The organism is Amycolatopsis coloradensis, from assembly GCF_001953865.1.
In the GTDB taxonomy this organism is placed as follows: Bacteria; Actinomycetota; Actinomycetes; order Mycobacteriales; family Pseudonocardiaceae; genus Amycolatopsis; species Amycolatopsis coloradensis.
This window is the reverse complement of the sequence record NZ_MQUQ01000007.1, coordinates 56,918-114,588: the sequence shown is the minus strand read 5'-3', so window position 1 is coordinate 114,588 and position 57,671 is coordinate 56,918. Positions and strand designations below refer to the sequence as shown.

Below are 57,671 nucleotides of genomic sequence, written 5' to 3'. Positions count from 1 at the left end.
TCCTCGTCGTCCGGTTCGGCGTACCAGGGCCGCAGGCGCAGCAGTCCGGGGCGGCGTCCCGAGGTGATGAGGAGCGCGTTGGTGCGCGGCATGGCGGCGATGTCGGCGGCGGTGAGGATGCGTTCGGTGTGCAGGCTCCGCGAGGTGGAGGGCCCGCCGCTGGAGTAGCTGGTGGAGGTTTCCTCGACCTTGTGGTCCCCGACAAGTCGGCTGAGATCTTCCGCGAAGTCCGGGTCGGCGATGCCGGCGCCGACGGTTTTGATCGTGGCCGCGCTCCACAGCGCGTCGAAACCCTCTTTGCCCCACACGCTGCGGCCTTGTTCGCGGGACTGCAGAACGGTGGTGACCATGATCGATTGGCTCCCGAACCACGAATACCACGAAGGAAGCTCAGGGATTCGGACTATGTTGGCGGCCTCATCGAGCTGGACGGTGAGTGCCGGATCGAGGCGTCCGCCGTTCGCGGCCGCCGCGCGGAACGCGACGTTGCACAGCTCGCCGACCATCGCGGCGACGATCGGGCGGCCGGATCCCTGACCCTCACGAGTGAGCAGGTAGAGCGTGGGATGGCGATCGCCGGGACGGGTGATCAGGTCCCACAGGTTCAGCTCGCGGATCGCGGCCGGGTCCGGTGCCAGCTTCTCCCACGTCAGCGGTGGCGTGACCCAGCGCAGCAGCGATTCGGAGTCCAGGCAGGAGATCGCCGTCGCGACGCCTTCGTAGACACCGCCCCGGGTTTCCGGTGGCAGTTCGAGGGTGGCGCGCAGCGAGTCGGCCTGGCCACGAAAACCGTGCTGTTCCAGTTGCACGGCGGGTTCGTCGGAGCGGGTGGCGACCCAGTTGACGACGTCCCGCAACGACTTCTCGGACACCGCGGCGGCCAGGAGGATTTGCCGGAGCGTTTTCTCGGCTGCGGGCGTGAAGAACGGGTCGGCCCGGTCGGCGCCGCCACCGGCGCCGCCACCGACCTCGCGCATGAAGTACGACGCCATGCGCGACGCGGACTCCACATCGGTCACCCCGGCCAGCGGATCCCACCAGAAAGTTTGCGGCTGGTAGGTGATCTGGTTGCTGTCGAAGAGAAAGACCTCACCGACCTGCGCCCGCAGGCCTGCGGTCAGTGCCCAGACATCGCCCTTGTTACTGGTGGCCACGACGGTTCCCGGGGCACCGAGGATCTCCGGCACAACTTTGGCGCTGGTCTTGTTGGAGCGGGGCCCGCAGATCACCAGCTCGACGTCTTCGTGGCTCTTGTAGACCGTTTTCCCGCCAATGTCGCCCAGTGCCGCACCGACCTGTCGTCCGGTGAGGTCGCGTACGCGGGTTCCGGCCAGGGACTGCTGCAGGCCTTGGGCGCGTTTGGCCATGGCCGGTTGCTGGAGCTCGCGGAATTCCCGGGCGGAGTTCATCGACCGGTGCCCGTCGCGAGGCCGTTTCCGTTTGGTGATCAGGAGGGGCAGGGTGATCGTTGCCGCGAGAAGCAGCGCGATCTCGGTGCCGAAGATGATGTAGAACCAGGTCGGGGATCCCTCGGGGCCGATGAGGCCGGTCAGGCCCGGTTCGCCGAGCGCGTCCGGGATGGCGGTGACGGCGGGAACGGGGAATCCGGTGGCGGCGGCGACCTGCGCGGCGAGCCACACCATGCCGCCCAGCAGGAACACTCCGCCGATCAGGCCGGTGATCACCCACGGGAGGACCGGGGTGCCGCCCGAGGCGTGGCGTCGTGAGGTGGGGCTGCTCATCACGCCACCGCCGAGCGTGGGGCGGAGTCGAACGCGCTGTCGGTGTTGTACAACTCGAGTTCGCGCGGGGAGAGGTTCATCCGGACCGGCAGACCGGCCCGCTCCCCCGCTTTGATCAGGTAGAGGCCGCGGCCGGGGTGGCGCTGTCCGGGGACCCAGGTTCCGGCGGACTGCCAGGACGAGAGCATGTCGGCTTCGCGCGAGGACAGCGACACCGTCAGGCTGCGCAGTTCCGTGGCGGGGAGGCCGCCGTAGACGTGGATCGCGCACCGGGCTGCGATGCCGCGCGCTTTCGCGCGGTCCTCTTCGGACGGCAGGGCTTCCAGGTCGTCCATGCTGTGGGTCAGATAGACGCTGGCGACGCCTTTATGCCGGTTGAGCCTCGTGAGCCGGTCGGACTTCTCCACCAGCCCGGAACCGGTCCGCAGTGCCCGCCAGGCTTCGTCCTGGATCCACAGGATGTTGCGGCCCTGCCCGGCCTGGCGGGCCTCGATCATGGCCGCGCCCCATGCCCAGGAACAGAGCATCGCCGCGGCCACGACCTCGTCGGTTTCCTCGTCCAGCACGGAGATGTCGAGCGACGTCGCGGGCGAGGCCGGATCCAGGCGTGCGGTGGAGCGCCGGTCGAACAGGCCCCGTAGCGGGCCGTCGACGAGCAGGTCGAAGCTGGAGAGCACCTCCCGGATCAGGTCGAAGTAACGCCCGCGGTCGTCGTTGACCCGCGCGGCGGACAACAGCTGCTGCGGTGCTTGTTCCAGCGCCGCGCGGACTTCCGGGATGGTGGGCTGGTTGTCGACTGCCGCGTCGGTGGCCAGGTCGATCGCGCGGGACACCAGGTTGCGCTCGGTCGGCGTCGGCTGCCGGTCCAATTCCAGCAGCAACAGCCCTTCCAGCAGGGAGGTCTGCCGGGCCCGGATGGACTCGCGCAGTGCGTCCCGCTCCCGGCCGCTGGTCGTGGCCAGCAACGCGGCCAGCGGACCGGGGTCGAGCGGGTTGATCGCGTCGTGCCCGCGACCGACTTTGATCACGGTGCCGCCCAGGCGCCGGATCAGTGCGGTGTATTCACCTTTCACATCCGCCGGCACGAACAACATCCAGCCGAACGCACACAATCCGGTCCCGAGCCGCTTGGCGAAGGCGCTCTTGCCGACACCCGGTTGCGCCTGGACCCATAGACCCGTATTGGATATGATTCCGGTTTTCAACCAGTCTCCTGGGTGGAGACCGATGGGCTCATGGGTGTGCAGGTCGTGTCCGATCGGGACACCGCGTACCCTCGCCCCGGAACCGCCGACGAACGGGAACAAACCGGCCAGCTGGGTGGTCGTGCCCTGCCACAAGGCGGCCGAGCCGACGTGGTGGTCCCGGCCGCTTCGGCGGGCCGCCCAGCCGCGCGCTGGCGGGACCGGCAGAGCGCGCAGATCCGCGAGCGGATCCGTGACCTCGGGACGGTGCCTGATGGCGGCGTCGGCGACGGTTTGCGGAATGACGAGATCGCCCGCAGGCGAGTCGTCGGCATCGGTGGCGGCCTTGGTGGCACGCCGGCCGAACATGCTCATCGCGTTCCCCCTGATCGCGTGAACTGCTGGTCCAGCAACGGATGTGAGAGCAGGTGGGCGGTGTCCGGCGCGACCCCCAGCCGGGCCGGACACCGCCGCGGTGCGCGCGGTCTCCTCCTGCCACCGGGATGCAGGTGAAGCCGCCGCACGGTCGTAGTCCCGCCGGGACGGCATGACGGCCGTCTGCTCGCGGAACGGAGTGGCAGCGATGCTGATGGGCGGGTGCTCGCGTCGCGGACTCGAGCACGGCGCGCCCGGTCAGGTCGCGTGCCGTGGTCTCGTGGTTCGGCACGGCCGAGGGCCGGTCTGTGCTTTGTAGACAGTCGGGGCGTGGACACGCCTGCCGCTGCTGGTGTGCTTCATCCTGTCCCCCATGGTGGTTCTGGTGTCCGCCTCGGCTTGGTCGCCTGCGGCTCGGGCTCGGGCGCGCGGTCGCCGCGCTGGTGTTCGCGGGGCGTTGCGACGGGACCGGCCGACGCACCAGCCGCGGTACGGGTGGATCCCCCGGCACGCCGTAGCGACTCTCGTCACCGGCCGGGCCGGACGGGTGTTCTTGCGCTTCAGGTGATCGGCGGTGGTCATCGGGTCATCCGTCCGCGCCGGGCAAGTTCCGGCGGGTAGATCCCGACGCCGAGGGAAGCGGCGAACCCAGCGTGCTGCCATCCCCAGCAGCGGCGCAGTTGCAGCTTCGCGTTGCGCGCTCGGCTCTCGACGTCGGCGATCGCGTCGGGAAGGTCGCGGGGGTCCTCGACTGTGGTGGTCACATACATTCCCCACAGGCCGACGCCCGCGCCCCGGGCTTCCTCTTCGGCGGCTTGCCGCGCGCGGACCTCGTCCGCACGGTCGCGGGCGGTCTCGTCGATGCCCCGGCGGCGGCGCACTTCGCGCCGGAACGCGGACCCGGTCGCTTCGCGGGCCACGACGTCCCCGGCCTGATCGGCCGGATAGGGCTGGTAGGTGATGCTGACCCTGCGGTGATAGCGGCCGGGGGTCACCAGCGGCGCGAGCACGTTGGAGGTGACCAGCTGGTTCGGCAGCCCCGCCATCGCCCAGGTGCAGCTCCAGCCGGAGTCGTGCCAGTAGTGATCGGGCAGGGCGTGCGCTTTGACCGGTCCGGCTTCGGCCCAGGCGAGCAGGTGCTTCTGCTCGGCGAGACGACCGAGTTCTCCCCGGGAGTGTGGGTCGTAGGCCGATCGCAGCCAGTGGGTGATGTCCGCAGCGGTGGCGCGGCCGAGCATCGCGACCCCGCACAGCGGGAGATCTCCTTCCAGTCCGGCCAGCGCGCGGGAGACTTCGGCGACCCGTTCGGCGTCGTCGCGCGGCTGGGGCCGCGCCCGCTGGGGCTGGAAGGTGAGGGAAACCCGGACGGAGATGTCGGCGGTCGACCCGCGGTGCGCGTCGGCGACCTCGGTCATCGTCTCCCGTGCGATCGCCGGAGCGGCCGGGTCGAGCCGGTCGTTGACGTAGTCGGCCAGTTCGGTTCCGGTGCTGGGCGCCGACTCGACGGTGATCGCTGCCCACTCCACCGTCGGCTCGTATCCCAAGGACGCTTGCCATGCGGCGAAGCTTCCGATCCACAGGTCGGTCCGGTCCTGGTCGGCGAGCACGGTGCCGACCGGCGCCACCCGCAGCGACGCGGTCAGCCGACCCGTGCGGCGGTCCCACAGCAGCCCGAACGGATTTCCCAAGCCATCCTTTGTGGACAACGGCATGAGCGGGGCCAGCACGCCGGGAAGTTCGCCCCGGCGTGGATGGGTGGTGAAGACCCCGGACTCCCACTCCGACCAGCCTTTGCGGTTCGCGGTGGCACTGCGGATCGAGATGATCAGCGAGCCGCCCAGCGACACACCCCGGCTGCGATGCGGGACGACGGCGAGCACCCCGATGACTAGCGAGATCGCGAGCGCGACGCCCATGATCAGCAGCGAGAGACCTGCTGTGGCAATGACAATCCAGCTCACCAGTGGTAGCAGCACACACCCGGCGAGAACGGCGGTCTGCGCTTCGGAGAGCTTCCCGAGGCCGAAACCGCGGCGCAGCCGCCAGCCTCCGTAGGTTCGTGTGTCACCCATTGCCGGACCCTTCGCCGGACCCCTCGGTCATGGTGTTGCCCATTTGCTGTTTCGCCTGATTTCCTGCTGCCAGCGCCGCACCGGCAACGGCCCCGGCGGGATGCGCCTTGCTGGCGCCTGCGGCGGCCGCTCCCCCACCGCCCGCTGTCCCGGCCGCCGCTCCCGCTCCCGCGCCGGCTCCGGTTCCGGCTCCGGTTCCGGTTCCGGTTCCGGTCGCGGTCGCCCCGGTGGCTTGGTCGGTTCCGGCACCCTTCTCGGCGCCCTGGCCCTGGCCCTCGCCCGGTTTGCCGGTGGGAGGTTTGCCCGCGCCTCCCGGGCTGCTGTTCTGGTTGGGTCCGTTGCCGTTGTTGGCGGGGGTCACCGGCGGCGCGCCGGCGCCTTGCTTGCCCGTGCCGCTGTTTCCGGCGGGGCCGGATCGGTCCATGAATTTGCTGAAGGCGCTGGCTCCGCCGCCGCCGAGCATGCTGGCCGCGGCGCCGGCGGCCATGGCGCCGCCGCCCCCTCCGCCGCCGGTGGTGAACCGCTGGCCGCCCCAGTCGAAGAAGCGGAGCATGACGGGCATCGCGATGACCGCGAGTGCCAGCACGGCCATGCCGGTGAGGATCGTGCCGATGTCCTGGCCGTCGCCGATCAGCACGAATCCGATCGAGTAGATCACTGCGGCGATCGGCTGGTAGAGGATCAGGCTCAGTGCCCAGCTCAAGAGCTTGCGCAGCCACGGTTTGGTGGCCTCGTTGATTTGCCCGGCCGCCGCTGTCGGGATGAGCGCTAGGACGATGACGAGCCCGCCCATGCGGAAGAAGCCCAGGATCCATTGGATCGCGGAGAGGAAGAACATGATCTGGCTGAGGAAGAAGATGCTGGCCACGGATCCGGCGACGTTGGCCTGCATGGCGACAGCCATTGTGTTGCTGAATTTGTCGATCGAGACGTTGAGGATCTGTCCCGAGAGCGCGAGGCCGCCTTCGTAGAGCAGGACGGCGGCGGTTGTGCCGAGGGTTGACCAGACGACGAACGACATCAAGCCTGTGCCGACGTTGACCAACGGCTCGGCTTTGCGTTTGTAGGTCAGGATGATTCCCTGCCACACAACGGAACCGACCAGCAGGATGATCCCGACGTACATCAGCAGGCCCTGGATCTCTTCGATCGCGGGGCTCTGCAACATCGACGAGCGGTCGCTCCTGGTCCAGTACGTCATGGCCTCGGCCATCAGTTGGGCCGCGCCCTTGGCGATGGAGAGGGTGAGCTCGACGAACCAGTTGTTGACCCCGGCCCCGATCTTGCAGCCGACGTCGAACATGCCGCAGTCGTCGGCCAGGACGATTTCGGGCATCAGCGACCTCCCCTCGGGACGACGCCGAGCGAGGTGTAGCCGTCCACTGTGGAGTGGAGCGAGGCGCGTGGAAGCGGCAGCTGAACTTTCCAGTCGCCTGAGACCCATTGCAGGGCAATGGACACGCGCGCGAACGATTCGCTGGCGGCGGTCTGCGGTGTCGCGACCGCGAGGTCGACCACGACCAGCTCGGCGGTCGGGTCGCCGGCGCCGATGCGCCACCACCACTGGGTCGGCCTGGTCTCTGCCGCGGGTGTGTCGGTCTCCTGCTGCGCCAGCTCCGACATCGCGGACTGGGCGTCGCCGACCGTCTGCTCGGCGTAGGTCGGGCGATACACCGACGGGCCCGCGGTCGCCGCCAGGCGCAGCGTGATGTTGATGGCCGCGAACACGGCGCCGTCGCGGTCGTGGGAGAAACCGCGTGCGCGGCCGCCGCTGCTGTCGCGCGGTCCTGCGCAGTCGCTGACCGGCGCGTGGTCCCCGCTCGACGTCGGATCCCAGCGGACCTGGCATCGAGCGGTCGCGCTCGCCGGCGGTGGTGTGGCGGGTGAAAGAGCTGGTGGAGGTACTGGCTGCGGCGGGCTCGCGGCCGGAGCGTCGTGGTTGCGGCTGATCAGCCAGCCCGCGGTTCCCGCGACGGCGGCCACGATCAGGACCGCGACGATCCACCAGCGACGAGGCCGCCGGTGGGCGGCCATCAGATGAGCCACCCCACGATGGAGGTCGCGCCGAGAATCAGAGCGAGACCGCCCACAACCCAGGGCAAGGCCATGGCGCCCTCGACGGCCATATTATTTCGGTTGCGGCGGCCGACCGCCATCATGATCCCCGCCGCGACCAGCGCTCCGACGGCGCCGATCAGCCCGCCCCATTTCATCCAGCCGATCAGCGTGGATGCGGCGTCGGCGAGTTTGGTCGGCGGCGCGATCGGTGCCGGATCGTCGAAGTCCGGGATCCCGGGCCCTTGCATGAGCCAGGTGTTGACCGCGGTGATTGCCTTGTTGAACACGAGCGTTTCCCCCACTTATCCCCCGGTGACGCGCCGGAGCCCCCCTGACTGCGGCGCGGAAAGGTGTGGCGGCCGGACGTGATGGCCGCCTGCGGGCGCGGGCGGGCCCGCTCGTGGCGGGAATTCGCGGGGCCGGGCTGGTGCGACCGCGCGGCCGGGCGGCGCCGAGGCGGCGAGCGCGTGCTGTGGACCGGAACCGCCCGCCGACGTCGGTGCGCGTCCGGCGTACATCCGCTGGATCGCTTCCGGGAGCTGGCGGACGAGGTCAAGGACAGGTTTGGGCACCGTTTTCCCGGGTGGGTTCTCCAGCTCGGGCCACTGACGGTGGTGAAAGACCTCGAATCTGGCGGCCAGGTGCGGTTCGGCGCTGCGCAGATGGGATTTCGACGCGCGGCTGATGCCGCCGGGAACGGTGTGCATCACGATCAGGACCGGCGCACGCGGGCAGGCGGCGAGCGCGTGGCCGAGCCGGGCGGTCGCGGCGGCGGTGTTGCTGGTGATCAGCAGGTCGACCGGGCCGCCCCGGTAGAGACCGAGGTCGTGCACCGGGATCGTCGCGGTCGCGAGCAGGATCCGGCTGACCGTGGACGTTCCCACGCCGCCGGCAACGCCGCCGATTAACAGCGGGCGCGATCGCCCATCCGTCACGTGTCCCCCCGAACACCGTGTGCCCCGGCGCCGTGCGCCGAGGAATCGCTGCCGTCCGGATGGGCCACGACGACAGGTCTCGTTCTTCTGGTCAGACCGCCTTACGGCGGCCGGTGGTGACCGGCGAGCCGGTCACCTTCCAGCACCCGCTGGGTGCTGGACACAGCAGAGATGACCTCCCCAGATCACCTCGTCTCCGGTACCCGGACGACCCGGCCGCGGCGGGCGAGGTGCCCTCCGATCACCGGCCGGGCCGTCCAGGCAACGGCCCCCCTGAAACATGACTTCCCAGAAGGCGCCCCCGCGCCTGCGGCGGGTCGAAGCGGTGTTCTTCCTGCGCCACCCTCATGGACGACACGGACAACCAACCTCGATCCTCGACTACGCTGGGTACCTGAATGATGAACAGGTCAGCGGAGTCAACCGCGTTCGCCTGGCATGGCCCCGCATGATCCTCAATCCCCCACGGCCACCCAAACGGCTACTCTGAGTTGTCAACACCCCCATAAGCTGGGCGTACACCAGGTCTACCCGGTAGCAGACAGTGATACCAGCGCCCCGGCTAACTTTAGTTAATCTATCACCCATTCGGCCTAGAGGGCAATCTAGGTGACCATCCGTGACGATGAGGGCCTGACGGCTGTTGCCCTGCCAATCCGGCTCCGGGGCCGTCCCTGTGCCCACGCAAGCACCGCGAGCACTACGACGTCCTGCCGCCCGACGTCCTCGCCGGGGAGCCACGGGATGCCACCGTGGTGCCGGATTTCGGCACGCGAACACGCCGACGTGCCGAGCAACTGCTGATCAAGGTCAATCGATAGCCCAGAAGCCTGGGTCTCCGGGAAGCGGAACGTGCCGGAGGACCCGATCGAGCAGCAGCCGGACGCAGGCAACTCCAGGGCGGGGCTTTCCGCCGGTTCGTAGAGCAGCGGGGCGGGAGCGGCGTTCAGGGTCCCGCAGATCACCACCCGCGTCTGCTCGTCGGCCGGTGTCGCGTCGGGGAAAGTCCGCATCGCCGAGGTGGCGACGCTATGCCGCGCTGGTTGTCGACGCCAGGCCCGCGCGAGCCGGAGCCCCCTCTGGTCCTGTGGCGCATCTCGATCGGCGTGGGCGATCGTGTGACGCTCGGACTCTGGCCGTCGCAACGGCCAGGCCGAATTTGACAGGAAGCACCGACAATTCTCGCGCGCCGGACCGCGGGTTCGCTTTCTGTCAGTACGGGTTGTGGAGATCCGAGAAGGCCGTGCCGACCGTGTCGAGTGGACTCCCAGATCTCGGCGCACGGTCATTCCTCGCGTGTGACCGGCGACGTGATCAACTGAGCCAGCGGTATCAGAAGGCCCGGCAGGACAGCAGTATGAAAGGGATCCCGGCCGTAGATGACCCAGAGCGCGTACAGGTTGCCTGTGAAGCTCGGGGTGCCTCGCGCCAGTTCGATGGTGATATGGGCGCTCATCGGGGATCCTGATCGGCGACGGCCGTCTTCGCCCGTTCGGTGAGCTCGTCGATGCCCGGCAGCGGCGGGCGGTGTTCGGGCAGGAACAATGAGGCAGCGACCGCGAACTCGGCGACCTGCTGCTCGCCCTCATACACGGCGAATTCGCCCCACTGGTCGGGGCAGGCGATTCCGAGATGGTCGATGGAGTAGGTACTTCCGTTGTTCTGATAGGTGGCGATGGTTTCGGTCGGGTTCACTGCAAGCCTCCTTTGTCGTGATCTCGATCGGGGAATGGGTGAGGTGTGTGATCGCCGCGAGCGCGATCTCGCTCCTGTCAGCGCAGCGCTCGGGGGTCGGCGTGCGGACCAGATGCCGGGTCGGTTTCGGTGAGCAGGTCGGCGAACCTGCCTAGCAGGGACCGGAGTTCGCGACGGGTCTCCTCCGTGCCCGCGATCGTCACGTGCTGGTCGTCCGGACCGGCTGCGACGCGCAGCGTGGCCATGATCTCCGAGAGGGATTCGACGACGTACCCGCAGGTCTCGACGGCGACGTGCGTGTCGCGCAGTGTCAGCGGCGCGGGCATCGTCTCCTCGTCGCCGTCGGCGAGGTTTGCCAGTGACGCGTGCAGAACCGCTTCGTACGCCACGCGCATGGCGTGAAGCAGGCGCTGGGTATGCCGGTGCGGTGCCGGCATGTCGGCCGGGAACTGGTTCTTCTCGGCGCTACCGGGCAGGTGGGCGGGAGTGTCGTTGCGCCAGTGCTCGATCTCGGCTGTTGTCGCCGGGCGCCAGTCCTTCAACGTTGCCCGGGTCGATTCGATGCGGCCATCGCTGTAGAGGTACTGGGTTCCCCCGCCCTGCGGCTCAAGGATCTGCACGGTAGCGGCGCAGTTCGCCACCGCCGAAAACGTCACGTAGTCGCCGGGCCGGTACGCGCCGGACCTGGTGAAAGGACCGCATCGCGCGGCTTCGCGCAGTCGACCCCATTCGGTCAGGTCAAGAAAGCGGTCTTTCGGCGCGATGTCGCTGTCCAGAGGGGTCATGGTGGGCCGGGTCGGGCAGGCCAGGACGGTCTTTGTCTCGATGTCGACGCTCGTCATGCTGCCGACCGTACTTGAAATGATCTGACAAACCTAGGTTTATCAGATCGAAAATCTAGGTTTTTCCATTTTTAGCGGAAGAGAGGCCTGTGGTGATCATGTCCGATGTGCCTCGCCCCCGGGGTGGCGAACAATATTCCGGGGACCCGTTCCGGCGCCCCGCCGCGCGTGCGGCCCTCGTTGTGTGCCCGGCGGCGCGTTGTATCCGTATCGATCGCACTGCGTCAGATAGCGTGCTTGTTTGGTTCGGGAATTCCCTGGTGCGGTTGCACCCGTGGCGCGATTCCCGCCGGATCGGTGTCGCGTCCTGCGCCGGCGATCACGCGATCAGCTATGATTTCCGGTGGTCACTCGCGCTGACTATTCTCCGGACCGGAGGCGCCCACGTCGCCTCTGGTATGACGGACAAGACGGCTGATGGCCGCAGGCGCGACGCTGAAGCCTTGGAAAGTCCCGTGACTGCTGACCTCGCGGGGTGACGTGGGCGCTCTGCTGGAGGACGGCATGACCAGCCGCAACATGCGAAAAGCCATCGGACAACGCCGGGCGCGCACTGGCGAGAGCCACACCGCGGCGTTGCACGCATTGCAAGCGGAACGGTCCTCACGCGGCCAGACGGGAACGCCCCAGGCGCGCAGTGCGGACTTCGGATGGCACGAGTTCGATCACGAGAGTTCCGACGATCTGTTCAAGTGCCGTTTCTGCGGGACATACGAGATCGAGTTTCACGAGGACGGCTTCCCATACCCGCGGTGCGCGGTCGGTGGAGATGAGCGCGCCGCTGACGCTGCCCGCCGGAGGAAGGAAGGAGCGAAGAAGGTGAAGGCGCACAAGAGGAACGGCTTCGACCTGTCCTACACCGGCTCACTCCCGTGTGTCCGGCCGCTCGCGGCTCCCGACGTCCTGCGGGAGTTGGCGCCCTCGATCTGGGCCACGCAATGGATCGACACGCCCGCGATGAGGACGTCGCCCGAGGCCGCCGACGTGATCGAGGACCTCGCCTACAGCCACGCCGTCCGCGCGGTCGCGCTGGTGACCCTGCTCGCCGACGCCGCCACGCCCGAGCCACGCGTGGTGGAGGCACTGCGGGAAAGAACGTTTGTCACCACGGACAGGTACGACGACGCCGGCGTCCCGTTCGCCGCCGCCGCCGCGATGAACGCCGCGACGTTGCTGCACGACGTGGTCATCAGGCCTCGGTGCCCGGAACCGGTGCGACAGTTGCTGCGGGGCCGGATCAACACCGCCTTGTGGGACCGGCCCGGGGCGGCCGCGACCTTGTGCGCCGACCTCGCGGCGCACGGCGGTCCGAAGCCGGTCGACGGGGAAAGCCTGGCCAATCGCCACTACGGGGCGCGCACCTGTGCGGCGCTGTTCGCCAGCTTCCTCGAGGTGCCGACACTGCGGTGGCCGCTGGCCGCCGCGTGGGCGGCGAGCACGCTCGCCACCGAGTGGCTCGACTTCGCCGACCGCGCCGCGCGGAACGCCGGGCAGACCGATAGCGCGACGGACAGTTTGTTCTGGTACGGGAACCGCCCCAGTGACCAGCTGATCGACGCGCCCATGCCCACCTACTGGGCAGACGTGGTCGGATCTGAGGAACAAGATTCGCCGACAGCCGGGTAGAAACCTCAGGCCCTGTCTCGCCGGGTTGTCGCGGCCGATCGCGCCGCGGCGGCCCGGCACCCTTCGCCGACACAGCCACCGCGGGACGGCCGGCCGGACGAGCGGTCTCAGGTGGACCAACATCCAGCGTGGCGCTCAGTCGAACGCGAGCGGGCGTTCCGGATCGAGCGGCAATACCGAGCCGGCGACCGCATCGCCGGCTACAACGAGCTGGACGACGATCGCCTCGCATCCGGAAGTTCGAGCGCTTGATCCTGATCGCTGGCGTCGGTCTTCTCGGGAAGTGGCTCGCCGTTGACGGCGAACTGCTGCCACTCTTCGTGGGCGTGCTGCCACCGCTCCTCCGGACGCGGCAGGCGCTCGCGGTACCACGAGCTCTGTTCCCCCTGGTGTTCTATGTTCGTCAGACCGTGCAGATCGCCGAATACGTCGATCGCGTAGCGAGTCCGAAGTGGACAGATGGTCGGGGGAGGTCCGGAGAAGGCCTAGCAGGCTTGACGCCGGGTCACCGTCGGGATGTCAACCTCGGCGACCTCCGGTGTCGCGCCTTGTCTTCGCGGTCGTCGGTGATCGCAGCCGAATACGCACGACGGTGTATCGGACGAACGCCGTGCTGGGGCGGGGCAGGGTCAGTTTCGTGGTGTGCGGGTACGGAAGGTCTTGAGAGCGTGGCTGGTGAGCTCCTGGTACCGGTCCGGGTCGAGCGGCATCACCGCGCTGGTGACCGCGCCCTGGTGCGCGGCGTCGAGCTGGACGGCGATCGCTTCGTAGGCCTCGGTGATCAGCTCGTCGGTGTCGTCGGAGGCGGCGTCGGAATTCACATGCAGGGTCAGGGCGTAGACCAGCTGGCGGCGCGGGTCGCTCGCGCGGTGCCGGCCGCCCGGGTCGATGACGTCGAGGTCGGCGAGTAGCGCCGGGTCTTGTGGAGGGTCGACGGTCTCGGTGGTCAGCGCGACGGACGCGGCCATCGGCGGGGAGACCGCGGTGACGGCCTCGGCGATGAGCTGGCCCACCGCAGCGGAGTCGGTGTCGACGGGACATTCGGCGGCGATCAGGATCGGCAGCTCGCGGCCGGTGAATTGTCGGTCCTCGTCCGGCATGGTGCTCCTGTCAACGTGCGCGGCGTCGGCGACTCGCGGCTGATGAAGTGCCGAGTATGGCGGTGGCGGGCGGTTCGTTCGCATGCGCCCGGTATCTGGCGCGTGTCGCGTGAGGGGGCAGGATGTACGTCGTCGGGGGCACCAGGCCCGCGACGGTGGGTGGTATCCCCGGTGCTCGCCGGTCGGCGCGCATCGGGGACCTTCCTGATCAGCGAACGTGGGACTGGCCGTTGAGGGCCAGCAGTTCCTCTGCGAAGGCCTTGCCCACGGCGTCTTCGTCCGTGTTCTGCCGTTGCGCAGGTGCGGGTGCGGGTGCGTTCGTGGTCTCCGCCAAGGACGTGAGCATGGCCAGTGCGACGACCTGGTTGCGGCCGTTGGTTTTGGCGGCCTCGAGTGCTTGGTCGCTGTAGGTCTCCAGCTCGGTCAGCGTGGCGCCTTGTTCTGGCGAGGCGGCGATGCCGATGGAGATCGTGCAGCGGGGAATTCCGTTGTGCCCGAGCCTGATCAGGGCACCACCGGCGGGTTTGATGATCTCGGTGTCGAGGTTCTGTACCGCGGCACGGATGCGCTCGGCGACGTCGATGGCGGTCGTCCAGTTCGTGCCCGGGAGGACGACGGCCATTTCCTCACCGCCCATGCGGGCGAGGAGGTCACCGACGCGGGTCTCTCGGCGCAGCACCGCCGCCAGCGCTGTGAGGACCTTGTCCCCGCCCGGGTGACCGAGCAGGGTGTTCCATCTCTTGAAGTAGTCGAGATCGAGCATGAGCATCGCGGTGGGGCGGCCGTTGGCGTGGTCGATCTCCACGGCGGCGGAGGCGAGCGCGGTGAACCCGCGCCGGTTCGGCAGGCCGGTCAGGGGATCGGTCAGGGCGTCGGTTCGGTGCTGTTCGCCTTCGGTTTCCAGTGCCGCGATGCGGCCGATGTTGCGGGTGTCGCGCACGGCGATGGCCAGGATGACCAGCAGGCCGAGCGGGAGCGCGACCGCTACGAGCGCGGCGGCCATGCCGAGTGCCAGGGTGTGCAGGAGGAGCTTGTTGTCCTCCCAGGTGCCGATCATGTCGGCGAGGCGCCACTTCCTCCAGCGGATGCCGCGGTAGATGCCGATCGGGACGGCTTCGGAGAGGAAGTAGACGGCGACCGCGACGGTCATGACGATGACGGCCCGGCCTCCGGCGGCGGTGTCGAAGGTGATGGTGTGGCTGAGCCAGGTCCGGGCGTCGACGAGATCGCGGGCGATGCCGACGCCGACGACCGCGAGCACGACGGTCGCGGTGCTGCTGGTCCACAGGCCGAGGGGTTTGCGGGCGACGAAGTACCGGCGTGTTCGCACGATCACGACCAGCCCGAGCGCCAGGGTGGTCGGCAGCACCAGGGCGGCCGAGGCGAACCACAGGCTGGTCTGGTCGACGAACTCCACTTTCCCGCGCACCAGGCGAGCGTCACGCCGGCGCTCTTCCGACGGCCGGGTCAGCGCCATGTGTGTCAGCGCGGCGCCGACGAACAGGGCGAACAGGATCCAATGGTGTTGCTGCGGGGCTCGGGAGGCGAGCCAGCCGTAGGCGATGGCGGCCAGCCCCGCGAGGTCGATCACGACCACGGCGGCGACGGTGGGACCGCTCAGCGAGCGCAGGCGGTCCTTCGACCGACACGAATCGTCACCGGACCGCGCTTCCGTCCCGTTCCGGGCCCGTGACACCCTATGATCCCCCATCCTCATTAACCCCCTGATGTGCGACAGGCGCAGCCACCCACGACCTGCCGCTCTCACCTCGCGCCTCGGGGCCGATAGGCAGCGGAGGTGACCTTGTGCTGCTCCCCTACCGGCGCGACTCGTAATCACGCGATCACGACGGCCGCTGCCCGCGCGGCGCATAGCCGGTCCTTCCGCCCCTGTCCTTCCTCTTCCGTGACGTCGTCCAGGAGAGGAGGCCCGGCCATGCGCGACCGCGACATGTGATCAGGCTGATACAGCCTGCGACTGCAACCCCCCTTGATGACAGGTCCATTCGAGTTGGCCTTTCCGGGCCCTCGCTTACACAGAGGAGGCACCAGTTATGTCCCGCGACCGCGACATGTGATCTCCCCTTTTTTCATCTCACTGCTCGGTGTGCACCGTCCGGCCCGCGATCCATCCAGGAACGCAGCGGGTCTCGCGGCGGCAGGTCTGACATACCTGCCGCCGCTCTGGGGTCGATGCTGGTGAGCTGAGACGTTCCGACTGTCGCCGGCGGGCCGCCCGGGGCTTCGTCTCCGGGCTGGCTCGTCGGCCACTACCCATCCGGGTGGCGCCATCTGGCGGTGATCGTCAGCAGCACATCCCGTACCCACGGTGAGTGCGCGAGACCGCTCGCCAATACGAAAAGTTGCAGCCAGAGTCGGCTGCGCGACGTTTTTCCCCCACGTTGGCTCCCCTACCAGCGTAATTAACTACAGTTAACCCCTTTGGCCACCCTAGGGCAATCGAGACGTTTGCCAACCCCCCGTTGATCACTCCACCCGTTCGGCCTAGTCGTGTAACGTACGGTGACGGAACTGGGGAGTTCGTGGGTCTAGTATTTCTCTGTAGCTGTCCTTGCGTGGCACCCACCTACCGGCTCGCCCTGGATCCCTCCAGAGCCGGTAGCCACACCAAAGGGGATGATGAAATGTCCGATTCTGGGGGAACATCACCACCACCAACCGAGGTCGAGCAGAACCCCGAGTTGGCCGCGTTCACCCGCAAGCTGAACAAGCTCTTCCGCACCGTCCGCCCTGACGGCGGCGATGTCGAGTACCCCAACAAAGAGGTCGCTGCCGCGATCGGGATCTCCGATGCCCAGGTCAGCTATCTCCGGCGCGGGAAGCGCGGCATCCCCAGGGCACGGATACTCCGCGCCTTGGAGAAGTTCTTCGGCGCCAGGAAGGGATATCTCGACCCCGACGCGGACCCGACGATCACGGGCAAGGTCGACCAGCAGCTGGCGATGATTGACTGGCTGCGTGAGAACGGCCTGTTGCAGCACGTCATCAACGAGTGCGTGTTGAGGCTGGAGACGCACGAAGCCGAGGCCGACATTCCTGCCGCCTCGTAGCCGGAGCACGTGCGGCCGAACCCGTGCGCGGCCTGCCCGAGTCTCCTGACAGGGACAGGCCGCGCTGGCCAGGCGGCTGCGGTCAGCCGGTCACGGCGTGGTGGCCCGGCTTCGGCTCGGGCTTGGGCGCGGTCTTCGTCTCGCCCTTGGACTTCGTGCCGCTCTTGCCCACGGTCGGCTTACCCGGTTGTCCCGGTGCTGGTGCGCCGGTGGTCGGCTTGCCCGGCGCGGGCTTGCCGGTCGCCGGCTTCCCGGGCTCCGGTGGCGTGGTCGGCGGGTTGGTCGGCGGCGTACCGGTCCCGCAGGAGATGACGGCGACCTGGATGGTCGCGCCTTTGCCGCCCGCGCCGGTGAGCTTGATGGTGGCGCCGGTGGCCTTGCCGCCGGCGGCGGTGCCGTAGGTGACCGACAGGGTGTCGGACAGCTTCACCGTGCCGGATCGCCCGGCGGAGGCACGCCCGTTGGTGCAGGTCGTGGAGACCGCGCCGATCGACTTCCCGCCCACGGTGACGTTGCCGACGGTGGCCGAGGCGGTGCCCGCCCCGGCTTTCACGGCCAGCCCGCTCGCGACGACGAGACCGGTCTTGGACCGGATCGACCCGGCTGAGCCGGATTTGACCTCCCCGGCCGAGTTCACCGACGGCTGGGCGCCGAGCGGGTCCGGGCCGGTGGCGGACACGCCGTAGGCGGTGGACGCCTCGGCCGCCGCCGCCATCTCGGCTCCGTGCACGACGAGCCCGGCGATACCGGAACCCACCGCGAGTGCCGCGAGCATCACCCGCGGGCTGATGTTGTTGGTACGGGCCACTTCTCCCCCTTGTTGTTCGGCCGCCCCGGTGCGGGCCGGACCATGTGGTGGTGACTCAACGGACCAGCACCGGCGTGCCGAGCGGCACTTCGCTGCTGATGATCTGCAGGGCGTCGGCCGGGACGCGGATGCATCCGTCCGACGAGGACTTGCCGTAGACCTCGGCGGTCGGCCAGGTGTGGATCCCGACCGTGCCGGGGCCTCCGCCGTAGGTGGTGAACGTGTCCGAGTGCGCCGAGAGCGGCAGCACGATCGGACTGAACGTGGGTTTCGTGTCGCGGATGGAGGCGAGCAGAAACGCGCGGCCCGCCGGGGTCGGAGCCGCCGGTTTCCCGATCCCGACGGTCCAGGCGCGGGTCGCCGCCCCGTTGTGCACGAGCTCGAGCCGGTAGGTGGCGCGGTCGAGGCGCAGCAGGTACGGGGTGCGGGCCTCGTCCAGGCGCGGGTCGTCGCGGTAGAGCCAGGCGGCCGCGCCGTTTGGGCGGCCCGGGAGCAGCACCATCGCCCACCCTGGCCGCTCGTCGACGACCGGGACCCAGGTGTCGGAGCCCAGCTGCGTGGGCGGCAGCGCCGCGATCGGCGCGCCGCCGGGCGCCGCGTAGAGCGGCACCGTCGCGCGCGGATGCAGCACCAGCCCGCTGGGTGGCTGGTCCGGCGCGGGATCCCGGGGCGCGGCGGGCAGATCAGCGAAAGTCGACTGCTGCGGCAGTGCCGCCAGGTCCTCGTCGCTGACCGCGATCGCCGCCACGATCACGTCATGCTCGACGGCCTGCTTGCTGGCACTCACTCCGTCCACCGGCCCGCTCGGCGAAGCCGGGTCAGGGGCAGAGAAGGCCATGGCGAGCACGATCAGCGTCACCACGGCCAGGACCCCGAATGCCACCAGCAGGACGGCGACACGGCCCCGGCCGATCGGACCCGCCGGAGTCGGAGTGAGGACCTCCTCAGCGCCGAGCTCGGCGCCGGCGCCGTCGACGCCGCGGCTGCCGTCCTCCTCGGCCGGGTCGGGCAGGCGGTGTTTTCCCACGATGTGTTCTCCCCCAGGGACAGTGCGGTGGTGGCTGGCCGGGGTGGTGCGGTGGCGCGCGGCCGCCGCACCACCCCGGGAACGTGATCCGGCTACTTCGCGAACCGCTCCACGAAGCGGTCGCCCAGGGTGCCGAGGCCGGACACCCGGTCCCAGCCCTTCGCCGTCTGTATCGACTGCGGCTTGTCGTCGACGTCGACGAGGTAGTCACCGGGCCCCGTCGGTGCGGTGACGCCGGTCGGGACGCCCATGCCGTTGGTCCACATCCCGGCCTTCTGCGGGGTCACGTCCGTGATCGCCGCGGTGTCGCGAGCCAGGTCGTAGAGCGCGCCGTTCATAAAGCCGAGGCGGGTGACGCCGCGGGCCTGCTGGGCGTTGGCGAAGATCCCTGCCGTCAGCGGCGAGCCGAGCGAGGTGCCACCCGACGGGCCCTTCCCGTATCCCTGCTTGCCGGTCGCGCCGACCGCCATGCCGGTGTAGAGGTCCGACAGCGCGGAGATGTCCGGGATCGCGCGCTTACCATTCGCCGACGAGGGCACCACGCCCTGCTGGTAGTCCGGCGCGTCGTAGAACGAGCTGACACCGCCGCCGGCGCCACCGGCGAACCGCCCGTCCTTGTCGTTCTGCGGAACCCACTTGCCGCCGGTCAGGGTGTTCCCGGCCGACTCCCACCCGGCGGTGAAAACGACCTTGTTGTCCTTGTCCACCGCGACGGTGGTCCCGCCAACGGAGGTGACCCACGGCGACGCGACCGGGAACCGGACGCCCGGGGCGCGGCTGCCCATCGAGTCGTCGCCGGTGTCACCGGAGGAGAACAGCAGCGCCTGGCCCTGCACCGCGGCCTGGATCGCGATGTCCTCGAACTGGGTCCGGGTGGCCGGGGACACCTCGTTGTCCCGGGCGCTGGAGGCCCAGGAGTTGGAGATGATGCTGGCCTTGTTGTCGGCGACCGCGCGGTTGAGACCGTCGTAGGCCAGGCAGTCCTTGGAGGCGTACCAGATGATCTTCGCGGCCGGGGCGGTCGCGTGGATCGCCTGCACGTCCATGGTCTGCTCGAAGTTCCAGGCCTGCTCGCCATCGCCGCCCTGGCAGTTGGTCGGCAGGCCACCCGGCGCGATGTTGTTCTCGTACTGCCCGGCCGCCAGCGGGGTGCCGCCGACCTCGGCCGCCCACCTGTTGGTGTCGGCGACGATCGTCTTCGACGCGTACACGCCGGTGGCCGCCACGGTCTGCCCCGCGCCGGTGTTGGCCGCAGTCAGCCCGTAGATCGCGCGGACCTGCGGGACGGTGTAGCCACAGTTGGCGTTGGACTGCCGCCCGGCCGGATACTTCTGCGGCACCGCGGTGTTGTTCTGCTCGCCCCAGTACCGCGCGCAGTACTGGTTGGGCTCGTCCGCCGCCTGCGGCCGGGTTCCCGCGCCGCGCCCGTCCACCCGGTCGCGGTGCGAGGTCGCGGTGACCGCGCGGTCGCTGTCGTCGAGCCCGAGCACCGCGGTGACCGCCGATCCCAGTGCCCTCGGCAGCGTGATCTCGCTTTCGGGTGCGGCCAGGGTCAGCGTGCCCTTGCGGTAGGTCGCGAGCTTGATCCCGAAGGTGTCCTGCAGCTGATCGACCGAGCCGCGCGCGGTGACGAAGTGCCGGTTCGCCGCCACCTCCCCGACCTGCAGTCCGCGCTCACGCAGCCAGTCCTGCACCTTGCCCACGGACTCGGCGGTGGGCCCGAACCGCTCCACGAACTGCCGCTGGTCGATGAACTTCCCGTGCTGCGGCGATCCCGGTGTGGTCACCGCCTTCGCCAGCCGCTGCGCGCCCGCCTGATCCCGCAGGCCGAGCGCAAGCTTCACCTCCCGCTGCTGCCCGCCGTCGACACCGGACACCTTCGCCTGCGGAGTCGCCCACGCCGGGCGGCTGCCCGCGACCACGGTGCGGTCGGCCTCCCCCGGATGACCGTCGAGTACCTGCGCCGAGACCGGCACGGCGGCCAGCCCGGCCAGCACCGCGGCCCCCGCCATCACGCCCGCGATGCGGGCTGATCGCACTGCCATACGTAATTCCCCCGTGTTCTTAGCACGCGTTATCGGTGACACCGGATCGCGCGAACGAGCGCCTGCGACAACGCTCAGAAAGGCGGAATGTGACAAGGACACAGCCGGACGGCCATTCCTCGTCATCCCCTGATCGCTTTTCCCTTATCCCCCGGTGCGGACCGGCGTTCCCCTGTGCCGATCCTCCTGAGCTGGCACTATCCGCCAACCCGGTGCAGAGCTTCGCAGCCGGTCAAGTCCCAGTCAATACCTTCCGGACAAATCACAAATACTTCCATCAAGCACATTCCGGCGACAATATGCGAATGCACCATTGGCCGGTCCGAAACAATTCGGACCGGCTGAGTTCCGTGGCGCGAACCGGCGATTACACGGTGGCGACTACCTCCGTCAGCACGAAGGCGCGGAAGGGGCCGCAGACCGCGGTGTCCTGGGCCGTGTCGACGTAACCGCGCACCCGCAGGTGTTGCCCGGCGGGCCGCGCGCCGCGCTCGGCCTCCTCGCGCAGCCGCTGCGCGGCCGGGCCGGTGACCCGGAAGACCTGGTTCCCCACGCCCGCTACCGCCGCGCTCATCGTCATGCAGCCCGGATGTCGATTCGTCCAGGCGACCTCCGCGTCGGTGTCGATCACCGGGCCGCGCGCGTCCGCCGGGGGCATCGAGATCGGGCCCGCCGGCGCGGGTGCCGCGGGCGAGCTGCACCCGGCGAGCAGGGCGAGGGCCGCCACGAACGACGCGGATGCCACGGCGGCGCGGTGGGTTCGGGTCGTGGTCACGCGTTCCCTCTCTGGTCCGGGTTGGGCAGCTGGTTCCGCCGCGCTCTAGGCCGGGAGGGGCACGCGGCGGAACCAGCACGACCGGGCGTTGCCGCTGCGCTGGGGACACAGGCGGCGCCTGCGGCCGGTCTGTTCCCCTCCGAACCCCCAGCTCGGAGGGAAGAACTTGGTAAGGCCGGTCTCGCCGCGTCCCGGCCCAGGACACCCATCCGGCGGGACTGCGGCGAGACCGGTTCGGCTGCTGTGATGCCGCTACCGGGGAGCTGCGATCTCTGAGGTGCAGACCGCGAAGTGCTGTAGCGACGAGCAGCCGTCCTGTTCCCCAGGAACCGTCGAGTCGCGGGCCGGGTGACTGCGTGAGTCGACGAGCAAACCCGTGCGTCCGATGTGGACACCGAGCTGCCGTGGACACGAGCCGGCAAGCAACGCAGTCGGATTCCGTGGCATCCGGCCCGCGAATCGACGGAGGACTTCTCAGGCCACGTTCCGGGCACCGGGCCCGAACTCGGCCGGAACCACGTGCGCACCGGGCGCGCCGAAAAGCGGGTAGCCCCACCAGGTGTGCGCCCAGTCCCCGACCTGCCATCCCAGCGGCGTGACCGCCGTGGGCAGTTTCCGTTTGCCCCGCGAGGTCGACGGCCGGGCCGGACGCACCGGCGACGCGAACCGCGAGACATCCGCGACGGGTTCCACGATCGAGGACGAGTCCGTCGTGAGGATGCCCGCGACCGCGGCCCAGGCCCGATCCGTGAGGCGCCCGACGACGCCCGCCCCGAACACCACGAGCGCCAGCTCGCCGTCGACGTCTTCGATCTGCACATCCAGGCACAGGTGATAGCCCAGCTCCGCGAGCAGGTGCTTGGCCTCCCACATCTGCTCGATCGCCGGTGTGCCGAACTGCTGGCGCCTCTCGAACAACTCCGGCCGCTCACTGTGCAGGGACTCGTAGTCGATGTGCTCGCACACGGTGCGGGCCATCGGCGAGATCGCCCACGGCGACACGGACGGCTGGACGTGGAAGTCCAGGCGCCGGGCGAGCACGTCGGGAATCAGCGCCTGGCCGGGATCCAGCCGTCCCGCACATTCACCCGGCTCGGGCAGGAACACCAAGGCCCCACCCGGACCGGCTTCGCCCGACGGCCACCCGCCTTCTCGGGCCGTACTCGAATTCAAGGAACCCCCCTCGGTTCGCGGCGAACCCGGCTGAGCCGGGAAGCGACGACGACCACTGCCCGCGACGCCGTCGCGGCTCCCCCCTGTGGAACCAGCATCGAGCGTGTGCCGTGTCGTGGAGCGGATCCCCCGATCCGTCCTCGCCTCGTGGAAGTCACCTAACCACAGAGATGACCTAGAGTCACGATCATGGGCAAAACTCCACGATGTTTGGGCTAAATGAGTGAAAAACGGTTACAGTGCGCGTTTAACCATAGTTAATCGAGTATTCAACGACTGGGCTTCCCGCCGGTCGGCGGCAGAATCCGCACCCCGGTCACGCGGCGGTCACCGGATCCGGCCGCACTGGATGGAAGAGCCGGTGATCAAGTAGCGTCGCGCCGGGGACAGGGGGAAGTAGATGATCTGGGGCTGGATCGCGGCCGCCGTCATGTACGCGGCGGGGATCGCGTGCGTCACCCGTGGCGTGCTGATCCGGCGTCGGCGGAAACGCCAGCTCGACGTCGAAGGTAGTCCCGATGAATAAGCTCGCGGCCCACGCGCAGTCGAGCCAACCGGCGACTCTGGTGGCGAGGCGACCCGGTTCACCCCAGGAGCGATCGCCTTCCCAACCCGGGCGCCGATACGGCGCGTTGACCCCGGCGACGACAGCACGATCCGTCCTCACCGCCCAAGCACCGCCGCTGCGCGGTTGGACCGCAACGACACACCGCGCCCGGAACTCGGGCAGGTTGGCGGATGCCGACCTACCCGAGACGCCACTTCAGGACCGCAATCCAACGGAAACGCCGTACTGGCACGACGAGAGCGCGGCCATCGGCTGGCACCAGCGGACGATGAACCCCTTCCGGTCCCGCCACCGAGACGATCCGGCTGGCGTCCGGCCTCCTTGCCTGAACTCCGTACGGCACGCGCAACACGCCCGGAATAACGCCTGGTGCTTGCCCGCGTTCCGTTTATGTACAACAGTGGCCGCCATGCCGAAGCCCGGTGGTGTGAAACAGCGTGCTCTTGGGTCGAAGACGCCGACGGAACGTCCCAGCGTCGACGCCCGGCTGCACGCAGCCATGAAGATCGCCGCTCTCGAACGCCGCCAGGCGGGAACGCTTGCCTACGACCGGATCCTGGAGGCCGGTCTGCGAGCTGTAGGTCTTGGCAACGTCGTGGAACGAACCCTTGGCTGCGACAACGTCGTGACCAAAGAGGACGTGAAAGAACTTGAATTCCTCCTGCTGGCCGAGTTCGGCTTCGCCAGGGAGGAATCTGGCGCCAAAACGCGTGCTCTTGGGTCGAAGACGCGCACGGAACGTCCCAGCGTCGACGCCCGGCTGCACGTGGCCATGAAGATCGCGGCTCTCGAACGTCGTGAGCGGGGAACGCTTGCCTACGACCGAATTTTGGAGGCCGGGCTGCGAACTGTTGGCCTCGGCGACGTGGTCGAGCGAGCCCTCAGCTTCGACAAGAACCTGACCAAAGAGGACCTGGCAGAACTCGAACTTGCCCTCCTCGCCGAATTCGGCCTCGCCGAGGAGGAACGCATGGCGTCGTAAACAACGGCGAGGCGGCACCTCAAGGAGATGCCGCCTCTAAGCCTGGTTGCAACTGACCTCGACTTGCCGGTCATATCAGTTGCACCTCGAACCCCTGGTGCCACCCGGGGGCCCTAAATTGCCCGACCTCGCAAGAAGGGCTTTGTCGTGCCTACGGTACCTGGTGCCGGGGGCATTTTCCAGCACTGCGGTGCTTCTGTGTCTCCGCGCGCCTTCTTTGTGCTGCCCATTTCCGCAGGCCACACCGCCTGCATGGGGCAGATCACCACCAAACCCCGCAGGTCGTTCGCGGGTTCGGCAGCGCCGTGCTCGTCGCGCGTCGACGAGGGCGGCAACCGTCGCCTCGGCGTGTCGCCGTCCTCGGTGCGCACTGACCGCGCACCCCTCGACCGCAGCCTGCCGTGCATGTCTTCCGTCCTCAGCGCCGCGGCGGCAGGTCGGCGGGTTCTGGAATGACGTCCCCACCTGCGCACATCGACAGGAACGAAAGCCGAACCCCGGCCGTGCCAGCGGTCGACGTGGCCGCCTGCTGGCGGCTCGCGGAAGCGATCAGTCCGCGCCGCGGGCTGCGAACTGACACCTGGGATGACACGACGTCGACGTGGCTGCACCAGTACGACCACCAGCCCTGGCCGGACGCGCCGCCGCCAGGCCCCTACGCGCTCTACCTCGCCGACGAATCCGGCCAGTTCCGGCTGCTGTGCTTCGACCTGGACACCACGCGCGGCGATGTCGAGACCGACCTGGCGCGCCTTCGCGATCTGCTCGACACAGCCGGCGTCCGGTACGTCGTGACCGCCTCCGGGACCGGTGGCGGCCGCCACGTGTGGCTCGCCACCGGACCTGGCGGCGCCGCCCCGCTCGCGGTGCGACGGCTCGCCAAGCTCCTGGCGCGAGCGCTGCCGACCCTCGACCACGGGATGCTGTGCAATCCGGGCACCGGGGCTGCCCGGCCCCCGGGCGCTCCGCATCGCGACGGCGGACATGCCGTGCTGCTGGACCCCGCCACTCCCCTCGCGGCGGCCGCCGCGCTCGAGTCGGGTGTCTCTGGTGTGGTCGAACGACTCACCGAAGAACTGGACGCCACCGTGTCGACGCCGGACGAACGCTCCACGGCGACGCTCACCACGAGGGAGATCATCCAGCGGAACGGAGGACTAGCGCTGGCCGGGCTCCGGCGGGAACCGTCGCCGAGCACCCGCGCGGCGCTGGACACCGTCGCCCGCGACGGCGAGGCCAGTGGACTGCTGGCAACCGTCCTGGTAGGACTGGCCCTCGCCCGGTGGTCGTGGCCGGAGGTACATGCGCTGCTGGACCGCGCACCAGGCCTGGAACACGCTCGCACCCGCTCGAATCCTCGCGCTGGAGCGGCACGGATTCGTCGCGGCAGCGAGGAGGCCGTTGCGTTGTTGCGCCGCCAGTGGCGCCGCTGCGTCGAGTACGCCGCCCAGCTTCCCCCAGCCGCAACCCAAGACGCCATCAACCGCGCGGAAGAAACGGCCAGGTACGTCGCAACGGTTCAGGCAGCGCTCGACGAGGACCCCGCTCGCTGGGCCCGCCAATCCGGACCCGCCGACCGGGGAGTGCTCGACGCGGTCTGCCTCGTGGCATTGGAAGCCTGCGGCGTCGAGATCGATCTCGACGTCCGCCGCGCTGCGGCCATGGCAGGCATCAGCAAGTCCGCCGCCGCCCGCGCCTTCGACCGCCTCAGTAAGGACGGCTTCCTCCTCCGGACCGCCGAGGCGGTAGGCCCACGGGCCGCCACCTGGAAGCTCCTTCCCCCAGCTACCACACCTGAACAGCAACAACAGGGTGGGACACAAGGACCCCGCCCCCCGGGTCCGGTGCGAGAAGATCTACGGCACCGCCTTCGTGAGTCTCTGAGAATCCGTGCTGCAGACGCTTTTGCACCACGAAAGGTCGGAGGTCTTGGTCGTCACTGTGCTCGAGTAGCTGCCGCATGCGTAAATGGAGCCAATGCAACGACGCTGAGCCGTATATGTGGTTATACAGTGGAGACCTGTGAGCGGTACCTGACCACGATGAGAAAGTTTGGCCTCGTGCGACAAACCCGCTCGGGCTCGGCCACCCTGAACACGTCAGCACTTGCACGAGCGGCGAGGCGCCTCGGTACGCACGGCTACCGAGGCGAGCAAGCACGGTGGATGCTGGTCGACCGCGAGGTCTACGCCTGGTGGCGCGAGGAAGAGCAGTGGATGCGCGCAAGGAAGCGGCCGAGGCGACCTCATTCTGGCGAACAACATCTTCAGCTCTGGGGCGCGCGTCGGCGGGAACCGTTCCCTAGGAGCGGGGAGCGTGCCGACTTCGCCGAGGCGCGGCGGCGGATCGCCGGACGGCATCGCCTGGTGTCCGCCTAAAGTCCGGTCGTACTGGTGACGAGCAGCTGGGGAATCATCCGCTTCGGCGCGCGGCGCGCCGACCACAGCTGACGCCAGGGCGGTGCGAAGATCAGCCCGGAAAACACCAAAGGCCAGGAGCGTCCACTCCCGGCCTGGTGCGAAGTCCGTGATACGCGATGCTGGCGCTGGACCCCGTTCGTTCAGTTTCGAGAGTACAACACGCCAGGGCCAATGTCGGGTGTCACGCCTCAACGAGGACGTGATCAGTTGAATCAGCCACTTCGACGAGAGCGGGCGGAGGAGAAACCGAACCCGCTCGACCAATTGCGTGCGGCGTCGTTGGTCGGGAAGCATCACCTCCGGATGCCGGTCGACCTGTTGGGCTCCCGGAACCATGACGCGAACGCCTTTCTGATCTATCTGCTGCTTGATGGGCGATCGGGGCCGAACACGCCCGCGATCATGCGCAGGGAGGTCGGCGCCGATCGCCTGGGGTTGTCGACCGCTCAGTGGAAGCGCGGTATGGCGGCGCTGCTGCGGGAGCACAAGAACACGAAGGGAACGCAGCCGGCGTTCGTGGTCAATACCAGGCGAGGACAGGGCCGGGCCTCGGCCCGAACGGTGTTGCCCGCGGCACGGTACGTGAAGCTGCCGCCGGACTTGCTCGACCGGCTTCCGGATCTAGAGCACGGCGGCAAAGCGCTGCGTCTCTTCGGGGCAGTGCTGGAGCTCCAGCCGAAGAACAACGACGGGGGCTCGCGGCCGCCATGGTGCGAAGAGTCTTCGGCCGTGCTCGCGAAGACCGCAGGCGTCTCCCCCGTCACGGTACCAACACTGCGCCAAGAGTTGGAGGACGCGGGAATGGTTATCGTCGACATCGCCGACGGCCGACCGCCAGTGATCTTGCCGATCGCGCAGGTGCTCACAGAAGACGAGCGAAAGGACCTGGCGACGACGCTTCGGGAGATCCTCGCCGCGCGCCCCGGCACGCGAACTCCCTATCGCCGCCGGTCCGGCAAAAGCACCGAGTCATCTGTCGCGGTTGACGACACCACCCCCAGAAACACGGACGACAAGCCCAGGACCAGGACCGATGCCAGCACCCGACGAACCCGGCCAGCTCGCACTCCTCGACTGGCCAACGACCGCCACGAGCCCCAGGACGGAGGTCGACGTGACGAATCCGCATGAGTCACCCGACGCGAGCGCCCCGGCAGACCGAAACTCGGACGCGATACTCTGGGCGCTGACAACAAATGCTCCAGGCGCCGCCGAGTTCGGACTGCTCACCTATCTCGCGATCCAGGCAGACGCCGAATTCGGACACATCCTCAGCGTCAAGGCCGTCGCCCGAGATCTCCGCAGTAGCACGAACACCGTCTCGAAGGCACTCAAGCGCCTGGCTGATGTGAACCTGATCGTGATCGAAGTGCTGGACAAGGTCGACGGCGTCTACCAGGCCGGGGCAAGCAAGAGAGTTCTGCTCAACCACCCCGACGCGCCGCACATGACATCCGAATTGGTCGCTGAGCGCGCGATGGCTCGGCAGCGCTGCGACGAACTCCGCGCCAGCATGTCCGAGACCGTCTGGGATGAACTCAAGCCGCAGTCCGGCCGCGGCGCCGGGATCCGTGCAGACGCCGCCGAGACGGATGCCCGGATGATCGCTACATCGCACACGCGGGGCGGCCTCCGCCTGCTCCGACCTGCTGCCCCGGGTCACCCGACGTCCACTGGCACCGAGGGCGAAAGGCGCCAGGCGGCACGTTAGACACCGGGTGCGAACCCCGCCAGCCCGGTCTCGACCACATCGAGGCCGGGCTTTTCGATGCCCGCGCGCGACGGAAACCACCCCCAGAAACCGCGACATAACCACCCCCAGAAACCAGGACCTAACCACCGAAGATTTCGGGACGGAACCACCCCTGAAAAGTAGGACGGAACCAGCCCGAGAAATCGCGACCGAACGAACCCCTGAAAACAGGACATCACCACCCCCAAAAACCGCGACTACAGGCAGCGCCGTATTCAGGGGCATAATCGCAGGTCAGAGGCCTAGAATCGAGCGTTGAGAGGCAGTGGTCTCCCACTGGACTTACCCACTGTGTCTCCCCAGGAAGACCTCCCACTGAGCTGTCCCACTTCACTCTCCCCTTGAGGGCACGCTGCCCTCAAACTCCCTGCGAGGCACTACAGGCCGGCTTCGCCGTCCTGCAGTGCAACGAATTTTTCTTGGTTCATTTTCCGTAGGTGGTGACGTTCAGGGTGCAAGTAAGCAACTGAAGTTGCGTTAGGTAACGCGCGCGCGTGCACAACCGAATGCTGGAGTGTCAGCGTTGCCGGGAGACGTCGAACTCGGCAGTCTTGAGACGCAAAGCCACCAAGGACTGCCCGCCACGATGCCGCACCTAACCACCCCCAGAAAGCGCGACCACAAGTCGTAGTGCCGGGTTCGTCGCCAGCGGTTGCAATGCCCGTCCGTGCCCCGGATGCGGCCGCCGCTGCTGGTCGCTCTCGCGGTGGTCTTGGTCAACACGTGGGAGACCGGAATCCGCGTAGCCGACTACACCCAGTACAGGCGATGCGCGCCTGCTGCCCAGCGAACCAGCGGAGCAGGACGCGGTGCTGCAGGCCACCTTCTACGGTGTTGGCGTCGCAGGACGGAACACCGACGTGCGGCAGCTGGTCCAGCCTGGCCCGTTCACCCGCCAGGCCATGAACCCCACCCCCTAGGTCTTCGCCGAGCACGTCGACACCCGGCTCGACGCCTACCGCCCGCTCGAACCGAACGGGCAGCTCGTCCTCAGCGACGAACTGGAGTAACCAGACCGCCGACCCCCTGAGGTGGCGTTGAACAGCGGCAAAGTATGTGCGCGGTATGATTCGCTCGGGCTGGACGGCGGCCCTGCCAGCGCGGCTCCCCCCGGCACCGGGTCCCGCACTCAGGCTGGCAGAACTAGCTACAGCTCGCCGTGCCTTGCGAATCAGATGTCGTTCGTCGAGACGTTACTTCGACACAGCCGAGCCGGGCGGACGTGTCGAGGAAGGCATTCGCCATGGCTGTTCAGCCACGCATATTCGGTCTTCCTGCCAAGCGCAGGGCCTACACCGGGGAATCCCACCAGCAGGCGCGGCAGCGCCTCGTGCAGCAGCGCCAGCAGGGCGGCGGCCCGCTCGTTCCGGACACCTCCGGCGGGCAAGCAGCGTTTGAAGCCGAAGTGCTCTCACTGACCGCCGCGGCGGTAGGGCCGCACCACCCGGCTGACCTCGGCGGCGCGTACGGGATCTCGGCCGTTTCACCGACCGCGACCGGCCTCGACCTCACGATGACCGATCTGGGGATCGCCGACCTGGTCGAGGCGATCCTTCCCCGCGCGCTCCCCGCCAAGGACAGTTCGGCGGCGGCTCTGTATCGCGTCACCGGCCTGCCCGGCCTGCGATACGTCCCGCTTACCCGTGGCCGGATCCGGCTGTACCGCCTGGGCCACGACGGCGACATCGTCCTCGTCGACGGGGCCCGGACGTGGCGCCACGCCGCCGACGCACTCGCCGCCGGACTCCCCGCCGGGGCGATCGAGTGCTGGACACACGACGAGCTCACCGACGCGGAATTCGGCGCGGCCCCGTCATCACCGGTAGATATCCTGGCGTGGAGCAGAGTTCTGCGCCGGATCGCGCTCTGGCGCAAGACCGACCTCGTCGACCTCTCCCGCCGGTTCCCGAGCCCACAGCAGATCGCGGGCCCCCACCCCGACCTGCTGGCAGATGGAGACGGGCGCACCCCGATCGGACGCACCGTGGCGATCGTGTCTCGCAAGGGCGGCCTGGGGCGCTCGGCACTGCTCCTGCAGGCGGCCGCAGTCTGGGCACAGCAAGGCCTTCGGGTGTTGATCGCGGACCTGGACGAGCAAGGGACGCTCACCCATAGCACCGCCGGACGCAACCAGGAGCGGGACCCGGCCCCGTGGTCCGGGGTTCGCGGAGAAGCCGTGCTCCATAGGGGGCCAACCGGAGGCGAACTCAGGATCGTGCCCGGCCCGTCCGATGGACCTCAGGGACCAGGTGAGCGCTGGCGACACGCGCTTGAGGCGGCGAAGTCCTACGCAGACCTGATCCTGCTCGACACCGGACCGCTCAATGCCACTCCGGACGCGGCCTTCGCCACCGATATGGCGGACGCGGTGGTCATCTGTTTCCCCTATCCCCCGGGACATTACGACAGCCGCTACACAGAGCCCCAACTGTCCCCTGGTGACCACAGTCAATACCCTGCGCCCATGCTCGCCTGGCTCACCGAAGGCTTCCGAACCTTCGTGGCCTACTGCGAGGAGTCGGAGGGTGAGCACGAAGCCGCGATCGAACTGCTACGACTCGCTGCCCGACGCACTGAATACACCGGCGAGCCGCTCGACTTGGCCTTCCAAGCGCTGGCGGAAGACTTCGAATCCGAGGACGACGCTGAGCTGGTCCGCGAGTACTACCGGGGCATCAGCCTCGACTTGCTGGACAGGGACTTGGTTCAAACACTGCAAGCACCGTTCCTGCAGGCAGTCGAGGATTCCGGACGGGGACAGTTTGGCGCCGATTGGGACCCGGACGGCTGGCGTGCAACGCTGCTCACGGTCAGCATTACCGAGGCCCAGGTGTCCAATGACGTACCCGCTCCGAGCTTCTCCACCCCCGAAGCCGACGGCTCGACGGACACAGGCAGGGGTGAGCGCGACGACCTCGTGGACGATGGCCAGGTGATCGCCGACGTGAACCGGCTGGTGAAGCAGTTCGGCACCTATTCTGGAACCTTAGCCGGCGCTGTCGTCGCCGCGGTTCCTGTAGGGCCTCGCGCGCTGCCGAAGGAGGCTGCTGCGCAGTTGACCCGGCTGGCCAACGACTTCAGCTGCCCGATCATGCCGCATTTAGTCGTCGGCCGCGGCCACGGCACAGTACAGAGCGCGCTCGAGTCCGGTGAGCTGCTTGCAGTGACTCGTCCGAACCACGCCACAGCGAGGGCGTGGCGTTCCGTCGCGGACAGCCTGCTCCCCCGGATCACTGCCACCCCGTAACCCCATCGAGGTTCACACCGGCCGGGCGGCGCTCATCCCTGCCTGCCCCGCCGGTCGGACTGGCGCGGCTCACGCCGGGCACATCTACAACCGGCCTCCGCGGCTCGATGGCACTGGCGAAATCGTCCTCGTCAAAAGGCGTGATGGTCGCGTCGCGAGACGCCGGATTTCGCAGTTTGGCGTAGTTCAGCAGCCCGATCGGGACTATCGAGGCCGAAACTCGGCCTCAATCGACCTGAATCCCCAAGTCAGAGGGTTGGGCGCCAACGATCGCGGGTGTCATACCCGATCGCAGGAACCCACCGCTAGGTGGCAGTAAAATAGTGCATGAATGCTGCCCCGTCAGAATCAGCCAAACCAAGCTGATCGGGTGTATCGGGTGTATAGCCCAAAGGCACCAAATCGCGCGTCGGCCACACGAGCTCCATCACCTCCGTGGGGGCGTCGCGGCCGGCCTGTTCTACGACCAACTCGGAGCCGCCCCGGGCCAGACAGCCATCACCGAAGCGAAGGCGACCCCAGGCCTAAATGGAGTCGACGTACCGGGCCAGGGCAACCCCAACAAACCCGCCCAGAACAGGTTGAACAGCCTCACTGACCTTCTCCGCCACGAGTTTCTTGATCCAGACTTGACGCGAGCGGGACGTCGAGACGTGGCCTTGAACTCGAAGCATCCAGCCTGGGGCTGGCTCATCCTGAACCGCGGCGACCTTGGGCCGCCCTGATCGCGGGGCTTGAGCAAACCCTGCTGCTGCACCGCCGCGATCCCGAAATGCTCCTCCAGCACGCCGACTACCTGCACGACCGCACCAGCGGCATGATCAGCAGCCGCTCCTACCTCATCCGCGCGGCCGCGCTCGACGGCACCGAGACCACCCCTGCGCTGCATCGGCACAGACCCAGCACGCTGGTCGAGCTCGCCGATCAAGCTCTATCAGCGGACCGGCGGCATGATCGGCAGTCTCTCGCAGTTCGTCCGGGCGCCGCGGGCATCGCGATCGACGACGAGACCGAGTGCATCACCGAAGACCTCATCTCATCCCGCTCGACCGCAACGCCACCCAGACCACTCCCCCGTCCGCCGCCGGGACAGCGCGGGGTCACGCTGATGGTTTCGCGCCTGCCGATCACCGCCCGACCGGCACATAGAGGGAAATCACCCCTCTCCTACCTTGCGCGGCTCGCCACGCTCAACGAGATGCCCGCCAGCGAGCTCTGGCGGCAGGTCACACGCGATCGCCAAGCTCGACGACGACCTTCTCGCGGTCCGAGGCGAGCAACTTGGGGAAGGTTCGTAACCAGTCCCCACCTCGTCATTTTCCCCCAGTCTCGTCCAGGTCTTGTGGCTGCTCCTCGTCGGACTGCTCGGCATCCGGATAGAGATACTTCAGCACGTACCATTCAGTTGCTGCAGCGATCAGCTCCGAGCGTGATGTAGCCCTGGTCTCCGAGACAATTGTGTCGATCTCAGTGAGTTCGGTTGCGGTAAATGCCGCCTGCCACAGAACTCGCGCTGGCGGCTTCTGTGCCCGCGACTGAGCTCGGGGGCGGGCACGCCGTGTAGCCCTACGGTCAGGGAACCGTGAATCTGCAGACCTCGGAACGACCTGGCGTTGACGGACAAGGTGTTCAAGCATCTCAGCTTGCAAAGCCGCATCCAGCGCATCCATTACGATCGTCGCTGCCATTAGGCCAGTGTTGTCGCGAAGATTCTTTGCCGCCCTCCGTGCTTCGGGCAGAAGGTACACCGTTGTCGCGTAGGTCGGGTCATCGTCGTCGAGGTCTGTTGGCGGTGAGTCCGCTGTGGGGTTGGGCTGGGTTTTAGCCGGCGATTTTTTCGAGGTTTTCTTGCTACCCGATTTGGGATTCGATCGAACGCTTGGCTCGCTGGCCTCTTTGGTTTTGTTATGGGCGTCGCCGTCGAATGGGCCAATGGGCGTGTCGCGTTCAACGGGGCGTGATTGGGTGACTGTTTCGCGGTGCTCGGGTTCTTGAATTTGTTGCACCGGCGTTAGGGCTTCTGCAGGAGCCGTAGGGGGAACGAACGGAGGAGGAGCAGCGTGGTCCTCCTCCGGCGTAATTAGGTCTGTGAGCGGCGCTCCTCTGCTACCTACTCGTCGGGTGCGCGGTGGTGGTGTCGGAGGGCCGCTCGGCACCGGGCTGGTGCGGTCTGGGCCCGGCGAACCTGACGTGGGATTCTCTGTCACGAAGTCTTCTCTTTCTTAGTTACTGAGCGTCGGACGCGTTACGTTTTGCAGCTTCCAGCATTTTCACGCGAGAGATTGCCTCAGAAGCCAGGTCTTCATAGTCGGCGGCGACGTTCATCGCTGCTTCAGCGGTGAACGCGGACAAGCCATTCTTTACTCGCAATTTACGCCACTCGGGGTGCTTCGCTGCCTCTGCGACTTCTGCGGCCGTACGTCCGAAGTCGCGGCAATCTTCCGCTACGTTTCGATTATTCGTAATTACTGTTTGAAAGACGATAGATTTGCTCTTCAGTCGCTCTAGTTCCTGTTGGAGCTTCCTGCGTACTCGCGCTCGCTGACCGGTCTCGCGATAGCGCTCCTCCCCTGTGCCTTTCTCTGTGTAGCGTCGTAAGTCACGGGAATCGAATGCAAACATGACGATTCCGAGCACATCCAGCTCTGGGTTGAGCTGCTCAGCCTCTTCGATGCCGTCCGAAACGCCCTCCAATCCATACAGGCTTGACGCGTCGAACTGCACCGGGATCAAGATCCAGGCTGCTGCGACCAAGCCGAGTACCTGCAACTCTTCGTCGATCGGAGGACAGTCGATGCAGATGTACTCGTATTCATGGGCCACTGCGGCGATGGCCTCAGCGAAGCGGAGACGGGCATCGGCACGCTTTTTGGCATCGGAACCCTTAAGGAAACTGCTCAGGTTCTCAATCATGTTGCCACCGGGCACGACGTCGAGGTTCTCGCGGACGCCTCGAATAATGTTGAGGCTGCCTGCCCCGATGCAGACATTAAAGATGCTCAGACCGTCGTCGTCCTTGCCTCGATCGTCGTCCTGGTAGCGGTATCCAAGATCGAGTCCGGCATCGCCCTGCTTGTCGAGTTGGATGAGCAACGCCCTCTTGCGGGACCGTGCGGCGGCTAGGCTGCCCGCAATGGTCGCTGCTGTATTGGTCGACAAGCTAGTCTTCCCAGCACCCCCTTTACCGTTGAAGAAGGCAATCACGCGACGCAAGTATGGGCGTACTGCACGAGCCCGGCTTTGCGCCAGCGCCTTACTGTTGGTAGCTCCTGGTAGTGCGTTGGTCACTTCATGCCTCCAGGCAATGGGTTAACTGGTCCGTACTGTACTCATGCTCCTGACAGGAGTAGCACCACGCTGACAGAGCAGCAAGCCGCAACACCGTTGACGCATCGTCGAACTGCCCCTCTGGCTCACTGACTGGTCGGTCACTGGTTGGTCAATCAATCGCCAACTGATCGGTCAACTCATCGGAGTAGCCACTAGTGAACCCATCGGTTGACCCATCGGTCCTGACCTGCATCTTTGCGTCAGGCGACAGTCAATGCAGGCGGACCGCGCGCCAGCGACGGGGGGTGGCGGAGCCCCGTTAGTTTAGGTCCCCGCTACCCCCGCCGGTGGTTGCAACCCCGTGACCCCTGCTCTTCAGCGAGCGGGGGGCCTCGGCTCGTGCGGCGAAGTCCAGGAGGCGCCGCAGGACTAGGGGGTTGCTGGTCCCCACCCCAAAGGTTCGCGAACTTCGTGTCGTTGAGTGGGGTGGGGGTCCCTATGGAAGTTGTCAAGCCGCGAGTGTGGGGTTCCGGTGACGGTGACGGCCCTTGCTCGTCGAGCGCGGCGAGCGATGTTCCGGAGCCCACGAAACGGCCTCCGATCTTGGAGGCAGTGGTAGAGCTGGCCGAGCATCCGGTTGAACAGGTGCCGCAGCGCGCGGTTGGAGTGGCGGTCGCCGTGGGTCGCTGCGGCGTCGGTAGTGGACTTTGGCGGGTTCGCAGGTGTGTGTGGGTGGCGGCGATGAATGCCCAGAGCCAGCCGACGGCGGCGAGGCGGTCATTCTTGATCCGCGCGGTAGGTGACGGAGATCGAGCGCCTGGACGCGCGGGTGACGGGTGCGCGGGAGCCGACGCAGGGGCCATCGAGCGAGTTGAGTAGCGCGAGGGCCCGGCGGCCGAAGGCGTCTTCGACGAGTGTGGGCTGGCGCAGCTGGGATTCGCAGCGCCGCCTTGATGTCGCCGGCGGGTCTTGTCGACGTAGCCGGGTGCGGCCGACGCGGCGCAGAGCCGCCGGCAATGCGGGGCCTTCGACAGCGTGGGCCCTGATCGCCGGGGGTTGGTGCGATCGCGAGGATCGCTCGGGCGTTCCCCGAGCTGGCGAGGTTCGTGGCGGACTTGCCCGGCGAAGGCCGCCTGCACGATGCCGAGCAAAGGTGAACAGCCCCCCGCCGAGACCGGAGCCGCCGCTCTCTTTTTCGAGACCTCAACGGGTCAGGTACGGGAAGGCCTGCGCCCCAGTCCCAGCGAGGGGCGCGGGGAACCTCGCCGCGGGCTGCGAACCCCGAAATCGATGACCCGCGCCGGGTCGACTCTCTCCTGCCGGGCGAAGGTTCGAGCACCTCGCGGGAACGCAAAGCAGATTCCCTGGAATGTGGGGTAAGCATGCTCGAAGCGATGGCCGACGGCTTGCGTGGCGTGATCAGCGAGCCCCTCCATCGACCCCCGAAGGGCGCCGATCCCCGGCGAGTACCCTGCCTGCGCTTCCGGAGATACTGGGGGCGCGCCGTCGCAGCCGCCCTGGCCGACAAGCCGGAACGGGGAACGCCATCTGCGTTTCGCCTGGTCAGCTCACTGCAGACAAGCTAGTTCCAACCCCTTGAGCGCGCTGACAATTCGTCACGGTGACGTTTTGACTGCTGGGCTTCTCCCAGCGCACACCACGAACGGGCCGTGTGGGGCCTAACTGGTAGTATCAGCGCAGGTCAGGGGCATGGAAGCCCGCCACCCTCGCTGTGGCCACGCCAAGGAAACGCTCAAATGTGGCGATTTAGCAGTCTGCTGTGCAACCCTGGCGTGGTGACTGGGCCTGGAGGATTGCATTCGTCGCGGATCACGGATGCGGAGGCCGAGGTACTCTCGCTCCTCGCGTCGGGCCCACCTCGGTTAGGCGAACGTGCCCGAGCCATCCTGGCCGCCGCAGACGCCGAAAGAGATCGGACAGATCCAGCACCTACCGAGACTCTCGATCGAACGGCAACCAAGTGGCGTTCAAGGTTCGAGCAATTCCGGGTCGGAGGCTTGTTGACCCCCACGCCGACCCCGGCGGACCTGCGGTCGCAGGAACAGGCCATCCTAGAGGCGTTGGGCGCGATCGGCGGTCAGAAGCCAGTGACGGCACTCGCCTTGGCGGCGAAACCTGGCGTTGTGTTATCCCAGACGATGATCTCCCAGGTCTGGAGGCATGCCGGGTTCACCCCGACTCCCCCGGGGCTCCTGATTGCGGATCCGTGGTTCGCCGGCCAGTCCCGGATGATTGTTGGACTGTTGGTCGCTGGCGCCGCGGGGGGCACCTCGATGGACGTGCGCCAGAGAATCATTCCGGGAGGACTCAAGATCGCGGTCTTCGCGGTGGGGCAGCGCCAGGCGACAGGTCGCTCGAAAGATAGCGAGCGTCAGCAGATCGCAGCCCTTCGTGGACGTCAGCAGGTCTTTGACGAGAGTCTCGCCGTGGCGAGTGAGGCAACCCGCCTGGCTAAGCGGCCGCGGGGCGTCGCCGATGAGGTGGCCGCCGTCGAAGTCGTCAGATTTCTCTCTGACCTGCGAGCCGAGGTGCCACCCGAGTTCACCGTGCAGGTGATCGCGAGTGTCGCGCCTGGTCCGGTGATCGAGGTATGGGCGTCACGCCAGCAGCGGGTGGTGTTGCGGCATACGCCAACAGACGTCGCATGGTCAGCGTTGTTCACCCGCTGCGCTGCGGCGACCGTGTCGATGCTGGAAGCACGCGGGATTCCGTCGCCGCTGCCGGCGGCCGCCGTCCGGCTACGGGCCGAGTGCGCTGCGCCGGCCCCGTTCAGTTGCGGCGGATGGCGAAGGCCAGACGACGTCCCGTCGGTGCTTGCCGTACTTGGCCGTCGCAGGCCGCGTGCCAGACGGTCCGCCCCTCCGGCTCAGACTTGGCAGGTTGCGCTGCAGGGGTTGCGGGACCGTCGGTCGCCGGACTTCCCGGCCGATCTCCCTGCCTATGAGTTCTTGATCGCGTTGCGGCAGCGTAGCCGTGTCGAGCCGCTGGTGAAGTCGGACCTGCTGGCGGCGCTCGTGGTCTGGAACGACCTGTCCATAACACGTGATCGGTGCGAAGCCCAGCTCATCGCGTTCAATATTGAGGCCGCGACGAACTCCACGCAGAGCAAGACCGCCCCCCTTCTGGGCCTTGGCAGCGCCGGCGCCGTCGGTCTGAGGCGGCGCAGACTTGCGTCCGGATCGCCTCCTGGCCGCCGCGGCCGCAGAGCCACTCCGGACCCGCGAAACAGCGTGGTGTTGGACGAAGAAGGGCGCCGTCGCGATGTTGTCCGTGACGTCGTGGATGAGCTGCAGGCGTGGTGGGTCGACGATCTCGTCGACCACGAAAGCCTGATCGAGCGAATTCCCGCTCGTGACGACGTGTTCGGCATGATCGCTTACATCGTCGACCCTCGACGGCGCATCGCGCTGCACGCCGATTCGGACAGGCCGACGCCGACCGAGCGACGTCAGGCCGACGGTCACGCCGGGTTGATTCTCGCGAACGACGTCTACCACCGGATACACGCCGAGCGCGCGGGATGCATCGACCTCGCCCGAGAGTACGGCGCGACATGGACCGAGATCGGCCTCGCGGTCGGCAAGTCCAAAGGCGGGGCATACAAGGAACGCGTCGCACTCGCCCGCATGGCCGGCGACAACGACCAGGGCCGCGAGGCCAACGCAGCTTCCACTGTTCCGGCCTTCTGGAAGGGCTACGTCAGCGAACTCCAACGGCAGATCACGGCGTTCATCGACCACGCCGACTACTTCGCCGACGACGAGAGCATCACTGACTGGCTAGACCTTCTCTCCTTCGCCGGAATCGGGCTGGGACGTCAGCACTTCACCTTCTTCTTGGAACTGGTCGACGAACTCGCTAACGCCCTCGATTGCGTCGCGTGCGATCTTCCCCAACCACCTGTGGCCACAGACGACTCTGGGCGACGACTGTGCCTTCGGTGCAAACTCGGAGCACGTGCCGACCTCGGGGATCTCTTCGATGAAGCAGTGAACCTGAGCAAGACCCTCATTAAGGAACGCCGTGCCTCGGCCTCCTACGAAACTGCATCGCACCAACCCTGATTCTGGCCCGACGGGTCCATCCGCCCGACTCGTGCCACGACCCTGGCGCGCAGGGATCGTCGCCGCCCATACCGAGCCGTGCTCGCCCTCGTGCAGGCAACCGGATTAACTCGGTCAACCCCAACCCCGCTCCACAGCCCTGGACACCGCGCGTCAGTAGCGACGGCGAGGAAGCTTCACGCTGAACGTCCGGCTCTGAGCCAGGCTTGCTGATTTCGTCGAGCGTGCGTGGGCGTGCTTGTTCGCACCGCATGGGAGTGCACTCGGACCGAACGCGGTACTCGATCCGCACGTGTTCGACGACGCGCGCATCACGCGTGTGCGCGCCTTGATACACGGGGCGACGGCTCGCGCACCGGTGCTTCCCCATCGGGTGCGCATTCGGCGCACACGTGCGCAACCTCGACCACGTGCGCGGCTGCGCGGGCGCTCGCCTTCGCGAAGTGCGCGATCCCCATCCCGTGCACGGCACTCCCGTGCGCGGGAGTCCGGGGCGTGAAGTTCAGGGGCGTGCACGAGGGGGCGTGCACGTCCTTTGAACAGGTACTTTCCGTGCGCGCCTGCCCAGTGCCCCATGTATCTCAGGCAGACGACGGGGCGCGCACGGCCCTTCCTGCGCGGTCCGCGCACGGGCAAGGTTCAGGGGTCGCACGGCCCGGCCCCGCCGCGTGCGTACAGCGCGCGAACGGGCCTCACGATGAGCCCCCGGCACCTGGGGCAGGCTCGCGCACGTGACGAACCGTCCGACGGCGCGTCTCCGCTGAATCGGAGGTGCGCGTCTCGCGCACCGGACGGGGACTGATGAGGTCCCTCGACCCAGCCCGCCGCGCGACGCGGCTACTCGCACGGGGTTGGCGTCGGCGGTCGAGGCGTAGGAGAGCACTTCCGCGACCCGACGGCTTCGTGTCGCGACTGTGATCCTGCACGCGGTTCGGGCGCGTATCGGTCACTCTGTGTTGAGGAAGCAGGGGTTTCGAAGGGGGTTTCGCAGCAGGGCTGGGTGTGTTTCACTATCATTGGCCTCGCGCGCGTGCGCGTCGCGCGCTGCGCGTTGGGAGTCCCAGAGCGGGCCAGTGAGAAACCCGAAACCCTATCGGCCGCCCTTCATCACTGAGAGTCACTCACATTCGGTCTTGGTGGCCTGAAGTCGCCGGTCGTTAGCGAACTCTCACCAGGGCCCCCGCGGTCGCCGATGTTGCTAAGGGGAGCAGCGACCGCGTGAGGGCCAGGAACGTTGAACCAAGATCAACCGCTCGACTGATGCTGGCTTCTGGTTCCTCATCGTCGTGACCTTCCACGACGACCGACAGGCTCAAGAAGAGTTAGATCCTGCAGGTTGTCGCTGGTGTCGCCCCGGCTGTGGGGGACCAGGCGCCGCAGCTCGATCTCGCAGGCAACAAGCTGCCGCGCCGCCTGAAATGCTTGCCTGCCGCTCAAGCGCTCGACGTCGGTGATTAAGCGGTCGCGCTCGTCCCCCAGCTGCACCAGGTCCGCGATCGCGTCCGGCGGTTGCGCGTGCGCGTACTGGGGTTGAGTTTCAAGATCACCTTGATCTGTACCCCCTTCGGCAGGTGAGTCACTGGATCGGAACGCCGGGTCTGGGGGCGGCGTTTCGCCCCCAGCTTGTCTGTCTTCTAAATCAGTAACTTCGTGAACTTGGTACTTCTTAATGGAAGTCGAATCTTCGACGTCCGGTGCGACCTGGTGTTCTGGGGTGTTTCCGCTGGTGACACCGGACATCGGATTTTCGACATCCGGTGTCACCAGCGGGTCCGTAGTAGCTGCCCTGGTCGTGCCGGACGTCAACTTTCCGACCTCCGGTGTGACCAGCGAAGATTCCTGAATATCGGGGTATTCGCTCGGTGCGTCGAAGAGCGAAGCGTCGACCGAGTTCGCGAGCCGGAGACGAACGGGCTGAGGTCGCTTGGCGGGCTCCTTGACCGGAGCCCCGCGGCGGCGCGGGTGCGGCATCAGCCTGGTCTCGGAGGTCACCTGACCCGCCCCGACATGGCAGTACAGCTCGGCGGCCAGGATCTTCACGCGACGTGTCTCGCGCCGGCCGTTCTCGTCCGGCTCGCCGTAGGGGATGAAGATGTGCTTGCCCGGGGCGTGGGACTTCACCAGCTCGGCGAAGAGCTGTTCGCTGATCTGTACCCGGCTCACCGCGTGCTTGGTGTAGCGGAGGCCGGAGCGCTCGTTGCTTCCCGCCGGGCGCGCGTAGGTGAACTCGATCCGGACGAGGAAGCGTTCCTCGATCAGGCGGTTGTAGGCCTTGGACAGCACGGTCTTGCCCTGCCCGGGGCAGCGGGCGGTCAGCTTGGTCAAGGTGATGCCGTACCCGCTGCTGTGCCGGACGAAGGAGGTCAGGACGCCGAGGGCCAGCAGGTCCCGGCGTTCCCAGAAGTCGATGGTCTTGTTCGGGATCGCGGCATGGTGTAGCTCGTGAGGAGAGATGTCCTCGATGAAATCCACGTAGTCTCCACATCGTTTGTGGAGCCCGGGGTGGACCACGGCACGACGCCTACTGCACCCAGCGTCGATAAAGTAGGATTCGCAGTTGCCGGGTTTATCCCAGGCTCTTGAGGACGCTCCGCGTGTGAAGGTTTGCCGCCATGCACGCGGGGCGTTTTTCTGTTTAAGGTCCCAGAGGCTGCTACGAAGAAGCGTGACCGCCGCTTCGAGCACAACCCGGGATTCGAAAAGATTAGGTCTTTGCCACTGCCTCACCTGGTGTGTCGTCGGGAAGAAGTGAGTCCTCGAGGACCTGGCGTCCCTTGTTCCCGGCCAGCTGCAGCAGCCTGTTTAGGACTCGCGTCGGGATGGCCGTGGCGTAGGGGTTGTCGTGGTAGCTCAGGGGAACGGAGTGGCCGTCCATCAGGGTGCGGCGCAGCTTTCCGGGGTGACGGCTCACCTCTTTCATGTCCATCTGGGTACCTCCTGTGATCATCGTTGTATCGAGAGTAGCGAAAGTACGTACTTTGTCTACCTTGAAGAGGTGATCGAAGGAATCCGTGAGCGTTTTCGGCTCACTGCCGGTCAAGTACGGCGTTCGACGGTGTGCAGCCCGCCAAGAAGGTCGCGACCTGCTCGGCGGCGACCTGGTAGCAGCGTTCGTTGGTTCCCGGAACGGTGCGGGACATGTGCGGGCTGATGATCACGCCGGGCGCTGTGTAGAGCGGGTGGCCTGCGGGCAGGGGTTCGGGGTCGGTGACGTCCAGGGCCGCGCGAAGGCGGCCCGCGTTGAGCTCCAGGAGCAGGGCGTCGGTGTCGATGATCTCGCCCCTGCCCGCGTTGACCAGCAGCGAGCCATCCGGCATGGTGGCCAGCATGTTCTTGCCGAACAGGCCGCGCGTGCTGGTGGTGAGCGGGGCGGCGATCACGACGATGTCGTGGTCCGGAACCAAGGCCGGAAGATCGGCAGCGGTGTGAACGCCCTCGCGAGCGATCCGGCCGACGAGCGTGACCTCGGCGTCCATGAGCTGGAGGCGCTTCGCCGCGGCGAGCCCGATGTGGCCGGCGCCGACGATGAGGGTTTTCTTGCCCGCCACCGTGTCGGCCTCGACCTTCCGATGGGCCCAGACGCCGTCGTGCTGGTAGTTCAGCAGCGACGGCCAGCCCCGGTACTGGCACAGGATCGCGGAGAGGATCCATTCCGACACCGCGTGGGCGTGGCCGCCGCGGCCGCTGGCGAGCATCACGTGCCCGGGGACGTAGGGGGCCCATTCGTCGCTCCCCGCGCTGAGCAGCTGCACCATTCGCAGGTGGGGGAGTTGGGACAGCAGCTCGAGAGGGCGGTGGCTTCCTCGATACGGCGGAATCATGATCTCGGCTGCCCGCTGGGACTGGTCGAGTTCAGTGGCGGTCGGGTCGTAGGTGACCACGTCGGCACCGTCGAGGCGGTCGAGCAGGTCCACGCCGACCCTGTCGTCGGTCTCGTCGCTGATCAAGATCTTCACGGGTTCTTCCTTATCCCGGCGGTTCATCGCGCGATCCGGGCGAGCAGCTCAGCTGCCTGTTGTTCCAGCGGGGGAGCGCCGGCGCTGTTGTCGATCACCGTGTGCTCGATTTCCGGCCGCATGTCCAGGTCGAGACCGTCGAGGTAGGCGTCCCAGTTGGCGAGCTTGTAGGCATCGCGCGCGGCGCCGCGGCCCTGGATGTAGGTCCGCATCGTGTCTGGGTCGCAGCGGACCCAGACCACGTGCAGCTCACCGCCGAGGCGAGTGACCAGGGCCTGAAGCCGGTCGCACCAGGCTCGGTCGGCCAGTTCCTTGGTGAACGGCGCGCTGACCACGACGCTGATCCCGCACTCGAGGTTCTCCTGCAGCGTCATCAACAGGGCCCGATACTCGGCGGGGCGAATGACCTCCAGATACGTGTCAGACTCTCGGTCCGAAGCCAGCTGTCCCAGTGCTTCGAGTGAGGCCTCGACCACCGCCCGGGTCGTGGTGTCCTTGTCCACCATCGCTGTGCCGCTCAGCCGAGCGAGTATTCGGCCGAACTCCGACTTGCCGGTGCCGGCGAGCCCTCCGATCGCGACGACGACCGTGGTCGTTCCGCGCTCGGTTTGGGCTGCTCCTTCCGGGTAATGGACGATGCGGCTGCTCTTCGCCTTGCTGACCACCAGGCCGTCAGCGGCGAGGTTCTGCATGGCCTTGGTGATGGTCGCGCCCGAAACGTTGAAATCGTCCGCCAGCTCGCGCGTCGACGGCAGCTGGCTCCCATGCGCGTATCGGCCGGACTCGATGCGATCGCGGATGACCCGGGTGACGGTCGGGACTGTGCTGCCGTAACGCATCTCGTCGGCTGGTCTTGTGGACATATCGGCTCCATTGGGTGAGCAGTCGCGAACAGGTGCGCTCAGAAGCTAACAGAGCATCCAAACGTGAGAAGTCCTCAGCGTCGACCTGGAAATCTAGAAAAACCCAGCTTCAAACAGTTGACCGCATCTGTTTGCAACTGTACGTTTCTGATCATCAAGTTGGCGAGTACCGGTCCGAACCCGCGCTCGCCGCCCAGACGGCGGGTCTGCGCCCGTGGTGGCTAGCTCCACTCCTTCGGCTGTGCCGTGAGGACTCCCCTGTAGACGCGGGGAGACGCAGAGAACTTCACAGGACCGCGAGACCTAGGTCCCCAGACACGTATTTCCAGCCCGCCAGGACGGTAAGCCCGAGCGATGCGTGTCTGGGCATCCCCGAAGTGGAGGCGGTCCCACCTACTTTTCTCACAGTTCTTGCAGGTTAGACCGATCGATGCCTGCCGTTGGCCCACCCGCTCTTCCCCACGGGTGGGCCTTCGGGAGTCACCAACGAACGGAGGACGACTTGATTGTTTCCGCAGGTCACCACGGCGACGGGTTCACCCAGGTCGATCTCGACCTGCTCGCCGCCAGCGACCACCAGCTGCACGAGATCGCCGAGCGGATCGCGCTGCTGACCATCAGGAAGGACGAACGCGCACGTCTCTTGCGCGTCGCGCAGGCGCGACCGCTCGTGGCTGTCGCCCCGGGATACGGGAGCGGAGACCACGACCACCACGAGGAGGCGGCATGACGAACGCAGCCGGCAATCACCGAACCGATGACACACCGGACCACGCGGCCCAGGGCAAGCCGCCCACCGAGCTCGACGACTCCGTCGGCCAGCCACTGCTCGCGGCCGCAGCGATCGCGATCGGGTTCCTCGGGCTGATGTTCGGTACCGAGCAGCCGACCCGGGTCGCGGCCGCGGTCGTCGGGTTCGCCGGAGCTGCATGGCTCTTCCGGGTGTTCCGCGCCCGAGGAGAGGCACGGCGATGACCATCCCCACCGCCAGGCCCCCGGATCCCTGCGCGCGGCGGCAGGACCGGCGCACCTGTGGGTCCAGCGACCAGCTTCAGCGCCTCGGCGTCGGCGGCAGAGGAACGAAACCCGCCGCCAGTGAGGCCGAATTCGCCCGCCTCACGCCCTTGATCACCGAGAACGACAGCGGCCTGTCACATCTCCAGGACGCCTTGCGAGTCACCTCACCTCGGGCTCCGGCCCCGGGGACCGCTCCTGCTCACTGAGTTCTTCCGAGCACGTGGTCTCCGGCGCCGGATCTCGATCCGACGCCCGGCAGAAAGGACTACCGTGCCCGACGCGATGCACCTCGGCGCGTCCGAAGACCAGCCCGACGACGACTTTTCGAAGTGGGCAGCCCAGTTCGCAGCCGAATCGCCCGACGACCAGCCCTCGCCTACCAGCGACCCGCCGTCCACACCCAGCCCCGAAGCCGAGGTAGACGTCCCCGCGACGTCGCCGCCGTCGGCCCCACTGCCAAGCCCGGCTTCCCAGCCTTCTGCTCCGCCGTCGCCGATCCCTCCGGATCCTGCTGAACCGGTTCCCCCGACAACTACTGCTCCTGCCCCGCGAGCGGCAGTGGAGTTGCCGCAGCCGACCCCGCGCGCCCCAGCGGTCAGGACCCCGCCGCCTGAGCCGACCAAACCTGAATACAGCGGGGAGAAAGCGTTCAGCGGGGTCTACTGGCTCGTGATCGTTGTCGGGTTCGTCGGCCAGATCGTCGGGTTCGGCAAGCTGTTCGGCGGCACCCTGGCCGCCTACCTCGTCGCCCTCATCATCGGCGGCGCGTTCGAATTGGTGATGGTGTCATTCGGGGACAAGGCGCTCGCGATGCGGGTGGAAGGCTACAAGACCCGCCAGTGGATCCCGTTCCTGATCGCCTCGGCGATCTCGGCCATCACTGCGGCTGCGATCAACCTCCACCACTGGTCCTCTGTGGACATCACAGCTGCCGCGATCATCGGCGGCACCGCGTTCTTCGGCTACATCGGACACATTTTCAGCGGGTTCGTCGCGGGCACGAAGTACAAGCGCGAGCGCGGCGCCCGCGACAAGGTCCTGCTGGAGATCGCCGACGAGCAGAGGCGGGAGGCCGACGCTCTGCGCAAGCAGGAGGAGAAGCGGATCCGCGAGACCACGCAGGCGGCCGACCCAGGGCCCGCGCGCCAGAGTTCGCCTCCTCCGGTAACGGTGACCGCGACGGCGCGTCAGCCCGCACGGGACAAGCCGAGGACGAAGCGTCAACAGAGCACGAGCGGCAACGAGCCGTCCGAGGAGCGGAGGCTCAAGAAGGAGGTCGCGTTGCCGTGGATGCTGGCTCAGCCCGAACGGCCCGGTCCGGCAGAAGTCAACCGTCACTTCGAGAAGCAGGGTTACGCGCCCGTCAACAGCTCCACGATCCGGCGGTGGTGGCCGGAGCACGGCCCTCGGCCTGAAGTCACTCGGGACGCCGGGTCGGCGTCCACCTAGGAAGGAGATGCATTCGTGGTCGGATTTCTGCTCGGCACGCTCCTGGTCATCAACACGATCCTCGCCATTGTGTGCGGTCTCCCGGTCGAGATCAGCAGGGCGCTCCGTGCCCGCGCCAGGCGCTGATCACCCGGCGGCCGCACCCCCAGCCTTCCAGCTCGGTCCAGCACCGGGGGAGCGCTCGCGGAGGTTCACTCCCGCCGTCCGCGAGCGTTGCCCAGGCCCCTGAATCGGCCCACCCAAGATCGACCGGAAGCCGTGTGGTGAGCGACCACACACTGCACGGCTTCTGGTTCCCCACCCCGCACAGCACACCCCTCCCTTGTGCAGTGCGGGACATGCCAGTGCCCGAGCGCCGCAACCCCGAGGAAACCGTGAGGTCTCAGGGCGCTCGGTCACCGGCTCCACGCCCCTGAACTCGTTGCTATGGAAAGGAGAAGCGTGTGCCCGAACGTGTCCGTTACGAACTGCGGATCGCCCGTCTCGACGACGGTCCGATCCGCTACGACCCCGGCGACCTGATCGAGTTCTTCGTCCTCGACGACGAAGAGACCGAAACGGTTCTGGCCCGGCACTTCGTGCCCCTGGCCTGCGCCGCCGAAGGCGAGAAGGTCCGCGACCGGCTTTCCCAGATGCGCTGGCTCAACGACTACGTCCTGCACGTGTTCCAGCCCGGATCCCGGAACCCGGTCCTGAGGTCCCGCGCGACACGAGGATGGGAGGACTAACGCCCGATGGTCGGTCACCGCCGCACCCGCAAACCCGGCACCAGCACCACCCGACCGCGGCACCACGACAACGCCAAAGCGCAACTGCTGGAGCGGCTCGACGCCGCCACCGACGCCACCGGTCGCCTGCAAGCGGCCATGGACTACCTGCGTGGCGCCCATGTCCGTGCCACGCGCCGGGGCGAGCCCGGCGCCGACGACGTCCTCGACAGCGCTTCCCACGCTCTGGTCCGAGCCGGAGACCGGCTCATCCAGTAACCCCTGTGAAGGAGATGCCATGTCCGCCGTGCACGACGAGCAGCAGCCCGCCGGGACCACGACCACGACGGACGTGGTCACCGGCGAGCACCCCGCCCAGCCTCGTCCCGAACACCTTCAGGTCATCGACCCCGACAGCGAGCCGCCTCTGCCACCGGTGAAGGAAAGGATCACCGACTTCGTCACCAACAAGGCCCTGCCCAGGTGCCGGTCCATGTTCGTCCCGCCGGACTTCATCACCCAGGACCGGCCCTCCCTGAAAAAAGTCCACGCCTACGGCAAACACGGGCAGCAAGTCCCGGACGAGGGCCTGCTGCGTCTCGTCGCGAGGGCCTGGTCCTGGTTCGCGATGTACCACGAAGGCCGCGGCGCACTACGCGGCTGGCTGATGAGCAACCCCTCCCGGGCGTGCGTGTTCGTCGCGCTGCTGATCACCACCGCGCTGATCCCGGAGGGCCGGATGGTCCTGACCTGGCTGCTGTGGCCCGCGCACACCGTCATCGAACTGCTCACCGACCTCTGACCTGAAAGGACTCCGACATGTTCTCTGCCGCTGGCTGGCTGATGCTGCTGCCGACCGCTTTTTTCTTCTTCCTCTGGAAGAAGATCTCCAAGAGCAAACAGAAATGGATCCCCTGGTTCGTGTCCCCGATCGCGCTGCTGGTCGCCTCCTCGTGCCTGGCGGCCTCGATCGTCGGCGCGATCTTCGAATGGGCGGTGGGCGGCCTGCTCGGCTGGGTACTTCCGGGCGGGCTCACCGTCACCCTGGTCGCCAGTGCCGCGCTGCTGTTCCTCGTCGTCGGCACGTTCTTCGACCTGATCGACAAAGTGCCGGACAAGTTCGCGAGGTTCGCCCTGATCGCGATGCCGCTCGTCGCGCTCATCGCCGCCGGGCCGATCGCCGCCGGGATCAAGAACGGCACCGACCAGGTCCGCGAGGTCGGCACCGCCGGGTTCTTCGAAATGGTCGGCAAGGGCAAGTAGCCCGGACGTTCTTCCAGGCGCCCCAACGGTTCCGTCCACGAGCATCACGCGAGCGGACGGGGTGGGTTCGATTCCCGCCAGGGGCACGCACACCCATCCACCAGTCCAAATTCAGAGGAGGAGAGCGATGTGGAAATTCTGATCATCTGCGGTGTCGCGTTCTTCATGACACGCGGCGTCGTTCGCGACGTCGCGGACAGCATCGCTGTCGCGAAAGGACGACACGAGCTGCCCAGCACCGAACGCTGGAAGGCCCACAATCCCGGCAAGTCACCAGCACCCGGCATTCGCGGCTACCTCGGACGGCTGGTCACCAACAGCGTCGAAGACTGGGCCGACGCCTCGTCCAGCCGTTACCGCCGGAGGAAGAAGTGGCGACACAAGGACGAGAAGCGCCGAACCGACGCCTACATCGCCAAGAGGACGGCCAGGTTGGAGAAGGCCGCCGCACGGAAAGAGAAGTGGGCCAAACGGCGAGGTGTCGTCTGGGACAAGACCAAGAACGCAGCCGCCAAGGCCAAGGACGCCGCGACGACCCGCCACGAGGACAAGAAGGCCGGGAAGCAGAACCAGGCAGTCGACGACGCCACGCCGGACGCCGAGGTCCTCGAATTCAAACCACGCCCCGCCCCCACCGAAGGAAAGGAACCGCTTGTGACTGCAACCACCATCAATCCCGAAATCACCAACCTCACCGAGGCCATCGCATACCCCCACGCGATGGGCACCGCGATGAAGGACCTCAAGGTCAAGACCGACTCCAGGGCCGCCGAGCTCATCGCCACCGCGAGCGTGCAGGAGGCCGCACTCGCGCAGGTCGAAGTGGCCATCGCCTCGCTGCGCAAACTTGGTGTCGAGGGAAAACCCATCGCCGGGCTGGAGCTCGCCCGCGAGGAGCTCAAGCGCGCGGCCCTCAAGTACCGGGCCGCCGCCGCCGCAGTGACCGAAGCCGGTGAGGCCGCCGGTACCGCCGACAGCGCCTTCACCAAGGTCGCGAACATCTTTCGCAAGCAGACCGGCATCGCCGAGCAGGTACAGGCCGCGAAGGCCAGCGGCAACCGCGCCGGTAAGCGCGAGATGTACGAGAACGCCTGATCCACGGCGCCGAAACGGCACCCCGGCGGTTCCTTCGCGGCCGCCGGGGTGGCCGGGTTCGATTCCCGGCCCGCGCACGCACCGCCACGCCATTACACACAGCCCTTCGAAGGAGGGACAGCAGCCCATGTCCACTCGCATCCGCCGCCAGACACGCAAGAACGACACCACCGCCGACCTGCGGTCCCTCGATGACGTGTTCCAGCAGAAACACGGCCTCCAGAAGCAGCCCGCCGGAGAAGACACCGAACCCAAGACCCTGCGCGATCGGGTGGAGACGGCGAGAAAGGCCGCCGCCACCACCAAACGCGTCGCGGTCACCGCCGCGACCATGCACAAGACCCCGCTGCTCTATCGCAACCGCCGTGCCCTGCGTCCCTGGTACGCCGCTGCGGGCACCGCCGCGCTCGGCTCGACCGGCGCCCTAGTCGCCGGACTCGTCGACGGCCCCGGCCTGCTCGGCATGGACCTGGCCGACCTCGCCATCTCCGGGGGCACCGGCGCCACCGCGCTGGCCGGCGGCATGATCGCCTACAAGCTGGCGCAGAAGAAGGTCGGAGAGCAGCTGGAGCGCTCCGGCATGGCCGGGCGGCTCAAGACCGGCCTCGGCGCGGCCTGCGCCTGGTGCGCTACCGCCCCGCTCACCGGCGTCACCGCCGCCGAGATGTGGCTAGCGCTCGGCCTGGGCACCGTGAGCCTGTCGGCCCGCTGGTGGCAGCGGATCCGCCCCGCCTACCCGGTCGGCCCGGCCCCGACCCCCGCCGCCAAGCAGACGGAGACGAGCGCTCGCCCGGTCGTGGACTTCAAGAAACGGCCGACCAGCGAGATCATCGCAGGCTGGGAAGCCGACGTGGCCGCCACCGACGGCGGCGCCCTGCCGGGCAGCACCATCGAGTACAAGGGTGCGCTGACCAACGGCCGCGCGTTCACCGTCCAGCTCAAGGCCGGGAAGCAGACCCTGGCCATGGCCCGCGGCGCGGTCGACAAGATCGCGGGCGCGATCAAGGTCGCCGAACCGCGGATCGCGTTCGAACTGCCCGACATCGACGACCCGGCGGTGATCGAACTGCGGGTCATCGACAACTCCCCGGTCATGTCCGGGGTGGCCTACGAGGGCCCGCAGATCGTCCAGGACGAGCGGGGCACCCACATCGTCCTCGGCCCCTACGCCGACGGCGAGGGCGACGCCCTGTTCACCGTGCTGGTCGAGGACGCGCTGCTGGGCGGCTACATCTTCGGCGGCACCAACGCGGGCAAGTCCCGCGTGGTCGAGCTGATCGCGATCGGGCTGCGCAAGATGGGTATCGAGATCTGGTACCTCGACCCGCAGGAAGGCCAATCCTCACCCGCACTAATGGAACTGGCCGACTGGCCGCTGGCCGGGCTCGGTGATGACGACGACCCGACCTGCAACATCGACGCCCTCGTCGGCGCGATGAAGGGCGGCGTGCGGTACCGCTCCAAGCGCCTGGCCGTTAACAGGCAGAAAGGGTTTACCCACACCCGGGCCCTGCCCGGCGTCATGGTGATCATCGACGAGTCCGCCGACGTGTTCAACGAGGTCTCGCCGAGCGGCCTGACCTACGGCGAGATCTTCGGGCTGCTGGCAAAGAAGATCCGCAAGAACGGCATCGGCCTGCTCGCCGTCGGGCACATCTACACCCTAGGCGCGTTCGGCGACTCCAAACTGCTGCGCAGCAGCCTGGCCGGGTTCAATCTCATCGCCCTGCGCACCACCGAGAAGTCCGACAGCACGCTGCTGCCCTCGGGCATGCCCGACCCGACCGTCCTGCCGGAACTGCCCGGCTTCGGCTACATCAAATCCAAAGCCGCGCTCCGGCTCGCAGCGTTCCGCGCCGCCTACGTGCAGAACCCGGCCGAGTGGCTGGCCAGCCTCACACCCTGGGAACTGGACAACGGAACCGCGAACGCGGCCGGCGACGTGTACGTCCGCCGGTTCGAGATCGCGCAGGAGAAACGCCGCGAGCTCGAACTGGAACTCGCCGCGATGGAAAGCGGCGACTTCTCCTTCGACGAGGAGGATGACTCGAAGGACACCCCTGGTGCCGAACCCGCACCGGGCGCACCGCTGGTCGAGCTGCCCGCTCTCGGCGGCGGCGTCATCACCCTGCCCGCCAAGCCGCTCACCCCGGGCGCCGAGCGAGTGATGATCATGCTCCGCAAGGGCGGCGACTGGCACGTCAACGACCTCGCCGAAGGCCTCGCCATCAGCCCGCAAGTCGTGCGCCGGCACATCAAAGCCATCGGCGAGACCCGCCTAACCAAGGTCCGCGACGCCGTCTACCGCGTCAAATAGCCCCGCGTCTCCACCGCCGCCACACGGTACTGCGAGGCCTGCGAGTACTCGCAGGCCTCGCACACCTCTACCCCGCCATGCGCCACCCCCACCATCAAGAAGGGACACAGCATGTTCACCAGGAAACGCGCCACCCCCGCACCGGCGACGCGCCTGGCGCCCGCCATGCCCCGGCAAGACCAGGTCGGGGCGGGCGTACCCGGTTCCCGACTGGACCCGTGACTGGCCCGCTGAACTCGGCGACGACATCGTGACCGACCTGCTCGCCCTGCACGAGAGGCTGCTCACCACCGCTGGCGACACCGAACCCAGCACGCTGTTCACGAACGCCGCCGACATCGTCCGCCACCTGATCCGCCAGCACACCTACATGAACCCGTACGGCATCACGCTTGATCTCCGGAGCGAGACCCAGGCCGCGGTCACCGCAATCCTCGGCGTGCTCCGCCACGAAGCAGGCACCGAAAAGCGCACGGCGAGCGGCGCGCTCCGCACCGCCAAAGGCTGGGCCGACCATGCGAGCCTGCGCCTCGACGCCGCCGAGACGGAGTTCCGTCGTCAGCGGGACAGCGCCAAGACCCCGCCCGATGCCCTCCCGGTGTTCCCGGCCCGCTGAACCAGTCCTCGCTGTCCTGCGACGGCCCCGCCCAGTTTCCCCGGACGGGGCCGTCGCCGTCGCCGTCCCGGGAAGGCCTCCATGAAGCTCCTGCTGTTCTTCGCCGCGCTGACAAGAGATCCGGCACGAAGGTCCGCCTCGGCCGCAAGCTCCTCGGCAGCACCCGCGACCTGTAGCGCCCCACCACCGCCCCGTATCTGCGAGGCCGGATAGGTCTCGCAGGTCTCGTATCTCTCGCCACGACACCAACCTGGAAGGACGTACTGCATGACGGGCACTCTCGCCCACCTCGCCTCCGCCACGAGCGCCCGCCGCCTCGAAATCGCGGACCTCATCGACGGGCTCGTGCACTCGATGTCCCGCAGCGATAGCGACGTCGAAGACGCACAGCTGCTCGCCGAGCTCGCCGAAGCCACCGACGACTTGGCCACCTTGACCGGCCTCGTCGAGGACGCCGACGACACTCGCATGATCGTGCTGCTGGCCGACCTGGCCGCCGCCCGCGCCCACGACCGGCCCCGCGCCCCCGGCCTGCTGCCCGAGCTGGAGCAGCAGCCCTACCAGCGAGCCGTCATGGCCTGCATGGCCTCCCGCGTCGTCGACCAGCCCGGCTGGGTCCTGGCAGTGCGGCTCAACGCCTTGATCGACCGCGCGATCGATCTCGGCATCGGCACCCGGCTCACCGAACGCCTCGCGCTTGCGGTGTCCCGCCGCCCCGACGGTGAGAACGCCGTCGAACACGACGAGGCCGACGGCATCGGCGTCGGCGTCGGCGACGAACTCGGCGCCCCCGCCTGACTCGCCAAGTCAACCATCTCACGGAAGGAGCCCGCTTGTGACCACCATGATCACCACTCCCGCCGCGACACCTGCCCTGGCCTGGGACCACTCCGGACACCTCGGCCTCGGCACCCGGCTCGACGGAGCCGGGCCCGCCTGGTTCGACCTCGCCGGGGACGTCCACACCTTCAGCGGCGTGATCTCCGGCCCGAAGGGCAGCGGCAAGAGCACCACCGCGCGGGCACTGGCCGCCGCCGCCCGCGCGAGCCAGGTCGTGCCGCTCACCACCCTCTACACCGATCTTTCCGGCGGGATGGAGAACCCGCTGCTCGCGGAGATCGCGAGCATCCCGATCCTGAACACGACCCCGGGCACGGCGATCGACCTGCTGCACGACGCGGTGGAAGTCCGTGCCGAGATCCTGCGAGACCGCGGCGAGCGGAGTCTCGCCGGCACCGAACTGCCGGTGATCCTGGCGGTGGTGGAAGGAGCCGACCGGATCGTCGGGAACCGGCCGCAGCGCTGGATGTGGGTCGCCCGCCGCGCCCGGAAGCTCAACATCGCGCTTCTGCCCATCCTGATTCAGGACGACAACCCGAACCTGGCTGGGCAACGGCCACCGTGGAGGCTTCTGTCGAGCACCAACCGCATCCAGATGCGTGGATCCCGCACCCTCGCGGGCATCGCGCGGATCCGCGACGCCGTCGGGAACGAGCACGACACTCAGGTGCCGTACCTCGCCGACGGGGATCCCTGGCTGCGCACCGAGATCGCGCCCGACGACGCGCTCGACCCGGCCACCGCGACGGTGTTCGACGGCTTCTACATCGCCCCGCCCACTCCAGTGAGGAGGGACCTGTGGCCGTGATCGCGACGCTGGCCTTCATCGGGGCCCTCGCGTTCGCCGTTCTCGGCGTCGTCGCTGCGCTGATCGCCCGCCAATGCTACCGGGCAGCGATTGCCGCTGCGCCCGCCGAACCGCCCTGCACCGGGAACCCCGGCCAACCCCGGGATCTGCCCCGCCATCCCATCCCGCCCCACCTGGAAAGGACCTCCCATGCGCGAGCTCACCGATGAACCCGACCCGAAGACCCACCGGCCGGAGCCTCCGCTGCGGTTCAACACCTACTTCCATGACCAGCTGCGCAACGCACAGGCCCTCGCCGAGCTGGCCCTGTGGGGCGCGGCCGCGATCGTGTTCTACCTGATCGTCATCGCGCACCCTGAGCTGTGGCTGTGGCCCGCCGCTACCGGCCGCAGCCCGCAGCACCTGCTTACCGGCGGCGTGATCGCCCTGCTGCTCCTGATGGTCATCAGGGTCGGGAGGGATGTCATCTACGGCGACCGCGGCTGGACCCACCATCCCCAACACCTGGACACCTACAAGCGGATCCAGCTCGACCGCGATGGTCGCGCCCTGGCCCGCACCACCTCGGTGGCCTACCTCGCTCTGATCGCGTTGCTGATCGCGCCGGTTGTTCCGGACCTGGCGATGGCCTGGTCGGCCAACATCCCGGCCGCGTTCACCGGGTTGGGGCCGCAGCTTGCGCTGCGCCTGGCCCCGGCCGCCCTCTTGTACCTCCTGCACGCAGCCCTTGGCTGGGGTCTCAACCTGATCGCCGAGAACCTGGCGAACCGGCAGGACGCTGAGATCGAAGACGTACAGCGGCCGCCAGTAATCACCGCGCTCCAATAGGACGGCCCGCTCGACCGACCTGCCCCGTCGGGATGGAGTCGAGGATTCCCGGCCCGACGGCAACGTCCGCCCGCTGGCCCATCCACCGTTCCTCCGGCTACCGAACCAGGTAGCCATGCAGCCGCCCGGCTCCACCACTCAACACCCGCCGCTCGATCATCCGGCCGCGCCGGGGGTCGAACCTCGTCGTGAGGTTCGACCCCAGGCTGTCGCTATTTCGCCAACCACGAAGGAGATCGCTGTGGACACCAAACCGAACTGGGGACCGGCCAAGCTGAGCGTGCCGGACCTGCTGCCCGACCTGATGTGCATGGAAACCGTCACCTCCGACGGGGTCGAGATCACGCGGTACAAGCACATCGACACCCGCCGCTCCATCCACCTCGACGCCAACGGCACCGCCTACAACGTCGAATTCCGCGACGGCGCCCCGTTGGCCACGAAGATCCCCCTGGCCGACGCAGTGTCGTACCTGCGGTCCTGACTCGCTTTTGTCGCCACCTGAAACCCGTTCCGGGGCTGTGGCTCACCCGCCGGTGAGCCACAGCCCCGGTCTTTCGTTGCCCACCTACTACTTCATCGAGGACAGCCACATGCCCACCGTCATCCACAACGGACACTGCGACGCCGTGAAGCATGGCGTCGATCCGGTGCTCATCGAGCAGGTGATCACCCGGCTCGACACCGACTTCGGCGGCCGCCGGGACCGCCAAGCGCTCGACGCCTCGGCGACCGACGTGCTCGACGGGCACGCCTACGCCGCCGGCGACACCCACACGCCCACGCCTCGCGAGGTCGACGTGCTCGTCGCCGCGGTGCGGGCCCGCATTCGGGGAGGTGCTGCGTGAAGCGCCTCGCCTCGATCATCCTTGCCGCCGTCGTCGTGGTCACGGCCGCCTGCGGCGAGCCGACGGCAACCGGAGCGGAACCCACGAATGCGCGTAAGCAGCTGGACGAGCTCACCGTCGCGCCGCGCGGTTCGATGGACGGCTACGACCGCAAGAAGTACCCGCACTGNNCGACGAGAAGCGGCGCCAGTTCGCGAACGACCTGACCCGGCCGCAGCTGTTCGCCGTCACCGACAACGTCAACCAGGAGAAGAGCGACAAGGCGCCGGACCAGTGGAAGCCGCCGCTCGTGTCGTTCTGGTGCACCTACGCCACCGACTGGATCACCGTCAAGCACTACTACGGCCTGACGATCACCGTCCAGGAGAAGTCGGCGTTGGCGTCCATGTTAGCGCGGTGCCCGCAGTGATCGCGTCCGGCGAGCTGGCAACCGCCTGGCTACGGACGCACGCCCTCGGGATCACGGCCGCGCATCGCTGTGGAAACGCTGAGGCGGAAGCCCGGCTGCGGTGCCAGCTGGGCCGCGCATACCTGGATCTAGGGCACTTCGACGCCGCCGAGCAGGCGTGCTCGGACGCGCGGGATCTTGCCCGGAGTACGGGAGATCGCCTCAACGAGTCGGTCGCGGTGGACCAGCTGGGGATGGCCGCTCAGGGCCTCGGCGACCTTGACAAGGCCGTCGCCTACTTCACTGAGAGCCTGCGCATCGAGGAGGAGCTCGGGATCGACCGCGGTGTCGCCCTGCGCCATCGTCGGATCGGCGAGGTGCTGCTGCAAGCCGGACGGTTCGACGATGCGGATCGGCACCTGCGCGTCGCACGGGAGATGTTCGCCGACATGGGGGATCGCGAGGGCGCGGCCGCCGTGGAGGTCGCCCTCGCACGGCTTGACGCCCACGTCGGCTCACCCGCCGCGGCACTGCAACGCTTGCAGCGCGTCCGCGAGTCGCGGTCCGCTGGCTACGAGGCCGACGTACTGATGGCTCTCGCCGACGTCGCCAGGATCGCCGGCGACCTAGACGCAGCGCGAAACTACGCGAGGCAGGCCATACAGCTCTGCGAACCGGTCGGCGGCCTGCGGCTGGATCGCGCCAAAGCTTGGCTGGCGTCGCTGGCGACGGCAGACTTCGACCGTTCGTAGACGACCGAGTCTTTCCAGCCAAAGTCGACTCGGCGTGCTCGGTGTTCCCGGTCGCCGTAGATGATCGCGGATCACGTCCATGTCTGTCCTCGACGCCTCCGGCTGTCGTCGCGGCCAGCCGATGCAATCACTGGCGCCGACAGGTGTCATCTTCCTGAACGTGGCGCTTGAACCGGATACCGTGGTACGCGCACTGCTGCGTAGTGTTCGGGGCTGCCAACGACGGAGACCCGCGCCGATACACGCGGCGCGGGCCTCCGCTCGTGTTGCCGAATAGCGTCGTTACAGGATGAGATGGTCAAACTCGCCGGCCTTGGCGCCCTTGAGGAACGCTGCGAACTCAGCGACGGTGTACCCGAGCGTGGTGCGCTGGGTCGCCGGGATGGTGTCGTACTCCTTTTCGTCCTGCATCCCGATCCAGCCCTCGACACGGCTCAAACGAACGCAGTCGCCCTTGTCCGGTGAGAACGAGGACTTGATGTACTCGCCGCCGCGCAGCTTCTCGACGGGCGGCCGTTCTACTGTCATCGTCACTCCTTCACTGGTCACGGGTGGGGCCCGCCGTGGGTGGTGGTTCCCCACCCCAACGCAGCATCCCCTGCGATCACGAAGTGTGGGCAGGGGAGCGGCGACGATCACGGTAACGGCGGCGGGCTTACCCGCTGTACATCGCCCAGATCTCTTCGATGCGCCGATGTGAGTCGTCGACATCGAGTGCGACCGCCTTGCTCGACGCGACGCTGAACAGGTTGTTGTAGTAGCGCAGTTCGGACGGCTTCTCAAGAAACCCGGTACCTGGCCCGGACTCGACGAACACGGCTTCGGGATCGTCGGGGTCGGAGAACTCCGTGATCGCGAAGGCGCTGCCCTTCGCGCCGTAGGCGTCGGCGGTGAATGGCACGACAAGTACCTCGACGGTGGCCTGCCAGGAGGCATCAAGGATGTGCCGGAGCGTCGAGGCCAGCACCAGGCGGCCTCCGACGTGGCTATGTAGCGCGGCTTCGCCGATCACCACGGTGTACCGGAAGTCTGGGTCGGCAAGACGCTGCTTGCGCCGCATCCTGAACTCCA

Annotated in this window: 52 protein-coding genes and 1 pseudogene (2 of these 53 running past the window's edge); 27 read left to right on the top strand and 26 right to left on the bottom strand. The window is 67.7% G+C overall.

Going from position 1 to position 57,671, the window contains the following annotated elements:
- The 11 genes from BS329_RS15735 to BS329_RS15690 all read right to left on the bottom strand — a co-directional run.
- On the bottom strand, nt 1-1,742 hold the 5' portion of the coding sequence (locus tag BS329_RS15735; RefSeq protein WP_076161485.1) for a type IV secretory system conjugative DNA transfer family protein. 142 nt of this gene lie to the left of the window's left edge; 1,742 of the gene's 1,884 nt are visible here — the first part of the coding sequence; the start codon lies at nt 1,740-1,742; its stop codon lies off the left edge, out of view.
- Complete coding sequence (locus tag BS329_RS15730; RefSeq protein WP_076161397.1) at nt 1,742-3,301, bottom strand: hypothetical protein; 1,560 nt, start codon at nt 3,299-3,301, stop codon at nt 1,742-1,744. Before BS329_RS15730 ends, BS329_RS15735 begins: the two co-directional genes overlap by 1 nt.
- Nucleotides 3,302-3,879: 578 nt before the next feature.
- Entirely contained in the window at nt 3,880-5,373 is a 1,494-nt protein-coding gene (locus BS329_RS15725) for an SCO6880 family protein (protein ID WP_076161394.1), read from the bottom strand.
- Entirely contained in the window at nt 5,366-6,676 is a 1,311-nt protein-coding gene (locus tag BS329_RS43370) for a hypothetical protein (RefSeq protein ID WP_158075790.1), read from the bottom strand. The genes BS329_RS15725 and BS329_RS43370 overlap by 8 nt, the downstream gene beginning before the upstream one ends.
- Before the next feature lie 32 nt (nt 6,677-6,708).
- Nucleotides 6,709-7,419, bottom strand: coding sequence for a DUF8175 domain-containg protein (locus BS329_RS15715; protein WP_143253056.1), 711 nt, complete (start codon nt 7,417-7,419; stop codon nt 6,709-6,711).
- Nucleotides 7,407-7,718, bottom strand: coding sequence for a hypothetical protein (locus BS329_RS15710; RefSeq protein ID WP_084749810.1), 312 nt, complete (start codon nt 7,716-7,718; stop codon nt 7,407-7,409). The genes BS329_RS15715 and BS329_RS15710 overlap by 13 nt, the downstream gene beginning before the upstream one ends.
- A 15-nt stretch (nt 7,719-7,733) precedes the next feature.
- Nucleotides 7,734-8,315, bottom strand: a complete 582-nt coding sequence (locus BS329_RS15705; RefSeq protein WP_076161387.1) for a hypothetical protein — start codon at nt 8,313-8,315, stop codon at nt 7,734-7,736.
- Between the two features lie 656 nt (nt 8,316-8,971).
- Nucleotides 8,972-9,379: a hypothetical protein gene (locus BS329_RS15700; protein ID WP_076161384.1), complete on the bottom strand. Its 408-nt coding sequence runs from the start codon at nt 9,377-9,379 to the stop codon at nt 8,972-8,974.
- 272 nt (nt 9,380-9,651) lie between these two features.
- Complete coding sequence (locus BS329_RS43365) at nt 9,652-9,822, bottom strand: hypothetical protein (protein WP_158075789.1); 171 nt, start codon at nt 9,820-9,822, stop codon at nt 9,652-9,654.
- Nucleotides 9,819-10,061, bottom strand: coding sequence for a hypothetical protein (locus tag BS329_RS15695; protein ID WP_076161382.1), 243 nt, complete (start codon nt 10,059-10,061; stop codon nt 9,819-9,821). The genes BS329_RS43365 and BS329_RS15695 overlap by 4 nt, the downstream gene beginning before the upstream one ends.
- Before the next feature lie 77 nt (nt 10,062-10,138).
- Nucleotides 10,139-10,903 carry a hypothetical protein gene (locus tag BS329_RS15690; protein ID WP_076161379.1) on the bottom strand — a complete coding sequence of 255 codons (765 nt, stop codon included), beginning with the start codon at nt 10,901-10,903 and terminating at the stop codon, nt 10,139-10,141.
- 819 nt (nt 10,904-11,722) lie between these two features.
- Here BS329_RS15690 and BS329_RS15680 point away from each other — a divergent pair.
- A complete protein-coding gene (locus tag BS329_RS15680; protein ID WP_143253055.1) occupies nt 11,723-12,529 on the top strand; it encodes a hypothetical protein in 807 nt (268 codons plus the stop codon).
- Nucleotides 12,530-13,158: 629 nt separating this feature from the next.
- Here BS329_RS15680 and BS329_RS15675 read toward each other — a convergent pair.
- Both BS329_RS15675 and BS329_RS15670 read right to left on the bottom strand, forming a co-directional pair.
- A complete protein-coding gene (locus BS329_RS15675) occupies nt 13,159-13,629 on the bottom strand; it encodes a hypothetical protein (protein WP_076161371.1) in 471 nt (156 codons plus the stop codon).
- 208 nt (nt 13,630-13,837) lie between these two features.
- Entirely contained in the window at nt 13,838-15,325 is a 1,488-nt protein-coding gene (locus tag BS329_RS15670; RefSeq protein WP_076161369.1) for a GGDEF domain-containing protein, read from the bottom strand.
- A 949-nt stretch (nt 15,326-16,274) separates the two neighbouring features.
- On the opposite strand from BS329_RS15670, the gene BS329_RS15665 reads away from it, so the two are divergent.
- A complete protein-coding gene (locus tag BS329_RS15665) occupies nt 16,275-16,700 on the top strand; it encodes a helix-turn-helix domain-containing protein (protein WP_143253054.1) in 426 nt (141 codons plus the stop codon).
- Between the two features lie 82 nt (nt 16,701-16,782).
- On the opposite strand, the gene BS329_RS15660 is transcribed toward BS329_RS15665, so the two are convergent.
- The 5 genes from BS329_RS15660 to BS329_RS15640 form a co-directional block, all read right to left on the bottom strand.
- Nucleotides 16,783-17,508: a hypothetical protein gene (locus BS329_RS15660; RefSeq protein WP_076161364.1), complete on the bottom strand. Its 726-nt coding sequence runs from the start codon at nt 17,506-17,508 to the stop codon at nt 16,783-16,785.
- 55 nt (nt 17,509-17,563) lie between these two features.
- Nucleotides 17,564-18,535, bottom strand: coding sequence for a L,D-transpeptidase (locus BS329_RS15655; protein WP_244197172.1), 972 nt, complete (start codon nt 18,533-18,535; stop codon nt 17,564-17,566).
- 92 nt (nt 18,536-18,627) lie between these two features.
- Nucleotides 18,628-20,580 carry a S53 family peptidase gene (locus BS329_RS15650; RefSeq protein WP_244197171.1) on the bottom strand — a complete coding sequence of 651 codons (1,953 nt, stop codon included), beginning with the start codon at nt 20,578-20,580 and terminating at the stop codon, nt 18,628-18,630.
- Between the two features lie 367 nt (nt 20,581-20,947).
- Nucleotides 20,948-21,355, bottom strand: coding sequence for a hypothetical protein (locus BS329_RS15645; protein WP_076161358.1), 408 nt, complete (start codon nt 21,353-21,355; stop codon nt 20,948-20,950).
- A 474-nt stretch (nt 21,356-21,829) separates the two neighbouring features.
- Entirely contained in the window at nt 21,830-22,528 is a 699-nt protein-coding gene (locus BS329_RS15640) for a hypothetical protein (RefSeq protein WP_076161356.1), read from the bottom strand.
- Between the two features lie 400 nt (nt 22,529-22,928).
- Here BS329_RS15640 and BS329_RS45175 point away from each other — a divergent pair, with 400 nt between their 5' ends.
- From BS329_RS45175 to BS329_RS15615, 6 genes are all read left to right on the top strand, one after another.
- A complete protein-coding gene (locus BS329_RS45175) occupies nt 22,929-23,054 on the top strand; it encodes a hypothetical protein (RefSeq protein ID WP_279628156.1) in 126 nt (41 codons plus the stop codon).
- A gap of 451 nt (nt 23,055-23,505) precedes the next feature.
- Nucleotides 23,506-24,078, top strand: coding sequence for a hypothetical protein (locus tag BS329_RS15635; RefSeq protein ID WP_143253053.1), 573 nt, complete (start codon nt 23,506-23,508; stop codon nt 24,076-24,078).
- A gap of 503 nt (nt 24,079-24,581) precedes the next feature.
- Complete coding sequence (locus BS329_RS15630; RefSeq protein ID WP_076161351.1) at nt 24,582-26,456, top strand: hypothetical protein; 1,875 nt, start codon at nt 24,582-24,584, stop codon at nt 26,454-26,456.
- 345 nt (nt 26,457-26,801) lie between these two features.
- On the top strand, nt 26,802-27,629 hold the full coding sequence (locus BS329_RS15625; RefSeq protein WP_143253052.1) for a hypothetical protein: 828 nt from the start codon (nt 26,802-26,804) through the stop codon (nt 27,627-27,629).
- Complete coding sequence (locus tag BS329_RS15620; protein WP_076161346.1) at nt 27,613-28,209, top strand: hypothetical protein; 597 nt, start codon at nt 27,613-27,615, stop codon at nt 28,207-28,209. Before BS329_RS15625 ends, BS329_RS15620 begins: the two co-directional genes overlap by 17 nt.
- 1,285 nt (nt 28,210-29,494) lie before the next feature.
- Entirely contained in the window at nt 29,495-31,498 is a 2,004-nt protein-coding gene (locus tag BS329_RS15615; protein ID WP_076161343.1) for a ParA family protein, read from the top strand.
- A 1,313-nt stretch (nt 31,499-32,811) separates the two neighbouring features.
- Here BS329_RS15615 and BS329_RS41875 read toward each other — a convergent pair.
- On the bottom strand, nt 32,812-33,504 hold the full coding sequence (locus BS329_RS41875; protein WP_143253051.1) for a hypothetical protein: 693 nt from the start codon (nt 33,502-33,504) through the stop codon (nt 32,812-32,814).
- Between the two features lie 220 nt (nt 33,505-33,724).
- On the bottom strand, nt 33,725-34,786 hold the full coding sequence (locus BS329_RS15610) for a ParA family protein (protein WP_158075788.1): 1,062 nt from the start codon (nt 34,784-34,786) through the stop codon (nt 33,725-33,727).
- A gap of 2,003 nt (nt 34,787-36,789) precedes the next feature.
- Between BS329_RS15610 and BS329_RS15605 the strand changes: the two genes are divergently transcribed.
- On the top strand, nt 36,790-38,853 hold the full coding sequence (locus BS329_RS15605) for a hypothetical protein (protein ID WP_143253050.1): 2,064 nt from the start codon (nt 36,790-36,792) through the stop codon (nt 38,851-38,853).
- Nucleotides 38,854-40,131: 1,278 nt separating this feature from the next.
- Here the strand turns inward: BS329_RS15605 and BS329_RS15600 are convergent.
- The 4 genes from BS329_RS15600 to BS329_RS15585 all read right to left on the bottom strand — a co-directional run bounded on the left by BS329_RS15600 (nt 40,132) and on the right by BS329_RS15585 (nt 43,672).
- Nucleotides 40,132-41,325, bottom strand: a complete 1,194-nt coding sequence (locus tag BS329_RS15600) for a hypothetical protein (RefSeq protein WP_076161335.1) — start codon at nt 41,323-41,325, stop codon at nt 40,132-40,134.
- A gap of 232 nt (nt 41,326-41,557) precedes the next feature.
- A complete protein-coding gene (locus tag BS329_RS15595; RefSeq protein ID WP_076161333.1) occupies nt 41,558-41,779 on the bottom strand; it encodes a hypothetical protein in 222 nt (73 codons plus the stop codon).
- A 100-nt stretch (nt 41,780-41,879) separates the two neighbouring features.
- A complete protein-coding gene (locus BS329_RS15590; RefSeq protein ID WP_244197170.1) occupies nt 41,880-42,809 on the bottom strand; it encodes an NAD(P)-dependent oxidoreductase in 930 nt (309 codons plus the stop codon).
- A 23-nt stretch (nt 42,810-42,832) separates the two neighbouring features.
- Nucleotides 42,833-43,672 carry a GntR family transcriptional regulator gene (locus tag BS329_RS15585; RefSeq protein ID WP_084749774.1) on the bottom strand — a complete coding sequence of 280 codons (840 nt, stop codon included), beginning with the start codon at nt 43,670-43,672 and terminating at the stop codon, nt 42,833-42,835.
- A gap of 502 nt (nt 43,673-44,174) precedes the next feature.
- Between BS329_RS15585 and BS329_RS15580 the strand changes: the two genes are divergently transcribed.
- From BS329_RS15580 to BS329_RS15495, 18 genes and pseudogenes are all read left to right on the top strand, one after another.
- Nucleotides 44,175-44,402, top strand: a complete 228-nt coding sequence (locus BS329_RS15580) for a hypothetical protein (RefSeq protein WP_076161324.1) — start codon at nt 44,175-44,177, stop codon at nt 44,400-44,402.
- On the top strand, nt 44,399-44,647 hold the full coding sequence (locus BS329_RS15575) for a hypothetical protein (RefSeq protein WP_076161322.1): 249 nt from the start codon (nt 44,399-44,401) through the stop codon (nt 44,645-44,647). Before BS329_RS15580 ends, BS329_RS15575 begins: the two co-directional genes overlap by 4 nt.
- Complete coding sequence (locus BS329_RS42565) at nt 44,644-44,895, top strand: hypothetical protein (protein ID WP_143253049.1); 252 nt, start codon at nt 44,644-44,646, stop codon at nt 44,893-44,895. The genes BS329_RS15575 and BS329_RS42565 overlap by 4 nt, the downstream gene beginning before the upstream one ends.
- Nucleotides 44,896-45,247: 352 nt before the next feature.
- On the top strand, nt 45,248-46,138 hold the full coding sequence (locus BS329_RS15570) for a hypothetical protein (RefSeq protein ID WP_076161319.1): 891 nt from the start codon (nt 45,248-45,250) through the stop codon (nt 46,136-46,138).
- 443 nt (nt 46,139-46,581) lie between these two features.
- Entirely contained in the window at nt 46,582-46,866 is a 285-nt protein-coding gene (locus BS329_RS15565) for a hypothetical protein (protein WP_076161316.1), read from the top strand.
- Between the two features lie 6 nt (nt 46,867-46,872).
- Nucleotides 46,873-47,124 carry a hypothetical protein gene (locus BS329_RS15560; RefSeq protein ID WP_076161314.1) on the top strand — a complete coding sequence of 84 codons (252 nt, stop codon included), beginning with the start codon at nt 46,873-46,875 and terminating at the stop codon, nt 47,122-47,124.
- Between the two features lie 19 nt (nt 47,125-47,143).
- Nucleotides 47,144-47,647: a hypothetical protein gene (locus tag BS329_RS15555; RefSeq protein ID WP_076161311.1), complete on the top strand. Its 504-nt coding sequence runs from the start codon at nt 47,144-47,146 to the stop codon at nt 47,645-47,647.
- A 17-nt stretch (nt 47,648-47,664) separates the two neighbouring features.
- Nucleotides 47,665-48,108, top strand: coding sequence for a hypothetical protein (locus tag BS329_RS15550; RefSeq protein WP_076161308.1), 444 nt, complete (start codon nt 47,665-47,667; stop codon nt 48,106-48,108).
- Between the two features lie 129 nt (nt 48,109-48,237).
- A complete protein-coding gene (locus BS329_RS15545) occupies nt 48,238-49,203 on the top strand; it encodes a hypothetical protein (RefSeq protein WP_076161305.1) in 966 nt (321 codons plus the stop codon).
- 127 nt (nt 49,204-49,330) lie between these two features.
- The gene (locus BS329_RS15540; protein ID WP_076161303.1) at nt 49,331-51,520 is read left to right on the top strand and encodes a hypothetical protein; all 2,190 of its coding nucleotides are present in this window, start codon (nt 49,331-49,333) and stop codon (nt 51,518-51,520) included.
- Nucleotides 51,521-51,770: 250 nt separating this feature from the next.
- On the top strand, nt 51,771-52,136 hold the full coding sequence (locus BS329_RS15530) for a hypothetical protein (protein ID WP_076161297.1): 366 nt from the start codon (nt 51,771-51,773) through the stop codon (nt 52,134-52,136).
- A 267-nt stretch (nt 52,137-52,403) separates the two neighbouring features.
- Nucleotides 52,404-52,934: a hypothetical protein gene (locus BS329_RS15525; protein ID WP_076161294.1), complete on the top strand. Its 531-nt coding sequence runs from the start codon at nt 52,404-52,406 to the stop codon at nt 52,932-52,934.
- Nucleotides 52,935-52,971: 37 nt separating this feature from the next.
- Nucleotides 52,972-53,784 (top strand): preprotein translocase subunit SecD family protein, encoded by an 813-nt coding sequence (locus tag BS329_RS15520; RefSeq protein WP_076161291.1) that lies wholly within the window; start codon nt 52,972-52,974, stop codon nt 53,782-53,784.
- 189 nt (nt 53,785-53,973) lie between these two features.
- Complete coding sequence (locus BS329_RS15515) at nt 53,974-54,612, top strand: hypothetical protein (protein WP_076161289.1); 639 nt, start codon at nt 53,974-53,976, stop codon at nt 54,610-54,612.
- 241 nt (nt 54,613-54,853) lie between these two features.
- Nucleotides 54,854-55,096, top strand: coding sequence for a hypothetical protein (locus BS329_RS15510; RefSeq protein WP_076161286.1), 243 nt, complete (start codon nt 54,854-54,856; stop codon nt 55,094-55,096).
- Between the two features lie 109 nt (nt 55,097-55,205).
- Nucleotides 55,206-55,460, top strand: coding sequence for a hypothetical protein (locus BS329_RS15505; protein ID WP_143253048.1), 255 nt, complete (start codon nt 55,206-55,208; stop codon nt 55,458-55,460).
- A gap of 175 nt (nt 55,461-55,635) precedes the next feature.
- A pseudogene (locus BS329_RS45505) lies at nt 55,636-55,869 on the top strand (HNH endonuclease); the annotation flags it as partial.
- Nucleotides 55,857-56,600 (top strand): tetratricopeptide repeat protein, encoded by a 744-nt coding sequence (locus BS329_RS15495; RefSeq protein ID WP_076161282.1) that lies wholly within the window; start codon nt 55,857-55,859, stop codon nt 56,598-56,600. The pseudogene BS329_RS45505 and the gene BS329_RS15495, both read left to right, overlap by 13 nt.
- 282 nt (nt 56,601-56,882) lie before the next feature.
- Here BS329_RS15495 and BS329_RS15490 read toward each other — a convergent pair whose 3' ends face one another.
- Together BS329_RS15490 and BS329_RS15485 are read right to left on the bottom strand one after the other, a co-directional pair.
- A complete protein-coding gene (locus tag BS329_RS15490; protein WP_076161279.1) occupies nt 56,883-57,128 on the bottom strand; it encodes a DUF397 domain-containing protein in 246 nt (81 codons plus the stop codon).
- A gap of 127 nt (nt 57,129-57,255) precedes the next feature.
- Nucleotides 57,256-57,671, bottom strand: partial view of a DUF5753 domain-containing protein gene (locus tag BS329_RS15485; RefSeq protein WP_076161277.1) — the 3' portion only. 220 nt of this gene lie beyond the right edge of the window; only the last 416 of its 636 coding nucleotides appear in the window; its start codon lies beyond the right edge, outside the window — the gene reads right to left on this strand; it ends in the stop codon at nt 57,256-57,258.

What these genes read in the sequence shown, in the direction of transcription:
- BS329_RS15725 (WP_076161394.1), bottom strand. Translation starts at nt 5,373, where the DNA reads ATGGGTGACACACGAACCTACGGAGGCTGGCGGCTGCGCCGCGGTTTC.
- BS329_RS15490 (WP_076161279.1), bottom strand. Translation starts at nt 57,128, where the DNA reads ATGACAGTAGAACGGCCGCCCGTCGAGAAGCTGCGCGGCGGCGAGTAC.
- BS329_RS15665 (WP_143253054.1), top strand. Translation starts at nt 16,275, where the DNA reads ATGTCCGATTCTGGGGGAACATCACCACCACCAACCGAGGTCGAGCAG.
- BS329_RS15700 (WP_076161384.1), bottom strand. Translation starts at nt 9,379, where the DNA reads ATGCGGACTTTCCCCGACGCGACACCGGCCGACGAGCAGACGCGGGTG.
- BS329_RS15505 (WP_143253048.1), top strand. Translation starts at nt 55,206, where the DNA reads ATGCCCACCGTCATCCACAACGGACACTGCGACGCCGTGAAGCATGGC.
- BS329_RS15635 (WP_143253053.1), top strand. Translation starts at nt 23,506, where the DNA reads ATGCCGAAGCCCGGTGGTGTGAAACAGCGTGCTCTTGGGTCGAAGACG.
- BS329_RS15730 (WP_076161397.1), bottom strand. Translation starts at nt 3,301, where the DNA reads ATGAGCATGTTCGGCCGGCGTGCCACCAAGGCCGCCACCGATGCCGAC.
- BS329_RS42565 (WP_143253049.1), top strand. Translation starts at nt 44,644, where the DNA reads ATGACCATCCCCACCGCCAGGCCCCCGGATCCCTGCGCGCGGCGGCAG.
- BS329_RS15625 (WP_143253052.1), top strand. Translation starts at nt 26,802, where the DNA reads ATGCCGGTCGACCTGTTGGGCTCCCGGAACCATGACGCGAACGCCTTT.
- BS329_RS43370 (WP_158075790.1), bottom strand. Translation starts at nt 6,676, where the DNA reads ATGTTCGACGTCGGCTGCAAGATCGGGGCCGGGGTCAACAACTGGTTC.
- BS329_RS15585 (WP_084749774.1), bottom strand. Translation starts at nt 43,672, where the DNA reads ATGTCCACAAGACCAGCCGACGAGATGCGTTACGGCAGCACAGTCCCG.
- BS329_RS15525 (WP_076161294.1), top strand. Translation starts at nt 52,404, where the DNA reads ATGACGGGCACTCTCGCCCACCTCGCCTCCGCCACGAGCGCCCGCCGC.
- BS329_RS45175 (WP_279628156.1), top strand. Translation starts at nt 22,929, where the DNA reads ATGATCTGGGGCTGGATCGCGGCCGCCGTCATGTACGCGGCGGGGATC.
- BS329_RS15515 (WP_076161289.1), top strand. Translation starts at nt 53,974, where the DNA reads ATGCGCGAGCTCACCGATGAACCCGACCCGAAGACCCACCGGCCGGAG.
- BS329_RS15675 (WP_076161371.1), bottom strand. Translation starts at nt 13,629, where the DNA reads ATGCCGGACGAGGACCGACAATTCACCGGCCGCGAGCTGCCGATCCTG.
- BS329_RS15550 (WP_076161308.1), top strand. Translation starts at nt 47,665, where the DNA reads ATGTTCTCTGCCGCTGGCTGGCTGATGCTGCTGCCGACCGCTTTTTTC.
- BS329_RS15595 (WP_076161333.1), bottom strand. Translation starts at nt 41,779, where the DNA reads ATGGACATGAAAGAGGTGAGCCGTCACCCCGGAAAGCTGCGCCGCACC.
- BS329_RS15650 (WP_244197171.1), bottom strand. Translation starts at nt 20,580, where the DNA reads ATGGCAGTGCGATCAGCCCGCATCGCGGGCGTGATGGCGGGGGCCGCG.
- BS329_RS15560 (WP_076161314.1), top strand. Translation starts at nt 46,873, where the DNA reads ATGGTCGGTCACCGCCGCACCCGCAAACCCGGCACCAGCACCACCCGA.
- BS329_RS15615 (WP_076161343.1), top strand. Translation starts at nt 29,495, where the DNA reads ATGGCTGTTCAGCCACGCATATTCGGTCTTCCTGCCAAGCGCAGGGCC.
- BS329_RS15555 (WP_076161311.1), top strand. Translation starts at nt 47,144, where the DNA reads ATGTCCGCCGTGCACGACGAGCAGCAGCCCGCCGGGACCACGACCACG.
- BS329_RS15690 (WP_076161379.1), bottom strand. Translation starts at nt 10,903, where the DNA reads ATGACGAGCGTCGACATCGAGACAAAGACCGTCCTGGCCTGCCCGACC.
- BS329_RS15540 (WP_076161303.1), top strand. Translation starts at nt 49,331, where the DNA reads ATGTCCACTCGCATCCGCCGCCAGACACGCAAGAACGACACCACCGCC.
- BS329_RS43365 (WP_158075789.1), bottom strand. Translation starts at nt 9,822, where the DNA reads ATGAGCGCCCATATCACCATCGAACTGGCGCGAGGCACCCCGAGCTTC.
- BS329_RS15575 (WP_076161322.1), top strand. Translation starts at nt 44,399, where the DNA reads ATGACGAACGCAGCCGGCAATCACCGAACCGATGACACACCGGACCAC.